The 56,975-nt window shown below is 67.2% G+C and carries 51 protein-coding genes, 1 tRNA gene and 1 pseudogene (1 of these 53 running past the window's edge); 24 read left to right on the top strand and 29 right to left on the bottom strand.

Annotated elements, in window-relative coordinates:
- The 3 genes from NA4_RS14610 to NA4_RS14600 all read right to left on the bottom strand — a co-directional run.
- Positions 1 to 445: the 5' portion of a hypothetical protein gene (locus NA4_RS14610; protein WP_067470117.1), read on the bottom strand. Its footprint begins 92 nt before the window's first position; the window shows 445 of its 537 coding nt (coding positions 1-445); the start codon lies at positions 443 to 445; the stop codon falls past the left edge of the window.
- The gene (locus NA4_RS14605) at positions 442 to 720 is read right to left on the bottom strand and encodes a helix-turn-helix transcriptional regulator (RefSeq protein WP_067470116.1); all 279 of its coding nucleotides are present in this window, start codon (positions 718 to 720) and stop codon (positions 442 to 444) included. The genes NA4_RS14610 and NA4_RS14605 overlap by 4 nt, the downstream gene beginning before the upstream one ends.
- 167 nt (positions 721 to 887) lie before the next feature.
- Positions 888 to 2,081: a serine hydrolase domain-containing protein gene (locus NA4_RS14600; RefSeq protein WP_067470114.1), complete on the bottom strand. Its 1,194-nt coding sequence runs from the start codon at positions 2,079 to 2,081 to the stop codon at positions 888 to 890.
- Positions 2,082 to 2,123: 42 nt separating this feature from the next.
- On the opposite strand from NA4_RS14600, the gene NA4_RS14595 reads away from it, so the two are divergent.
- Positions 2,124 to 2,957 (top strand): serine hydrolase domain-containing protein, encoded by an 834-nt coding sequence (locus NA4_RS14595; RefSeq protein ID WP_067470112.1) that lies wholly within the window; start codon positions 2,124 to 2,126, stop codon positions 2,955 to 2,957.
- 95 nt (positions 2,958 to 3,052) lie between these two features.
- Positions 3,053 to 3,586 (top strand): DUF3145 domain-containing protein, encoded by a 534-nt coding sequence (locus NA4_RS14590; RefSeq protein ID WP_067470146.1) that lies wholly within the window; start codon positions 3,053 to 3,055, stop codon positions 3,584 to 3,586.
- Between the two features lie 88 nt (positions 3,587 to 3,674).
- Here the strand turns inward: NA4_RS14590 and NA4_RS14585 are convergent, their stop codons facing one another.
- Positions 3,675 to 5,300 (bottom strand): LuxR family transcriptional regulator, encoded by a 1,626-nt coding sequence (locus NA4_RS14585; RefSeq protein WP_067470110.1) that lies wholly within the window; start codon positions 5,298 to 5,300, stop codon positions 3,675 to 3,677.
- A gap of 64 nt (positions 5,301 to 5,364) precedes the next feature.
- Positions 5,365 to 6,474: a flavin-containing monooxygenase gene (locus NA4_RS14580; RefSeq protein ID WP_067470108.1), complete on the bottom strand. Its 1,110-nt coding sequence runs from the start codon at positions 6,472 to 6,474 to the stop codon at positions 5,365 to 5,367.
- A 271-nt stretch (positions 6,475 to 6,745) separates the two neighbouring features.
- Between NA4_RS14580 and NA4_RS14575 the strand changes: the two genes are divergently transcribed.
- Complete coding sequence (locus tag NA4_RS14575; protein ID WP_067470106.1) at positions 6,746 to 8,962, top strand: serine/threonine-protein kinase; 2,217 nt, start codon at positions 6,746 to 6,748, stop codon at positions 8,960 to 8,962.
- Positions 8,963 to 9,102: 140 nt separating this feature from the next.
- Here NA4_RS14575 and NA4_RS14570 read toward each other — a convergent pair whose 3' ends face one another.
- From NA4_RS14570 to NA4_RS42585, 4 genes are all read right to left on the bottom strand, one after another.
- A complete protein-coding gene (locus tag NA4_RS14570; RefSeq protein WP_245671362.1) occupies positions 9,103 to 9,528 on the bottom strand; it encodes a type II toxin-antitoxin system VapC family toxin in 426 nt (141 codons plus the stop codon).
- A complete protein-coding gene (locus tag NA4_RS14565; protein WP_067470142.1) occupies positions 9,516 to 9,743 on the bottom strand; it encodes a ribbon-helix-helix domain-containing protein in 228 nt (75 codons plus the stop codon). Before NA4_RS14565 ends, NA4_RS14570 begins: the two co-directional genes overlap by 13 nt.
- Before the next feature lie 244 nt (positions 9,744 to 9,987).
- Complete coding sequence (locus NA4_RS42590) at positions 9,988 to 10,314, bottom strand: hypothetical protein (protein WP_245671360.1); 327 nt, start codon at positions 10,312 to 10,314, stop codon at positions 9,988 to 9,990.
- A gap of 163 nt (positions 10,315 to 10,477) precedes the next feature.
- Positions 10,478 to 11,152, bottom strand: coding sequence for a hypothetical protein (locus NA4_RS42585; protein WP_245671358.1), 675 nt, complete (start codon positions 11,150 to 11,152; stop codon positions 10,478 to 10,480).
- Positions 11,153 to 11,402: 250 nt separating this feature from the next.
- Between NA4_RS42585 and NA4_RS14555 the strand changes: the two genes are divergently transcribed.
- The 3 genes from NA4_RS14555 (at position 11,403) to NA4_RS14545 (ending at position 13,424) form a co-directional block, all read left to right on the top strand.
- Positions 11,403 to 12,578, top strand: a complete 1,176-nt coding sequence (locus NA4_RS14555) for a helix-turn-helix domain-containing protein (protein ID WP_067470104.1) — start codon at positions 11,403 to 11,405, stop codon at positions 12,576 to 12,578.
- A gap of 268 nt (positions 12,579 to 12,846) precedes the next feature.
- Positions 12,847 to 13,083 (top strand): hypothetical protein, encoded by a 237-nt coding sequence (locus NA4_RS14550; RefSeq protein ID WP_067470102.1) that lies wholly within the window; start codon positions 12,847 to 12,849, stop codon positions 13,081 to 13,083.
- The gene (locus NA4_RS14545) at positions 13,080 to 13,424 is read left to right on the top strand and encodes a hypothetical protein (protein ID WP_067470099.1); all 345 of its coding nucleotides are present in this window, start codon (positions 13,080 to 13,082) and stop codon (positions 13,422 to 13,424) included. The genes NA4_RS14550 and NA4_RS14545 overlap by 4 nt, the downstream gene beginning before the upstream one ends.
- Before the next feature lie 11 nt (positions 13,425 to 13,435).
- Here the strand turns inward: NA4_RS14545 and NA4_RS14540 are convergent, their stop codons facing one another.
- The 3 genes from NA4_RS14540 to NA4_RS14530 all read right to left on the bottom strand — a co-directional run bounded on the left by NA4_RS14540 (position 13,436) and on the right by NA4_RS14530 (position 18,299).
- Positions 13,436 to 14,305 carry a methyltransferase domain-containing protein gene (locus tag NA4_RS14540; protein WP_084497093.1) on the bottom strand — a complete coding sequence of 290 codons (870 nt, stop codon included), beginning with the start codon at positions 14,303 to 14,305 and terminating at the stop codon, positions 13,436 to 13,438.
- A 62-nt stretch (positions 14,306 to 14,367) separates the two neighbouring features.
- The gene (locus NA4_RS14535) at positions 14,368 to 16,077 is read right to left on the bottom strand and encodes an FAD-dependent oxidoreductase (RefSeq protein ID WP_067470097.1); all 1,710 of its coding nucleotides are present in this window, start codon (positions 16,075 to 16,077) and stop codon (positions 14,368 to 14,370) included.
- Between the two features lie 11 nt (positions 16,078 to 16,088).
- Entirely contained in the window at positions 16,089 to 18,299 is a 2,211-nt protein-coding gene (locus NA4_RS14530; RefSeq protein ID WP_084497092.1) for a molybdopterin-dependent oxidoreductase, read from the bottom strand.
- Positions 18,300 to 18,374: 75 nt separating this feature from the next.
- Between NA4_RS14530 and NA4_RS14525 the strand changes: the two genes are divergently transcribed.
- Positions 18,375 to 19,064 carry a TetR/AcrR family transcriptional regulator gene (locus NA4_RS14525; RefSeq protein WP_169811043.1) on the top strand — a complete coding sequence of 230 codons (690 nt, stop codon included), beginning with the start codon at positions 18,375 to 18,377 and terminating at the stop codon, positions 19,062 to 19,064.
- Between the two features lie 277 nt (positions 19,065 to 19,341).
- Here the strand turns inward: NA4_RS14525 and NA4_RS14520 are convergent, their stop codons facing one another.
- From NA4_RS14520 to NA4_RS14500, 6 genes are all read right to left on the bottom strand, one after another.
- Positions 19,342 to 20,094 carry a hypothetical protein gene (locus tag NA4_RS14520; RefSeq protein ID WP_157129011.1) on the bottom strand — a complete coding sequence of 251 codons (753 nt, stop codon included), beginning with the start codon at positions 20,092 to 20,094 and terminating at the stop codon, positions 19,342 to 19,344.
- 290 nt (positions 20,095 to 20,384) lie between these two features.
- Positions 20,385 to 20,696, bottom strand: a complete 312-nt coding sequence (locus NA4_RS14515; RefSeq protein WP_067470087.1) for a DUF3303 domain-containing protein — start codon at positions 20,694 to 20,696, stop codon at positions 20,385 to 20,387.
- Positions 20,697 to 21,335: 639 nt separating this feature from the next.
- A complete protein-coding gene (locus NA4_RS40365) occupies positions 21,336 to 21,581 on the bottom strand; it encodes a DUF6374 family protein (RefSeq protein ID WP_157129010.1) in 246 nt (81 codons plus the stop codon).
- A 279-nt stretch (positions 21,582 to 21,860) separates the two neighbouring features.
- Positions 21,861 to 22,391 carry a hypothetical protein gene (locus tag NA4_RS14505; protein WP_157129009.1) on the bottom strand — a complete coding sequence of 177 codons (531 nt, stop codon included), beginning with the start codon at positions 22,389 to 22,391 and terminating at the stop codon, positions 21,861 to 21,863.
- A complete protein-coding gene (locus NA4_RS40360; protein ID WP_157129008.1) occupies positions 22,363 to 22,596 on the bottom strand; it encodes a hypothetical protein in 234 nt (77 codons plus the stop codon). Before NA4_RS40360 ends, NA4_RS14505 begins: the two co-directional genes overlap by 29 nt.
- 287 nt (positions 22,597 to 22,883) lie before the next feature.
- Complete coding sequence (locus tag NA4_RS14500; protein ID WP_067470080.1) at positions 22,884 to 29,492, bottom strand: PA14 domain-containing protein; 6,609 nt, start codon at positions 29,490 to 29,492, stop codon at positions 22,884 to 22,886.
- Positions 29,493 to 30,770: 1,278 nt separating this feature from the next.
- On the opposite strand from NA4_RS14500, the gene NA4_RS14495 reads away from it, so the two are divergent.
- On the top strand, positions 30,771 to 31,079 hold the full coding sequence (locus NA4_RS14495) for a putative quinol monooxygenase (protein WP_067470078.1): 309 nt from the start codon (positions 30,771 to 30,773) through the stop codon (positions 31,077 to 31,079).
- Here the strand turns inward: NA4_RS14495 and NA4_RS14490 are convergent.
- Positions 31,076 to 32,281 (bottom strand): helix-turn-helix domain-containing protein, encoded by a 1,206-nt coding sequence (locus tag NA4_RS14490; RefSeq protein WP_067470136.1) that lies wholly within the window; start codon positions 32,279 to 32,281, stop codon positions 31,076 to 31,078. The genes NA4_RS14495 and NA4_RS14490 overlap by 4 nt on opposite strands.
- A gap of 168 nt (positions 32,282 to 32,449) precedes the next feature.
- Between NA4_RS14490 and NA4_RS14485 the strand changes: the two genes are divergently transcribed.
- From NA4_RS14485 to NA4_RS14475, 3 genes are all read left to right on the top strand, one after another.
- Entirely contained in the window at positions 32,450 to 32,740 is a 291-nt protein-coding gene (locus NA4_RS14485; RefSeq protein WP_067470076.1) for a hypothetical protein, read from the top strand.
- A 213-nt stretch (positions 32,741 to 32,953) separates the two neighbouring features.
- The gene (locus NA4_RS14480) at positions 32,954 to 33,400 is read left to right on the top strand and encodes a hypothetical protein (protein ID WP_067470074.1); all 447 of its coding nucleotides are present in this window, start codon (positions 32,954 to 32,956) and stop codon (positions 33,398 to 33,400) included.
- Between the two features lie 16 nt (positions 33,401 to 33,416).
- Complete coding sequence (locus NA4_RS14475) at positions 33,417 to 33,851, top strand: hypothetical protein (RefSeq protein WP_067470072.1); 435 nt, start codon at positions 33,417 to 33,419, stop codon at positions 33,849 to 33,851.
- Between the two features lie 636 nt (positions 33,852 to 34,487).
- On the opposite strand, the gene NA4_RS14470 is transcribed toward NA4_RS14475, so the two are convergent.
- The 4 genes from NA4_RS14470 to NA4_RS14455 form a co-directional block, all read right to left on the bottom strand.
- A tRNA-Val gene (locus NA4_RS14470) sits at positions 34,488 to 34,559 on the bottom strand.
- A 17-nt stretch (positions 34,560 to 34,576) separates the two neighbouring features.
- On the bottom strand, positions 34,577 to 35,041 hold the full coding sequence (locus NA4_RS14465; protein WP_067470070.1) for a peroxiredoxin: 465 nt from the start codon (positions 35,039 to 35,041) through the stop codon (positions 34,577 to 34,579).
- Positions 35,042 to 35,117: 76 nt separating this feature from the next.
- Positions 35,118 to 35,540: a DUF3052 domain-containing protein gene (locus NA4_RS14460; protein ID WP_067470134.1), complete on the bottom strand. Its 423-nt coding sequence runs from the start codon at positions 35,538 to 35,540 to the stop codon at positions 35,118 to 35,120.
- A gap of 125 nt (positions 35,541 to 35,665) precedes the next feature.
- Positions 35,666 to 36,223, bottom strand: a complete 558-nt coding sequence (locus NA4_RS14455; protein ID WP_067470068.1) for an Rv2240c family protein — start codon at positions 36,221 to 36,223, stop codon at positions 35,666 to 35,668.
- Between the two features lie 282 nt (positions 36,224 to 36,505).
- Here NA4_RS14455 and aceE point away from each other — a divergent pair, with 282 nt between their 5' ends.
- The 7 genes from aceE to NA4_RS14420 all read left to right on the top strand — a co-directional run bounded on the left by aceE (position 36,506) and on the right by NA4_RS14420 (position 45,594).
- Positions 36,506 to 39,352, top strand: a complete 2,847-nt coding sequence (aceE, locus tag NA4_RS14450) for a pyruvate dehydrogenase (acetyl-transferring), homodimeric type (protein WP_373862790.1) — start codon at positions 36,506 to 36,508, stop codon at positions 39,350 to 39,352.
- A gap of 11 nt (positions 39,353 to 39,363) precedes the next feature.
- Positions 39,364 to 40,698 (top strand): PucR family transcriptional regulator, encoded by a 1,335-nt coding sequence (locus NA4_RS14445; RefSeq protein WP_067470061.1) that lies wholly within the window; start codon positions 39,364 to 39,366, stop codon positions 40,696 to 40,698.
- A 128-nt stretch (positions 40,699 to 40,826) separates the two neighbouring features.
- A complete protein-coding gene (locus NA4_RS14440) occupies positions 40,827 to 41,741 on the top strand; it encodes an ACP S-malonyltransferase (protein WP_084497088.1) in 915 nt (304 codons plus the stop codon).
- A 122-nt stretch (positions 41,742 to 41,863) separates the two neighbouring features.
- Positions 41,864 to 42,166, top strand: a complete 303-nt coding sequence (gene acpM / locus NA4_RS14435) for a meromycolate extension acyl carrier protein AcpM (RefSeq protein ID WP_067470056.1) — start codon at positions 41,864 to 41,866, stop codon at positions 42,164 to 42,166.
- 10 nt (positions 42,167 to 42,176) lie between these two features.
- Entirely contained in the window at positions 42,177 to 43,427 is a 1,251-nt protein-coding gene (locus NA4_RS14430) for a KasA/KasB family beta-ketoacyl-ACP synthase (RefSeq protein ID WP_067470054.1), read from the top strand.
- Positions 43,428 to 43,551: 124 nt separating this feature from the next.
- Complete coding sequence (locus tag NA4_RS14425) at positions 43,552 to 44,985, top strand: acyl-CoA carboxylase subunit beta (protein WP_067470052.1); 1,434 nt, start codon at positions 43,552 to 43,554, stop codon at positions 44,983 to 44,985.
- A 123-nt stretch (positions 44,986 to 45,108) separates the two neighbouring features.
- Positions 45,109 to 45,594 carry a winged helix-turn-helix transcriptional regulator gene (locus tag NA4_RS14420; protein WP_067470051.1) on the top strand — a complete coding sequence of 162 codons (486 nt, stop codon included), beginning with the start codon at positions 45,109 to 45,111 and terminating at the stop codon, positions 45,592 to 45,594.
- 23 nt (positions 45,595 to 45,617) lie between these two features.
- Here NA4_RS14420 and NA4_RS14415 read toward each other — a convergent pair whose 3' ends face one another.
- The gene (locus tag NA4_RS14415; protein ID WP_067470049.1) at positions 45,618 to 46,304 is read right to left on the bottom strand and encodes a nitroreductase; all 687 of its coding nucleotides are present in this window, start codon (positions 46,302 to 46,304) and stop codon (positions 45,618 to 45,620) included.
- Between the two features lie 209 nt (positions 46,305 to 46,513).
- On the opposite strand from NA4_RS14415, the gene NA4_RS42580 reads away from it, so the two are divergent.
- Positions 46,514 to 48,466 (top strand): Eco57I restriction-modification methylase domain-containing protein, encoded by a 1,953-nt coding sequence (locus NA4_RS42580; protein ID WP_084497087.1) that lies wholly within the window; start codon positions 46,514 to 46,516, stop codon positions 48,464 to 48,466.
- Here the strand turns inward: NA4_RS42580 and NA4_RS14405 are convergent.
- Positions 48,389 to 48,790 (bottom strand): annotated as a pseudogene (locus NA4_RS14405) (TetR/AcrR family transcriptional regulator); the annotation flags it as partial. The gene NA4_RS42580 and the pseudogene NA4_RS14405 overlap by 78 nt on opposite strands.
- A 386-nt stretch (positions 48,791 to 49,176) precedes the next feature.
- On the opposite strand from NA4_RS14405, the gene NA4_RS14400 reads away from it, so the two are divergent.
- Complete coding sequence (locus NA4_RS14400) at positions 49,177 to 49,989, top strand: SDR family NAD(P)-dependent oxidoreductase (RefSeq protein WP_067470044.1); 813 nt, start codon at positions 49,177 to 49,179, stop codon at positions 49,987 to 49,989.
- 126 nt (positions 49,990 to 50,115) lie between these two features.
- Complete coding sequence (locus tag NA4_RS14395; RefSeq protein WP_067470042.1) at positions 50,116 to 51,114, top strand: GAF domain-containing protein; 999 nt, start codon at positions 50,116 to 50,118, stop codon at positions 51,112 to 51,114.
- 23 nt (positions 51,115 to 51,137) lie between these two features.
- Here the strand turns inward: NA4_RS14395 and NA4_RS14390 are convergent, their stop codons facing one another.
- The 3 genes from NA4_RS14390 to NA4_RS14380 form a co-directional block, all read right to left on the bottom strand.
- A complete protein-coding gene (locus tag NA4_RS14390) occupies positions 51,138 to 51,323 on the bottom strand; it encodes a hypothetical protein (RefSeq protein WP_067470133.1) in 186 nt (61 codons plus the stop codon).
- A 167-nt stretch (positions 51,324 to 51,490) separates the two neighbouring features.
- A complete protein-coding gene (locus NA4_RS14385; protein WP_067470131.1) occupies positions 51,491 to 52,006 on the bottom strand; it encodes a gamma carbonic anhydrase family protein in 516 nt (171 codons plus the stop codon).
- Positions 52,007 to 52,008: 2 nt separating this feature from the next.
- Entirely contained in the window at positions 52,009 to 53,001 is a 993-nt protein-coding gene (locus NA4_RS14380) for a GlxA family transcriptional regulator (RefSeq protein ID WP_067470039.1), read from the bottom strand.
- Positions 53,002 to 53,051: 50 nt separating this feature from the next.
- On the opposite strand from NA4_RS14380, the gene NA4_RS14375 reads away from it, so the two are divergent.
- The gene (locus tag NA4_RS14375) at positions 53,052 to 53,972 is read left to right on the top strand and encodes an MBL fold metallo-hydrolase (RefSeq protein WP_245671356.1); all 921 of its coding nucleotides are present in this window, start codon (positions 53,052 to 53,054) and stop codon (positions 53,970 to 53,972) included.
- Between the two features lie 133 nt (positions 53,973 to 54,105).
- Complete coding sequence (ald, locus tag NA4_RS14370) at positions 54,106 to 55,215, top strand: alanine dehydrogenase (protein ID WP_067470036.1); 1,110 nt, start codon at positions 54,106 to 54,108, stop codon at positions 55,213 to 55,215.
- A gap of 455 nt (positions 55,216 to 55,670) precedes the next feature.
- On the opposite strand, the gene sigJ is transcribed toward ald, so the two are convergent.
- Positions 55,671 to 56,624, bottom strand: coding sequence for an RNA polymerase sigma factor SigJ (sigJ, locus tag NA4_RS14365; RefSeq protein ID WP_067470033.1), 954 nt, complete (start codon positions 56,622 to 56,624; stop codon positions 55,671 to 55,673).
- Between the two features lie 144 nt (positions 56,625 to 56,768).
- Here sigJ and NA4_RS39110 point away from each other — a divergent pair.
- Positions 56,769 to 56,975 (top strand): cobalamin biosynthesis protein (locus NA4_RS39110; protein ID WP_174552944.1); only part of this gene is annotated, 207 nt, incomplete at its 3' end.

Genomic DNA, 56,975 nt, shown 5'->3' with positions numbered 1-56,975 from the left:
ACCCGCCCGCGTAGGCCGCCTGGATATTGTCGAGGTCGGTGAACCCGCCCACGATGATCAGCCAGATCGCGGGAATCATCGCCAGCGTCTGGGTGAGGGTGAGCCCCACCGAACGAGCCGCGTTGCGCTGCTCGATCTCCCATTCGTCCAGGGCACCGACAGGCGCGTCGGCTTGGCGTCCCGAGACGATCTGGAGCGAGATCCACAGCGGAAAGAACACCAGACAGGCCGGCGCCCACAGCAGGGGTCCCCGCTCCAGACCGCACGCGGTCAGCACCGCGACGACCGCCAGGGCCAGGAACATCGTCGCGAGGGCCACAACGAGCAGTCGGCGGCGGCGACGCGTCCGCCACCGCGGCAGCAGGTGGGCCCAGCGCTCGGCGTAGAACTCGAACCGGCGGGTCCGGCGAGCCTGGTAGCGCTCCAGCAGATTCGGGTGCGTCATCGAATATCCCCTCTGTCGTTCCGATAGACCGCTGTGGACAGCGGCGCGAATTCCTCCCGCGAGAACACCGCCTCGACCGGCAGCCCGAACACCTCGCAGATCCGCAGCGCCAGATCAAGGCTCGGATAGTGATCGCCCCGCTCCAGCGCCCCGACCGTCTGCGGATTCACCTCGATCGCCTCGGCAAGCTGGACCCGGCTCATTCTCCGCTCAGCGCGCAACACCCCGATGCGGTTGTAAATGGGAAGATTTTTCCCACGTCTCACGGGACTCATGCAACAAACTGTTGCATAAACCCAACAGCTCGTCAACGTTGGAAGCAGCCCGCGGCCGCTGAGCTGTGCAGGCACCCACAGCCGCGAGGCGGCGTGTGATGCTCACGAAATGTGCTCTGAGCAGCCTTTCCGTTGTTTGCCGCCGATACCACGGCGACTGGCGGTGCTCAGATGCGACAGCGCAGCAGGGCTTCGCGCAGGTTGCGGCTGCGGACGTCGTCGAGGACGGCGAGGCCCAGCCGGTTCATCGTGTAACCGAAGCCCAGACCTGTTGCGGGGTCGGCGAATCCGAACGAGCCGCCAAGTCCGGTGGTGCCGTAGGCGCGCCTGTCCGAGCCGAACCGGAATGTGCCGCGCGACTTGCGGAAGCCGAGGTGGTAGCGGCTCTTGGTGTGCAGCACCAAGTCGTCGGCGGGGACGTCGTCGGCGGTCTCGGCCGCGGCGAGCCGGTCGAGCAGCGCGTCATCGATGGGCAGCGCGCCGGTGCGGCCTCCCGCGGCACCGTAGACCTTGGCCAGCGCGCGGGCGCTGCCGACGCCGTTGTGCGCCGGCATTTCCACTTCGAGGAATTCGCGTCGGGTCGCCCGTGCAGGGGCTCCACAGCGCGGGTTGGTCAGCGCCGCGTAGGACAGCCCGCGTTTGGCGTAGATCTCCGCGCCGATCCGCAGCGGGATATCCCGCTCGTAGCGCAACACGTCCAGGCCGCGGGTCGCCGACAGCGTGGCGATGCGGTCCATGCTCTGCTCGGCGGGCAGGCCGATGAAGAAGTCGGTGCCGAGCGGCGCGGCGATGTCCTCGGCGAAGATGCGCCCGAGCGTGCGGCCCTGCGGGTCCACCCGGCGCAGCAACTCGCCCTGGTACAGCCCGAGAGTGATCGCGTGATAGCCGTGCCTGGTGCCGGGCCGCCACGCGGGCTTCTGCGCGGCCAGAATGGTGGCGAGCCCGTCCAGATCGGCGATCTGGGACAACCGGACGATGTCGCTCAGCCCCGACAGCCCGGCTTGGTGATCGATCAGTTGACGCACGGTCACCGCGTCCTTGCCGTGCGCGGCGAACTCCGGCCAGTACGTCGCCACCGGCTGCTCGTAGTCGAGCAGGCCCCTGCTCACCGCGGCGGCGACGGTGAACGCCGCCATGCCCTTGGTCGAGGAGAACACCGGCACGATCGTGTCCTGCTCCCACGGCAGCGTGCGCTGCCGATCACGGAAACCGGCCCACAGGTCCACCACCGGGCGGTCGCCCGCGTAGACCGCGACCGCGGCGCCGATTTCGCCGTGCTGGGCGAAGTTGCGGCGGAAGGCGTCGGCGACCGGTCCGAAACCGGACGCGACGTCGCCGTGAACAGTGGGCTTTTCAGTCATGGCGACTCGATGGTACTGACGCGGCTCTCGTAGGCTCGCAGGGTGCGAGCACTCGAGCAGATTCGGGAATGGCCGGTCCGGCACGCGGCGGCGGCGGTGGTCAGCGCGGACGGGCAAACCGCGAGCGAGGGCGATGTCGACCGGGTGTTCCCGCTGGCCTCGGTGACCAAGCCGTTGGTCGCCTACGCCGTTCTGGTCGCGGTCGAAGAGGGCGCGGTCGAACTCGACCAGCCCGCCGGGCCGCCCGGCGCCACGGTGCGTCATCTGCTGGCGCACACCTCCGGACTCGCGTTCGACACGACCGATGTCCAAGCCGCCCCCGGCGCCAAACGGATCTATTCCAGCGCGGGCTTCGAGGTGCTCGCGGAGTTCGTCACCGAGCAGACCGGGATCGCGTTCGACGAGTACCTGCGCGACGCGGTGTTCGCGCCGCTGGGGATGACGGCCTCGGTGCTGACCGGTTCGGCCGGGCACGCCGCACGGTCCACCGCCGCGGATCTCGCCCGCTTCGCCGCCGAATTGCTGAACCCGCGGTTGATCTCCGCGCAGACGCACGCCGAGGCCACCTCCGTTCAGTTCCCCGGCGTGGGCGGCGTGCTCCCCGGCTACGGCTCGCAGCGTCCCAACGACTGGGGCCTGGGCTTCGAGATCCGCGACGGGAAGACGCCGCACTGGACCGGCAGCACGAATTCGCCACAAACCTATGGACATTTCGGCCAATCCGGGACATTTTTGTGGGTTGACCCTCGAACGGGTTTGGCGTGTCTCGCCTTGAGCGACGAGAATTTCGGCGACTGGGCGCGGGCGGCCTGGCCACCGCTCAGCGATGCGGTTGTCGCGGAGGTGGCAGCCGCACGCAACACGGCTGTGAAGTAACACGTGTAACTTCGGGCACTCCAGTAGACTCGGGCAACGCCAGTTCGATGAGTCGTTGGGGAAGACGTTCCTCGTCGAAGCTGGAGGTGTTGGTGGTGCGCGCATCGAGTCAGTTCGCGGACGCGACGGCGGGTGTGGTCTACATCCACTCGTCGCCTGCCGCGCTGTGCCCGCATGTCGAGTGGGCGCTGACCTCGGCCTTGAGCGCCCCTGCGAAGCTGCGCTGGACCGCGCAACCGGCCGACGGACAGCTGCGTGCGACCAGCGAATGGATCGGCCCCGTCGGCACCGCCTCCCGGATCGCCCAATCGTTGCGCTCGTGGCCGGTGCTGCGTTTCGAGGTGACCGAGGACCCCAGCGAAGGCGTGGACGGCGAGCGCTACAGCTTCGTCCCCGGCCTCGGTCTCTGGCACGGCTCCACCAGCGCCAACGGCGACGTCATGATCGGCGAAATGCGCCTGCGCGCCATGCTCCAAGCCACCCGCGAACTCGGCAAGTACTCCGCCTACGATCTGGCCGCCGAAATCGACCGCGCCCTCGGCACCGCATGGGACGAGGACCTCGAAATCTACCGCTACGGAGGGGAATCCGGCGCCGAGGTCACCTGGCTGCGCCGGGATGTGGGGTAGCTGCGCCGAACTGCGGCAACGGCTGCCGGATTTCTGCGGCCGCTTCCGAAGGGGCGTAGCGCGGACTGCAATACGCGCCGCGGCACGCTCAGGCCAATTGGTGCTCATAGGCGAAGGCGGCGGCCGCGGTTCGCGAAGTCACGTCGATCTTGGCGAAGATGTTGGACAGGTGGCGCGCCACGGTTTTCTCGCTGAGGACCAGGTTCGCGGCGATCTCCGGGTTGCTTCGCCCGGCCGCCACCAGACGCAGTACTTCGAGCTCTCGCTCGGTCAGCCCGCAGGGCGCGGACGGACGCAATAGTTCGGTGGCCGCACGTTCGTCCGGAACCGCGCCGAGTTGGGCGAAGACGCGTCGGGCTGCGGCCAATTCGGAGCAAGCGGAATCCTCGTCGCCGAGGCCGCGCACTGCTCGGCCGATCGAGACCCGGCACCGCGCCGTCTCGTACGGTGCGCCGAGGTCGGACCAGGTCCGCGCCGCGCGCCGCAACTCCGGGATGGCTGCGGCGTATTCGGTCTGGGCCAGGGCAACGCAGCCCTTGGCGTAGCAGGCCATAGCCCGTAACGCGGCGGAGCCGAAACCAGCGCTGATCTGCGTCAACTCCGCGCTCAGGTCGGCCGCCTCATCGAATTCACCAGAGGCGAGCAGGATTTCGAGCGCGGCGGGCAAGATCTGGGAACGGTGCACCGGATCGGTCGCCTCGGCGACCAGGCGCCGCACGGCGCCGAGTGCTGCCGCGGCGCGGCCGCGGGCCAGCCAGAGCAGCGCCAGTCCCGGCTGTGGCTCATGGCCGTACGCGAGCGCGCTGCGATAGGCCCGGTCGGCTTCGCCGTAATCGCCGCGGATGCGAAATACATCCCCGCGTTCGGCCATCGCCAAGCCGGCGGCCGCTGTCGTCTCGGTCGCGATGTAGCGGCGGACGGCAAGCCCGAACTCCTCGAGCGCCGCGTCATAGGCTCCATGCATCCGCATCAGTTGCCCACGGTGCACGGCACATTGGCCGGTGAACAGCACGAGGCCGGGCTGATCGGCACACCAGCTGGTCAGTGCCATCGTCCATTCTTCGGCTCGGCCGAGATCGGAGATCTCCTGACACGCCTCGATCATCGTGCAATAGATATGGCCGGCGAATATCGTCGATACGTTCCCGGAGGAGACGCAGACCATCGCCTCGTCCATGAGCGACAGCCCGTCACGAACCCGACCGGAATACAGGGCGAGCCTGCCCTGCGCACTCAACCCCATCGCGGTCAGGTCGGGTTCGTGGAAGGTCCGTCCGTAGTCGGTGATCTCATCCGCGTATCGAGCGGCGTCGGCGAACTCACCCGCGAAAATATGGCGGAACATCACCGAGACCAGTACATAGCCGCGTTCCACCACATCCCCCGGTACGTCACGCAGGAGCCGCTGAGCTCTGGCCACCCACCCGCCGCCGATGGCGGACTCGCCGGTGGTCAGCAAGGTCTGTGCCAGCCAGAAGGCGCTGCGGACCGCGGCGAGCCGGTCGCCGGCGTCCAGATGCAGCTGGTAGGCACGCTGCATCGCCTGGACGCTGTCGTTGGTGCGGCCGGTCAGATAGGCCGCCGCCGCCAGTCGCGCGAAATCGTCACCGTCGAGTGCGGCCGCGTCCAGATCGGACAGCGCGTCGAAAGCGGCCAGCCATTCCCGGCGCTCGTACGCCTCCCGAGCTCGTAGCAAGCTGTCGACAACGCCCATCGCGTATCACCTGGTAGGCAGGATACGCGCTGGACGTCACGAGGTGGGCACATGCCGGTCGGAGTCAGGCCGCCGCTCGCATGCTGGACCGCTCTTTCGCTCGTGCGGCGACCCGGTGCGCGACGTATTCGGCATCCCGGCCCACGCCGGGGAACACCATCGAGGAGAACGCGTACTGGAAGCTCAGGCCGCAGAAGAACAGCCCGGGCATCTCGTCGACAACGCCACGGTACTCTCGCGGCCAGCCGTCGTCACCGATGACCGGCACGTCGATCCAGTCGAATACCTGTCGGAAGCCGGTCGCCCAGACGACATTTCGCACGTCGAGCACGGTGCCGTCGTCCAACTCGGGCAGCCCACTGTGCACCCCGCCCATTCGCGCGGTCAGCCGCCGTACGCCCCGCTCGACCAGGTCCTCGCGCTTGACCCGCAGCATCGGTCCACCATGAAGTCTCGTTTCCCGCATCGCTTTTCGTCCGATCGGTGTCCGGCGGGTGACGATATGCCGCCACAGGAACACCAGCACCGGCAGGGCGATCTTGATCGAGCGGGAGTCCCAGCGCACCGGAATCTGTCCGCAATCGCGACCGCACAGGATGGTCGGCCGGGTGGCCGCCAGTTCGTAGGCGATATCGGTCCCCGAGTGCGATGCGCCGACCACCAGCGCGGGTCCGGGCTGGAGTTGGTCCGGCCGCCGGTACTCGCTGGAATGCAGTTGCGTGATTCCCGGGTCCAGTTCCGCGGCGAATTCCGGCACGTACGGTGTCCGGCCGAATGTGCCCGTCGCGATGACCACGTTGTCGCACGTGATCGTGTCCTCGCCGATTCGGGCGAGGTAGCCGCCACCCGACCGGGCTGTCAGCCGGTCGACGCCGGTACGCATGCGCACAGGAAGATCCTGATGCAGGGCGTACCGCTCCAGGAACTCGGCCACTTGTTCTTTGCCGGGATAGCTCCACCGGTCGTCGGCCGGGAACGGCATCCCGGGCAGGCCGGTGTACTTGGCGGGTGTGTAGAGCCGCAACGAGTCGTAGTGCCTGCGCCAGTTGTCGCCGATCCGCTCGCTGCGGTCCACGATCAGAAACGGCCGGCCGAGCCGGCGCAGATGGTAGCCGGTGGACAACCCGGCCTGCCCGGCGCCGATGATGAGTGTCTCGATGTACTGCGTAGTCATAGCGGCCTCCCGAATGTGGTGGTGAATGCCTCCGACGCTAGGAGCGCACCACCCCATCGCGCGTCGGGCGATCCAACCATCTCCGGTTCTGCCTGCATGGGTCGATACACCCACATCATCCAGCCCGCCGCGACCGTTGCTACCCATTAGCTCGTCTCGGAGCGATACCCTTGAGCAGAGGAGGTGCGGCGGAAAGGAGATGGCGTGGGGCAACTGCTATACGCATCGGGTAGCCGCCGTGTGACTTCCTGCGGTTGATCCCGGGCTACCGATGCAGGAGCCGATCGATCCGCTCGATTCAGCGGAACGGACGCGCACAGCGCTGGCCACCGCCGTGGCGCGGTTTTCCGACGCTTGGGCGTCCGGGTCGCCCCCCGACCTGGCTCGGTACCTGCCTCATGATCAGGCCGAGCGGCGTACGGTACTGATCGAACTGATCAAGATCGACCTCGAATATCGCTGGGTTCGCTATCACTTTCCCAAACGACTGATCGAATATCGTGCCGAATTCGCGGAGCTGCGCGATGCTCCGCTGCCGGACGCGCTGCTGTACGAGGAATTCCACGCGCTGCGCCGCAGCTCGCGGACATCCGAGACGGCCACCAGGTCCGCCGAGGTCACCGCCCAGGCGGCCGACCCTGAGTTCGCACAGCTCACGAGCGGCTACCGCAGCACGATGATCGCTCGTCCGAGTGCCCAGGTCTCGCTCGACGCCATCAATGTCGGCGACCATGTGGATGATTTCGATCTCCTGATGCGGATCGGAGCGGGCGCGTTCGCCCAGGTGTATCTCGCTCGGCAACAGTCGATGCAGCGACTGGTCGCGGTCAAGATCTCCCATAACCACGGCAGCGAGCCGCAGACCCTCGCCCAATTGGACCACGAGTACATCGTGCGCATCTTCGACCAGCGGCTCATCGCCGATGGCGAGCTGAGGCTGCTCTACATGCAGTACCTACCCGGGGGAACGCTGCTGGACGTGCTGCGCTTGCTGCGCTCGACGCCTGCTGAACAGCGCAGTGGCCAGGTGCTGCTCGACGCCGTCGACAAGCAACTGGCCGATAAGGGCGAGGTTCGGCCCTCCGAGTCGGCTGTCCGAGCACGGACGGCCACGCTGACCTGGCCGGAGACCGTCGCCTGGCTGGGCCGCCGACTGGCGGACGCCCTGCAGCACGCCTCCGAACGCGGCGTGCTGCATCGGGACATCAAACCCGCGAACGTGCTGCTGAGCGCTGAGGGAATTCCGAAATTGGCCGACTTCAACGTCAGCTTCAGTCAACGCGTCAAGGGCACGAGTCCGCTGGCGTACTTCGGCGGATCACTGTCGTACATGTCGCCCGAACAGCTGGAGGCCTGCCATCCGGACCTGCCGGGAACCGCCGCCGACCTCGACACCCGCAGCGACCTCTTCGCGCTCGGTGTCATGTTGTGGGAGTTGCTGACCGGGCGCCGCCCATTCGCGGACGAAACATCCGCAGGCGAGTCGGAGACGTCGCTGGCCCGCATGCTCGAACTGCGGCGCAGACCGGTCGATCCGGCGTTCCTATCGGAGCTTCCCCCCGATTGCCCCATGGCGCTGCGCGGGGTGCTGCTGAAGTGCCTGTCGCCCGACCCCGAAGACCGCTACTCGTGCGGTTCGGAATTGGCCCAGCAACTCGACTTGTGCCTCGAGGAAAGGGCTCGCGATCTCGTCTATCCGTTGCCGGACAGTTGGCGGGCACGGCTTTCGCGGTGGACTATCCCCATCCTGTGGTTGTCTTCGCTGGTCGGCATCAGCGTCGCGTCGGCCTACCTGGCGGTGCATACCCACGCACTGATCAGAGGGCTCTTGTCCGATGCCACCAATGCGCAGCTGGACAGGGGCGTCCTGATTTTCAATCTTTGTGCCTGGCCGCTGGCCATCCTCATCTGGGGAGCCGTCTCGCGTGATCTGGTCGCGGTTCCCCGCGGCCTACGCGACGGCAGACGCTACGACGAGGCAATGCTCGCGCGGGTGCGATCCCGAACACTGCTGTGGGGGGATTTCTGCGCGATGCTCACTTTTCTGTTCTCGGTGGCCGCGACCGTGGCGGGGGTACTGCTACTGCACTGGTTCACCGACATTCCGACGCGGCTGCTGGTTCATGCCGCGACGACCGTGCTGGTAGCGGGCACCATCTCCGTCGCCTACACGTTCTTCCTTTCGACCTTCTACATCGTCCGCTGTGTCTACCCCATCTATCTGCGCCACGGCCGCACGACGGCCCGCGACTTCGCCGACCTGCACGCGTTGCGGCGCAGAACCACGGTCTATCTCGCGGTAACGGCGTCGGTGCCGCTGGTCGGGGTACTGGCCGGATTCAGCGCCGGTCTCGAGCCCGCGGAGCTTCCGCTCGTCCGCGACTCGGTGCTCGGACTGTGCGCGGCCTCCGGGCTCGCCTTCGTCGCCGTCTACTGGTTGTTCCGGAAGCTGGACGCCGACCTGCGTGCGCTCCAGCGGGTGGTCTAGCGAATCGGCTGCGGGCTGCTCACTGCTGAACCGTACGGTCCGTACACCTGCGGGCGGCCCGCTACTTCTCGCATCAGTGCGTTGTCACGCCGACCCGGTCGCGCAGATATGGGAGGCGGTCGTGGTGCTGACCGGCTCGTTCACGGAAGGATCTCGAGGGAGTCGACGTGTCTGGGCCGGACCACAGAGAAGTGGCGGCGATCCAGCGTTGCGACTTGGCGTATCCCGAGTCGTTCGGCTGCCGCGATGACAGAAGCGTCGGCGGTGCCGAGCGGCAAATTTCGATACCGCGAGGTCAACTCCGCGATGCGCAGCCAATCGCTGGGGTGTACCGGCTCAACCTCGAATAAGCCTTCGGCGAAGTCTCCGAGGAACCGAACTTCCGCGTCCGTGCCCAACCTGGTTGCAATCAGATAGGCCGCTTCGGTTATGACCAGGGTCGGGACAACGAGGGGGCCTCGGTGGTGTTGGAGCAGGTCCAGGCAGGGGTCGTGGTGTGCATCGTCGGCGTCGACGTAGGCGTAGAGCGGGCCGGCGTCGACCAGCAGCCGCGTTATCGGTCCCACTCCCCGCGCAGGATCTCCTCGATCCGCTCCGAAATGTCCGAGCGCCCGCTGTGTCCCGCTCCGGCGGCCCCGAACCTGCGGGTTTCACTCGACCCTGGCAAATGAGCCGCGATGGCTTCCCGGGTCCAATCGGAGACGGTCATCTGTCGCCGGGCGGCTTCGTGCCGAACTCGGCTGTCCAGGTCATCCGGCAGTTTCACCGTCGTACGCTTCATGGTATGCCAGCATACCCGCGTCTGGTGCACTGTGGATTCCTGCCTCGCATCGATCGGCGCCGAGGTGGCGCCGAGCAGAAGAAGTTGCTCGCCGCGCTGGGCGTGTTACCCATAGCCCCCGAGCTCGATACAAGCCTCGTCGGCCTGCGCACGCGTCGAACCTTCCGACACTTCAGCCACCTCACCTTGGATTGCGGGGGTACACCAAGGTGGAGACAGCGGATCGCTGACGCCGGTCCGCTCGTCACTGTGCTGGGAGGCCGACTCGATCGCACAGATCCCGAACGTCGTCGCGCATTCCTGATGGCGGACGTTTCCGCAACACGTGCAGGATCTCACGCGCGTAGCCGTTGTACCGGATCGTCTCGGAAGCTGTTTGCTCCGATTTGTTCAGTAGCGCAAGGGCGGCGACGAACTCGTCACGCTGGTAATGGGCGCGGGCCACCTCGATGAAATGGCGGCTGCGGCGCGGTACGGATTCTATCCGGTCGGCATCGACCGCGCCCGCCGCGCGCAACGCCTCGCCCGGTCGGCGCAGTTCTACTCCGAGCGTCGTCGCGTGTGCTTGCATCACCGGGATCGAAAACGAGGTTTGGATGTGGCGGTAGGTCGGTCCCAGTGAATGGGCGATCCGGCTGGCTATTTCCCAGTGCGCCCAGGCGTCGCCATAACGACCCCGGCGGGCATGGACGTACGCGAGCTCAGCTTGGAGTGCCCCGGTGATACCTCGTCGATCATCCGGGCTGCCGTCTTGGTCGAGATAGGGCGCGAGCTGTGATATCGCGCTGCGCGCCAACGCTATTCCCTCGTCCCCAGCGACCGCTGTCACGCAATGCCTGAACCATCGACCACGTACCGCACGCGATCAGATACGGATCGTCTGCCTCGTACGCCTCGTTCAGCGCGCGATCGGCGACAAGCCAGACCAGTTCTGCCGCAGGCTGATACGCCACGAAGAAGTCCGTGAGTTGATAGACGCCGGAAAGAACGCGTCGAGCGGCGCGGCGGTCGTCGCCAGGCACTCGCGCTGCGCCCTGTGCGTCTCTGATCAATCCGGGCAGCAGCGCGCCGAGCTGCGTCCGGTGATCCGGGCTCGAGTGGCGTACTTGCCACGCCTGGTGGAGCCGTAAAGCCAAGTTCTTGGTTCCAGGCGGGCGGCTCGGAGCTATCAGGTGATAGTCGATCAGCGCCGTTTGCACATCAGTCAGCGCGGCGTGTTGTTCACCTGCAAACACCGATACTGGCACAGCGTGCTCATCGCCCGTCAGCGCGGCGAGATCCGCGAGTTCGAGCGCGCGGGCGATCCGCAAGAGCATCGAAAGCCGAGGGCTCTGTAGGTGGCAATTCTCCACCGCTTTCAGCCATTCGACTGATCGACCGACCAGGCCCGCGAGGACCGGCCGCGACATCCCGGCACGCTCGCGATGCCACCGGATGCGCTTGCCGACCGGGGCGTTGTCGTCGTAGCTGTACACGTTCGTACCCCTCTCGCCACTAGCTCGATGGGTCAAGCCCAATTGGACGATTCTCGCTGATACCGGCCCTAAACAGTTCGTAGACGCACCAGATTCTGGTGCTGCCGCTCTACTGAGTGAATGGTGTCGCGATCCATCGGCTGACAGCCTGGTGTGTGTGCGCGGGGCCACCTACGCTCGAGATATGGAGCACACCGGACAGCGCATCCGGTATTGGCGGAGGCGGCGGGGCGGGATCAGCCAGAAGGTTCTGGCGGATCGTGCCGGGTTGACACAGGGTTACATCTCGCAGATCGAAAGCGGTCAGCGTGCGCTGGATCGGCGGGCGACTCAGGTTGCGATCGCTCGCGCCCTCAACGTCACTGTTGCGCAGCTACTCGGGCAACCGGGAGACCCAACCGATCCGGCCAAGGCTGTTGCTATGGCGGCTATTCCGGACATCAGGTCTGCCTGTGTCGAGATCGCGGCCGGTGAGCGCCGTAAGCCAGAGCGTCCTCGGGAAGCTGTGCGCGAAGCGGTCGATCGGTCGACGATTCTGCGTAACAACGCGGACTACGCCGCACTGGCTCCGGGGATGGCCGAGCTGCTGCGTGACGCTTTCTACTTCAGTGGACCAGAGTTTGTCGAGTTGACGTTCAACGCTCGGTTCCTGGCCAAAGGTGTGGGCTTCCCAGACCTCGCGGCGGGCATCGCGGATGCCGGGCTTCGATGTGCCCGGAATCTCGAGCTTCCCGAATGGATTGGGCTGGCCGAGATTTCCCGGCTCAACGCGATGCCGCCGGAGAACGCTGCGTTAGCCGCTCGCTTGGCTTCCCGCACCGCGACCGAGATGCAACCGTTCCTCGGCACGTCCCGGGTGCGTCAGGCCTACGGGAATCTGCTGTGCCGTGGTTCGATCGCCAACGCGATTGCGGGGCAGTCGAGTAGCGCATTCGACCTACTCGACGAGGCATACGCGGAAGCGCGGTCGCTCGGTGAGACGGCTGATGGGGGATTCGGTCTCCTGTGGTTCGGGCCAACCAGCGCGGCAATCTGGCATGTGTCGGTGGCAAGGGAACTCGGTGACATCGATAGGGCCATCGAGGTAGCGCGCACCGTCGATCCACGGCCGGTTCGGGCGCCTAATCGGGTGGTCTACTTCTGGACCGACTATGGCCACGCACTGACCGCAGCGGGCAACGATTCCGATGCCGTGCGGGCATTCTCGGAGGCTGAAATGGTCGATCCGCAGCGCACTCGCATGGACCCGATGATCCTCGACTCCGTTTCGGCCCTTGCTCGCCGCGCCCGCCGTCTAGCGATCGACGGCCGCCTGCACAGCTTGGCGCAAAGTCTCGGCATCGACCCGCACACGGTATAGCGCTCTGTAATCGCCGCCATGCGCTCGGGCGGCAGGCTATTGCCTGGCCCCGCCGTCGGGTTGATGCCGCCTCTCGTCGGCTCCTCGGCGGCGGGTGCTCACCAATACGCCGAGCAGGGGAGTGACTGGGATGTACGGGGAGAACAGCTGTCCAAGCATGCCGCTGGGGCCGAATGCGCTGGGCATAATTCGACGGGCGGTATGCGTCGACGGTGAATCTCATGATGAGGGAACGATTCGGGAAATAGCTTGTGCACGAGGCTATTTCTTGGCGGAGATAGTCGTGCTCGCTACCGGGATCAGGGTCGCGGCTCTGTTGGCGGCCGAGCAGATCCGGGTGTTGGACGCGGCTGCAGTGATCGTTCCGAGTTTGGCGCATGCTCAACCGTTCGCCCGTGCGGTGACCGAGCTATGCGACTTGATCACACCGGAGCAGACTTATCCGCGCGGGTATCGGTGGCCGTCGCTGCTGCCGGTCGATCACCTGTACCGGAGGTTGCCGTGAGCGGCTGGCAACTGCTCGCGGTCGCCGTCGGTGTTGCACTGCTCGCGACGCTGGTGATCGGGATTGCTATGTGGTTGTGGCCTGTTCGGCTCCCGGAGGGCAGAAGTGTCGCCGACATCGAGCAACGAGTGCGACGAGAGCGGACGGACATGGACACCGCGGTCTGGCCGATGGGTTTTCCGCATGACGCACCCGAAACTGCGATGAGTGTGGTGGAAGCCCAGATGACGATGCAGCGGCACCGCGCCTGCCGCGTCGGTGAGTGCCCCCGCAAGACCGCTGCCTGGCGGGCACTGGTTGAGGCGGGGCGAATTCGCCCGGATGCGGGTCGGCAACGGTAGGCGCTGGCGGCTCACTCCGGTTGGTGGGCGAGGACGGCGAACATGGTGACCGAGAGGTGGTAGTCGCCTATCGCTATGCCCGCTTCCATCGCGGTGTCCAGGTCGATGCGCTCCTGTTCGGTGATAGTCCCCTCAGCCTGGGCGCCGTCGATCATCTGCGCGAACAGGGGGCGGACTGTTTCCGGATCCCAGATAACCGCCTCCGAGCCCATGTCGTCGATCGCGAAACCGGCACCGGTGAGCAGGCCGCGCAGGCGTCGGCCCGACGTCGGATTCGGGGTGGCGGCGAGCATCGCCGTCGACAGGCGGCTGAGTACGTCGGGGTCGCCGGGATGCGTGATCGCGGTGTACCAGTCGCTGTCGATGAGCAGCACGCGCCCACCCGGCCGCAGGACCCGGGCGATTTCGGCGGTGGCGGCGGCGGGGTCGTCGAGGTGCTGGTAGACGCGCTCGCACCGTACGGCGTCGAACGAATCGTCCGGAAACGGCAAGTGGTAGGCGGTGCCCTCGATGAAGCGGGCACGCGAGCCTACTGCCTCGGCGCGCGCACGGGCGATGTCGAGCATGGCGGGATTCGGATCGACGCCGACCGCGTCGCCGTCCGGACCGACACGGTCGGCGAATTCCAGCACTTCCGTGCCTGTTCCGGCGCCTATGTCCAGCGCGTGCTCGCCGGGTGCCACGGCCAGGGCATCACGCCCCCATCGGCGCATCCGCCGGATACTGGGCAGCGCTGCCTGAAGGTCGAGGATGCCGACCAGCACCGCCATCGCGTCGTCGGCCGACGCGCCGTCTCCGGCTGACTGGGAGCGATCGAAAGCGATCGCGTCCGTATGGAATGACGGGGCGGGGCGTGGCGACGACGCGGGCTCGGTCGGCATGCCCTGACAGTAATCCCATTGGCAACCATCAGGCTAACACTCTGGCGGAACGGCCACCGCAACTACAGGCGGAACCCGTCTGCATCGATCGGCAGTGGAACCGTCGGCATTGCATCGTCTCCGTGCGCAACGGCGAGCAAGGCGGGGAAGGAGGCGAGCTTGCGCCTGGGCCGTCCCTGAACCGCGCCGAGGTCGCGCTCGGTCCGATCGATCGTCCTCCACTCGTGCACACCGACGACAGCGGGCTGGCGCTGCCGGACCAGTGCGTCGAGGTCCTGTGAGGTGGCGGCCGGGGCGGGCAGCAATCCCGCGGAATAGTCGGCGATGAGTGCGGCCACAGTGTCCAGGGCGCATTTCTTGTTGGCGCCGATGCCTCCGGACGGGCCCCGTTTGATCCATCCCGCCGTGTAAACGCCGGGGATGGGTTCGCCGGTCCGGTCGTGCAGGACGCGGCCCTGGTGGTTGGGCAGCACACCGCGGTCATGGTCGAAGGGCAGGCCGGAGAGCGATGCGCCGCGGTAGCCCACTGCCCGGAGTACCAGGCCCGCCTCGATGGTCTCTTCGATTCCGGTCGGAACAGCGTGGACGTCGCCGCCGGGGCCGCGCTCGAGGCGATTGCGGGCCACGCGCACCCCGGTGACTCGTTGATCGCCCATGATCTCCACTGGAGACGTCAAGTAGCGCAGCACAATACGGCGCGACGCGCTGAAGCGGCGGGTCGCGAGTTCGGCGGCGGCCTGCGCTTTGGCCAGCCCGAGCGGGTTCGACCGGAGTTCGGCGAGCTGGTCGCGGTCCAACGTGACCTCGTCGGAGAACGCGAAGACATCGGCGCCGCCGAGTTCGGTCAGGGCGAGCAATTCTGGAGTGGTGTACGCGGCCTGCGCGGGGCCACGCCGGCCGAGGACCACGACCTCCTCGATCGCGCCTGTGGACAGAGCGGCCAGGGCGTGGTCGGCCATATCGGTGGCGGCGAGCTCCGCGGGGTCGGCGACCAGGAGGCGGGCGATGTCGAGAGCGACGTTGCCGTTGCCGACGACGACGGCGCGGCGGCAGGAGAGGTCGAACGTGCGATCGTAGAAGTCCGGGTGACCGTTGTACCAGTTCACGAACTCGGTTGCCGACGCGCTGCCGGGCAGGTCCTCGCCGGGAATGCCCAGGCGGCGGTCACCGGAGGCTCCGTAGGCGTAGACGACGGCGTGGTGTGCCGCGGCGAGTTCGTCGTGGGTGATGTGGGTACCGACCTCGACATTGAGGTGGAAGCGGAAGCGGCGGTTGGCGGCGGCGCGCTCGAATACGTCGGTGACCGATTTGGTGGACGGGTGGTCGGGGGCCACCCCGCCTCGCACCAGGCCCCACGGCGTGGGCAGCCGGTCGAACATCGTGACTGTCGCGCCGGGGTGCTCGAGCAGCTCGAGTGCGGCATATGCGCCTGCGGGACCGGAGCCGACCACCGCGACTCGAAGTTCCCCGACTTCGGCTCGCGCAGCGGGCAGCGGGGCATCGGGGATGCCGGGCGGCAGCGGGTTGCGCTGGTAGTAGGCCTCGGCCAGCTCCAAGAACGGTGCCGCGGCGGGCGCGGTGTCGCGGGTGATCGCCCCGACCGGGCACTCGGCGACGCAGGCGCCGCAGTCGATGCAGCTGGCAGGGTCGATGTAGAGGGCTTCGGCGGAGGCGAAGCCAGGTTCGTCGGGGGTGGGGTGGATGCAGCCGACCGGGCACACCGGCACGCAGGAGGCGTCGTTGCAGCACGGCTGAGTGATCACGTGAGGCATGGCGTTCCTTGCTAGCGAGAGTCGGGGAGCGGTTCCACGGTGACCGGGATTCCGTTGAGGGCGGCGTTTCCGCTGACGGTGTCCAGGAACAGCGGATCGGTGACATCGTTGGCGCTCGCGCCCGCGACGCGGGCGGCCACGGACAGCCGGCTTTCCGCCGCCGCGTGCCCGTACCCGTGGGGCAGGCTGACCGTGCCCGCCATGATGTCGGTGGTCTGCCTGACGTCCACCCGTACGGCGCCGGTGCGCGAGCGCAGCACGGCGGGCCCGTCGGCCAGTCCGAGGCGGGCCGCGTCGGCGGGGTGCATGAGCAGATGGTGGCGCTGCGGGCCGGCGACGAGGCGGGCGGAGTTGTGCATCCAGGAGTTGTTGGAGCGCAGATGCCGTCGGCCGATCAACAGCAGTGACCCCGGATCTCCTGGAGCTGCTCCCAGATCGGAGCGCAGTGTGTCGAGAGCATCGGCGATCTGCGGCGGCACCAGGTTCAGTCTGCGGTCAGGAGTGCGCAGGCGATGCTCGACGCCTGGCCGCAGCGGTCCCAGATCCAGCCCGGCCGGGTGGGCGAGCAGTCGGCGCACGCTCAGCCGGTAGCGGCCGAAGCGCAGGAGCAGGTCCACCAGCCGACGCGGTGGAGTCCGCAGCCGCACCTCGGTGGCCAGGGCGGGCCTGCTGAGGCGACGACGCAAGACCCGCATCCGGCCCCCGCCGAGGTGGCGTTGGTAGGCCGAGCCGAGGTCGCGGAAGATCTCCCAGTCGTGCCGCGCGCCGCGCGGCTTCGGCAGCACCGCGGGAGAGTATTTCGCGGTATTGCGTACCGCGAAGGCCCGGAAAACCAAGTCGTAGTGGTCTCGTTCGAGCGCGCTGGTCGGCGGCAGGATGACGTCGGCGTGGCAAGTGGTCTCGTTGAGGTAGAAGTCCACGGCCACCATGAAGTCGAGGCCGTCGAGGGCAGTGCCGAGTGCGGCTCCGGCTGGAGTGGACAGCACCGGGTTTCCCGCCACCGTCAGCAGCGCACGGACCTGTCCCTCGCCCGGCGTCGTGATCTCCTCGGCAAGTGCGGCGACCGGAAACTCCCCGGCGAAGGAAGGAAGCCCGCGCACACGGCTGCGGCGGCGGCCGAAATGGCCGGGGTTGAGCAGCCGCGTCATGTCGATGGCCGGGTCGGTGAACAGCGTGCCGCCCTCGCGGCCCAGGTTGCCGGTGATGATGTTGAGCACCTGGATGGCCCACTGGCACACGGTGCCGTGGCGCTGGGTCGAAACGCCGAACCGGCCGTAGCAGGCGGCGGGGCCTGCATCGGCGAAGGAGTGGGCGAGGCGGGTGATCGTGGCGGCGGGCACGCCGCTGAAACGGTCGGCGGCTTCGGGAGTGAACTCGGCGACCGCGTCTCGGAGCTCGTCCACGCCCGTGATGTATTCGGGCAGGTGCGGTGCGCGGTCGCGCAGGATGACGTGCACCATGGCCAACAGCACCGCGGCGTCTGTGCCGGGACGGATGAACACGTGCTCGTCGGCATCGGCGGCCGTTTCCGTGCGGCGCGGATCGACGACGGTGACCCGACCCCCGCGCTCGCGGATCTCCCGCAGGCGCCGCGCCATGTCCGGAGCGGTCATCAAACTTCCGTTCGACGCACGGGGGTTGGCGCCGAACATGAGGAGGTGCTGGGTCCGGTCGAGATCCGGTTCCGGAAGGAGGAACTGGTGCCCGTACAGCAGTGCGGAAACGACCTGGTGCGGCAACTGATCGACCGAAGATGCCGAGAAGTGGTTGTGGGTTCGCAGCAGTGAGGCGAACGCGGACCCGTGGGTCATCGCGCCGAGGCTGTGGACCGACGGGTTGCCCAGGTAGACCGCCACCGCATTCGCGCCGTGGCGCAGCCGGGTCTGAGCGAGTCCGCGCGCCGCCGCATCGATCGCCTCGGACCAGTCCACCTCCACCCATTTCCCGTCGATCTTGCGCATCGGCCGCCGCAGCCGGTCCTGGTCGCCGTGTACGTCGGTCATCGCCACGGACTTGGGGCAGACGTGGCCGCGGGATAGCGGGTCGTCGCGGTCGCCGCGAACACCGACAGCCGTCCCGCCCTCGACGGTGATCTCGACCCCGCAGATCGCCTCGCACAAGTTGCAAGCAGCCTTCACTGTGGTGCCGTGCTCGGCTGCAAGACCGAGCTTTACCCGTCCCGCCTTGACCAACGCGTCGAAGGCTGCCCCGGTCGCACTCATGGTGTAGTCGCCTCCGCGAGAAGATTATCTGAACATGACGTCATGTTATGTTTCGATGTGTCTACCATGGACCGCGTGCCCGACGCCAGCCCGCTCCGCCGCGAACCGGTCCAGCAACGCAGCCGCGAACGCGTCGAGCGGATCCTCGACGCGGCCTTGCGGATCGTCACGATCGAGGGCACCGACGCGGCGACCGTCCGCTCGGTCGCCGAACGTGCCGGTGTTCCGGCCGCCACGGTGTACCAGTTCTTCACCAACCGCGAGGCCATCTTCGAGCAGCTCCTCGCCCGCGAACTCGCGCGCCTCGACGGCGAGCTGGAGGAGTCCCTCGCCACCGCACGGCCACACCCGGACATCGCGGCGGCCGTCGCGGCGTTCTTCGCCTTCCACCGCCGCCACTACATGTCCCACCCGGACTTCGTCGCGCTGTACTACGCGTCTCGGCACAACGAGACTCTCCGCGACGACATCAGAAAACACCTCGGCACGCTCACCGACCTGCTCCACCGCCACCTGCTTTCCACCGGCCTGCTGGCGCCCGGCACCAGCAGGCACGTCGTCGAGGTGGCGGTGGAACTCGGCGACCACATCTTCGAGGTGGCCCACCAGCGCGGCGACGAGGGTGACGCGCTGACCGAGGAGGGCCGGATCGCCATCACGCGCTACTTGCAGGTCTACGCGGGTGCGCGGCGGCATGACGAGCGGGTCATGCTGGGTGAGCAGGAGGCCCATGCCGAGCCGATGGCTTCGGCACAGGGTGCCTAGGCATCTCCATAGCGGTCGCGGGCTTCGACCGAGAAGGCTCGCCCTGCGTTGGCCGGAGTCGCGCAGCGTGCGGACCATCGAATGCCCCGCTCGGGACGCAGGCGGCTCCATGGTGTTCGCGGCGGAGCTGGATCGCCACCCGCGCCTGCGCCAAGAGCAGAGCTTTCTCTCGGCGCAGGCGCGGGCTGGACAGTCACTGACCACAGTCCGCGAGGAGAGAACGCGCAGTGTGCGGTTCGGACGACGTGCTAGGCGAACCGGGACAGCGGGTCGGGGATCACTTCATGCCGTCAGCGCCTTTGCAGTCGTTGGCGGCTTTGGCGGCGTCGTCGGCGGCTCGGGTGGCTTCGGCGGCAGCCGAGACCGCGTCCTGTGCGATCTGTGTGATCTTCTTCCCGCGGACTCGCGCGCGGTCGTCGGCGCTGGCGGCGAGGGCGTCGGCGGCGGCGCGGGCCTTTGCGGCGCGGGTTCGGCCGGCGTCGTCGTCCGCTACGGCCTCCAGGAGATCGGCGCGCCTTACCGAATCGTTGACGGCGGTCGGGAAGGCGGGCTCGGTACGGAAGCGGTCGTGGATGTGCCCGGCACCGCCATTGATATCGAACGTGCCCATCTCGAGCGGCGGCCGGTAGGTGTCCAGCGGACCGAGGGGTTCCTCGAACCGCGCGGTACCGGCGTGCTCGTCAGTGAGGCGACGTTCGTAGGCGATGGCGGCTTCGGCCATTCTCTGGGCACGCGTAGCGGTATCGCGGGCGGCGAGGCCCAAGGCTGCCGCGAAATCCGCGTCCATGCGGGCGATACCGCATTCACCGGCCGCCGAGTGCGTCCGAGCCGAGTCGGCCAGACCGCGTGCGGCCTCGGCCAGAGCGCGAGCGTCGGTGACCGAGCGGACGAGAAGATTATCGGCGGCGGTGTGGGCGATGTCGCGGAAAGTGCGCGTGAGGACGCTGACGGTGATGTTCTGCGCGGCCATGGCGGCGCGGGCTCCGGGGGAAACGATGTCGGCGGAACCACGTGTCTTTGCTCGAGTCATTGCGTACCTCCTGTGTGGCCACGATCGGGGATACTTCGGTCGACTACGAACATCCGGCCCGACACTCACGGGTGGGAAAACGCGTCAGCTGACGGCGTGCGTCGGTGACGGGCCTGGTTTTGCGACTGCTCATGGACGGGTTCGGTAGCTGAAACGTGCCGTGATCACAAATCCCCAGACACGCCTGGAGCGAATGTCGGCACACTGCTACAGCGTGGTCAGAATTCGGCTGACCGCGACGCACTCGGGTAGGCGCCTCGCTGAACGGTTATCGGGCTGATCGCCGGGCCTCAGCCGATGGATGCCCTGAAGTCCGCGCCCTGCTGGAATGCTTGCGCGACCTCGGCGACCTCGACGACAGGGTAGATCTCGTACTCCGCGCAGAAGCCGAATTTGGCCGGACCGTCGGCCAGGTCTATCGGATTGTCGGTCTCGATAACCGCGAACCCGCCCTTGCCGTCGAGTCGGCTGACGAATTGGTGGTATGTCGTGCTGGGCGACGGCTTCCAATTCGCGAACACTTCCAGCGCTCGCCGGATGCTGGCTTCATTCTCGGCCGCGGAGCCGTTCCAACCGAAGGTCCAGGAAACCACGTACTTCATTTCATCCTCCTAGGGATGGCCGAAGTTGCTGGTCTCGTGCGGATACCCGCAGCGGAGCAAGACATACCCGCACATTGTCATCGCGCTGTCTACGGGTCATGCGGCACAGATCATCGAAGCGGGGATAGGAATCCAGGGGTTCGCGCAGACACCGACCCACAGCGGTGCATACATGCTCAACATGACGGGCTCCACATGCGTTGATGTCGGCACCGGCTTGTTCGCCACATGGACAGACGCGGGGTGCGCGATAGCCACACCTGAGCCGAGAATGATCATCGGTCCAACTAGTGCCGCTGCCGCGGAAGCGCGAAATGTGTTCTTTTTCATGATGTTCCCCTCAGACGACTGCTTACTGACGCTCTCCTCCAGCGCAGGTTTCCAACCAGCTGCGCACCATCAACTTTGCTCGGAGGATTCGCGGGAGAACATCAACCCCAGGGTCGGAATCTCTCGCACCCTTGGGGCCCACCACAGGTCCGCCATCGCAGGGCAACGACCACCACAGGACGAGCCCGAGAGGAGCTCGACCCCTGATGCGAGGACGGCGTTCGTGCCCGTGAGAGGTGGGCACGAACGCCACCCTATGCACTGTGTCAACCCGAGATCGGCAAGAACACCAGCGGCATCCAGTGGTGGTCAGCGCGGGCGGCCACGGTAGTCATGGCAGGCCCTGCCGTCGGCGGGCGAGCTCGAACGCGACGCATCCGGAGTGCTCGATCCGGCCGCTTCGGTGTAGATGCGCAAGCCTTCAGCCAACTTGTCGGCCATGATCTCGAGATGTTCGGGAGGCAAGTGCTTCCCGAAGGCCGCGGCGTCCAACAGTTGCCTGCGTACGTCGTTGATCTGCATCTGAGCGAACGGGATGGGTTCGAGTTCCGCCATGCTCCGGAACACTACATCGAATCGAACATACTTTCGATATCCATGTGATGGCGGAACGAACGCGATCGAGCATCGCGGCAGCATCCACGCCGCCTCACGGCTCTGCACTCCCAACCACTCCTCCGCGGTTCCGTTGCGGTCTTCGCACTCCGGCACACGGTCGGCAGCCCGCACTCGGACTGCGCCTCCGCTGCTGACTCGCCCCCGGCGACAGGCGTTGAGGGAGAGCACGCCGGTCGAGGCGAATCGCAGTGGGGCGTACTGCCCGATCGGGGGGCCTCAAGGAGAGAGGACAGCCTGGAGGAGGCCGTAGGCGAATCTCAGCCGGAAGGGCTCACCGCTCGCCACGTGTCGAGCTGTCACGACTTTGTACGACGGTCCCCAGGCTTCGAATTCTTCGATGCGATCGAAGGTTCCGGGCAGCTCGCCTTCCAGGATTTCCCACGGAGCCAACACCGGATCCGATGCCCGACCGTTCCGGCGAATGAATTCTGGCGTATCGAACATATCCCCGGTCGGATCGAAGGAGACGACGTACAGGAAGTCCTTCCAGACGGGCAGCGAGAATGCGAAACTGCCTTCTCCGCGTGGGCTCGGTACCCGAACCCGGTCCAACATGGGAAGGATATTGCTCGCGGACCCGCCTTCGCGTATCCACAGCGCCCGGTGGACGTCGGCGGATCTCGCGAGCATGTCCTCCTTCGAGGAGCCGAGCTCGTCCAGCGCAGCGGTCAGGAGCGACTCGGGCGCATCCATGGTCTTCAGCAGATGCAGCTGAAAATCAGCTGATCCCAAATTGCTCGTCGACATCGGATCTCGCTCTCTCGATGGTGGGGAACTCGCGGTCGGCGAGGTTCGCGCCGTGCTCGTCGGTCACGGCGACGTGGTGGGTGTCGGTGTCGACCCCGACGAAAATGGGCGATTCGGGGATAGCGGCGGCCAGTGTCCGGCGCGCGGGAGCCCGAGGGTGATCATTACACCAGTGTGCCCGGCGACGGCGGCCTTGCGAAGCCATGCCTCGCTCCCAGCAGGATCACCATGCGTGACGAGCAGGACGCCGAGAGCCGTGGCCGGCGCGAGGGGTCCGCGGCACATAGGGAAGGGCGAGAGAGTTCGGCACGGCGTCCATGAGGACGCCGTGCCGAAGCCGTCGAAAGCCGGTTCGTCGACGCGACTCAGACGGCCATCAGGAATTCGTCTGGAGACTCCCAGTTTCGAATTCCTCGGCGAATCGGTGATTTACATCAGACACAGCTGAAAGCCACTGATCGCAGATTGATTGTCGAGCTCCGATTTCTGTTCTCACCTGTGATACGAACTGCCCGGACTGTAGAGGTCGACATCGGCTTCGTGCTGCTTGGCGTCGGGGCCGGGGTAGACCTCGATTCTCGCCCCTTGGACAGATCCGTCCGGCGAGACCAACAGAACCGGCACATTCTTCCCGCCGTATGTCGGCAAGACGGCGACGTCGCCGTTCTTCGTCATGGCCACTCCCCCGTTTTCGGGGAATGCCGCCTTCGCCGCCGCGAGAGCGACTTGAACCGCGTCCCGTTGGTCGAGCTCGAGTTCGGTGATCTTCTCTCCGATGTACCCGCTGACGCTTCCTCCTGCCGCGCCTGCCGCTTTCGCGGCTTCACCGATCTGTCGACCGGTCTCGGCGAGAACCTGATCCTTGTTCGGCGGCGTGGCGCCCGGCTCGTAGTTGTCGGCCAGGGCCTCCGCCACTTTCATGAGGATATTGCCGAGGGCGTTTCCCGCGGCCATCGATGCTTCCGCCGCGAGTCCGAGCGCCCCCACCACCAGTAGCACGGCTCCTGCCGCCGTACTCGCATCGCGTGGGATGGAGCCTTCTGGTTGCTTGCCGGTGAGGTCATGGGAGTTGATCGGGTCGGCGTTGACGTAGTCGTAGTCGTTCGCCGAGCCGCCGGACACCGGATCGGTTTGCAGGAATCGTCCCAGGACCGGGAGATAGGTACGCGCCCCCATCTCCAATGCCTGTTGGCCCGCGAGGTGCTCCACCGGCACGATGTGCTCCCCGAGGTAACCGAAATCCATTCCACCGGTCGCGGTTTCGGGGATGGGAATGTCACCGATGACACCGGTGACGGGGTCGATGTTCTGGCCGTACGGGTCGTAGAGGTGCAGACTTCCGGTGCGCGTGCCCGCTCCGTCCGCGTTGAACATGATGTCGCCGTGGATGTTGGGGTAGGCGTAATTGCTGGGTTTCGCGCCGGTGTAGGTCTTGGTGAGCACCACCCCGCCGGACAACCGCACGACACGTTGGAGGAGATTGCCGTCGCCGTCGAGCACGAAGTCGATGACGCCGTCGGCGGCGGTGTAGCCGTATCGCGTCTGCGCTGTCGTGCCGCCGGTCTGGACCGTCCGCGCCATGATCCGGTCGTTGACGTCCCTGGCGTAGCGGATCGAGGTGCCCGCGGCGGTGGTGGTCACCGCGTGACGCCGGGTGGAGTCGTAGCCGAGGGTGTCACCGCCGATCTTGGTCGTGTTGCCGTAGGCGTCGTACTCGAATGCCAACGCGGTGGCGCCATTGGTGGACAGCAGCCGATCGGAGCCGTCGTAGCAATAGTTCGTGACCGCGGCGGGCGCCCCGTCGAAGCTGTCGCTGAACGAGGTGCGGTTGGAGTTGAGTCCGGCGTTCTGGTCCGGCCCGCAGCCGTCGGCTCCGTCGAAGGCATAGGTCAACTGGTGGTGCGGGACTGTGGCGGCGGTGAGCCGCCCGACCCCGTCGTAGGTATAGGAGGAATGGAACGTTCCGCCCGCGCTGTCGCTGATCGTGTCGTCGACGATGCGTTGGTCACGAGCACGCACGACGGTGTCGCTGACCGTGGTACCGCCCGTGTTCCAGGTGACGGAGGATATCGTGCCTGCGTCGTTGCGCCCGATCCCGAGGGTCGAGCCGTTGCCGTAGGCGGCGCTGACGAGGATGCCGGCGTTGTAGCTCGGGGTGGCCACGGTGACGCCGTCCAGGGTCAGCTTCGTGAGCTGAGTGGCGTTGTCCCACTGATAGTTCAGGGTGGATGTAACCCCCTTGACGACGCTGGTCGCGCGGGTCTTGCGGCCTGCGCTGTCGTACAGGTTGGTCGTCACCACGCCGTTGGTGTCGGTGTAGGAGACGACCTGTCCGACGAGGTCGACCACCGAAGTCGTCGAACCGGATTCGTCGCTGACCCGCTGGACGAGCGGGTCGCCGTTGACCGCGTAGTCGTAGGTGACGGTCCGCGCGGCTTCGGCGCCGACGGCCGGGAAGAACTCTCGAGTCAGTCGTCCACGGGCGTCGAAACTCTTGCACGACCACGGTTGGGTGTCGATGCGCGAGGCGACGACACGTCCCGCCGCGTCGTACACGATCTCGGCGGTACTGGAGGAACCGCCGGAGTTCGCGGCCGAGGCGATCGTTCTGACCATTCCCGCCTGACTCACCGCGGTCGATTGCGCGTCGCACGGGTTCGCGCGAGTCTCGGTGTCGCCGTAGTAGCTGTAGGTCGCGCGCTGAGCCGCGTCCGCCACATCACCGCCCGGAAGGGCTTGGGCGAGCTGACGCAGATAGCCCTGGCCGGGCTGCTCGAATCTGGTGCGGCGCACCAGATTCGCCCCGTCCGGATCGTGGGCGACCGCGGTCACCAGCGAGAGCACCGGATCGATCCCGTTGGCCGGGTCCGAGTAGCTGGTCCGGACCGTCCGCGACGGCGCGCGCCCGGCGTTGGGATCGGAACTGTTGTCCGCGGTCTTGGTGGTGTGCAGCCCGTAGCGAGGTGCGAGGGCTTGGCCGGGCACGGTGACGGCATCCTGCGCGCCGGGGAGCTTCCAGGTGAGATCGAGCGCCCCGGTATTGCCGGCACGGTTGTAGTACTCGACGCGGACCCGATGCCAGGCGCCGGGTGTCGTGTTGGTGTAGGTACCGGTCACCGTGGTGAGGGCTTTGTCGCTCCAGGAGTCGATGATCGAGACATCGTCGATCCAGAGTCGGACGCCGTCGACAGCGGTCGAACCCATGGTGTAGGTACCCGAGGCGGGAAACTGCATCTCCCCGGAGAACCGGGCGGACCAACCGCCGCTGTTCGCCACCGGCGGGTCGGCGCCCCAGGTCGCGGCCAGACTCCCGTCCGGAGTACCGATGCCGGTCTGCCACACCGCTGGTTTGCCGGAGAGCGAGGGGTTGTCGTAGAGCTGGGCTTGCAGGCCCCTCATGCCTTCGTCATAGCCGATGTGTTGGTGCGGGATCGTGGCGGCGCAGGCTGCCGTCGGCAGCTGTCCGTCGAAGCATGCCGCCGGGGCCGGGCCATAGGTATCGGTGAGGCGGTCGGCGTGATCGTAGATGCGGGTGGTTCGCCGCCCCGTCGTATCGATGACGGCAGTCGGTTTGTCCTTGGCATTCCACTCCATTCGAGCGGTGACATCGTTCGCGTTGGCCTCCGACAGCACTCGACCGGAACCGTCGAACGTGACTGTCTTGGCCGGAAGGATCGATACTCCGGCGCCTGCCAGATTCACCTTCGTGACGTTCTGCCCGATTGCGCCCCATTGATAGATGTGCATGCCACGCGCGTTCAAGGTGCGACCGTCGGGGGCAGGCGCCCAGATCCTGTCGGGGCGGGCGCCAGGGGCATCTCTGCCCACCACCGCCCAATAGTCGTAGACGGAGGTGTAGGCGATCGAGGTGACCTCGGCCGGGGTGGCGGCCGTGGACTGGCGGGCGAGCCAATCGGTGGCCAAGCTGCTGCGCACCTGGTTGATCGGACCGATCTGCGCGATAGCGTTCTGTGAGGTCAGGTTGTTGAGCCCGTACTGGGCGATGTAGAACTGAGCGGTGGCTTCGCGTTCGTAGGAGTAGTCACGAATATCGCCTCCAGGGTTCTCGATTCGGTCGAGCGTGCCTGCGATCGAGTACCACAGCCGCGTTTCGGTGCCGTCCCAGTACTTGATTCGGCACAGCATCTGGTTCGGCGCGTTGCCGATGACGTCCTCTCTGAGGAAACTGCCCTCGCCGTTGTAGCCGTCCGCCACCATGACCTTGCCGGGCGGCTTCGTCGCGCCGCCGTAGCAACTGTTGCTGTTGTCGGTGTTGTAGTACAGCGTGTGCGAGCGACCCGAGACCGGATCTCTGACCTCGGTCAGTCGTGGCAACGCGCCGCTGTAGTTGTATTGCAGCGCTGACGGTTTCTTCGAATCCAGCACCGAGGACACCATGGCCAGCGTGCCGTCGGCGTTGAACACCGAGAGGAGATCGCCCTCGGTCACGGTGATCCTGCCTGCAGTGTCGACCGCCAGGACGCCGTCCTCACCGACCGGCGGCGCGTACCCGCCTGTCGAGGTCTTCACCCAGGTGTGTTTGGCGCCGGTCGCATCGGTCAGAACGATCGACCCGTCGAGGCTCTCGGCGTCGGTGTAGCCGCTGCCCTGCATCGACAGCGTCCATCCCGCGGGCAGCGAGGGCAGGTCGGCCGAGTACAGCCACTCGGTCTTGACCACCTGGGGAGCGATGTTGTGCGCGCGAGCTCCGCCGAATCCGCTGTTGTCGGTGCTCTTGGTCCACAGCACCATCTTCGGCTTCTCGGTCGTACGGTGATACAACTCGACCTTGATCGGCACCCGCTGGCCGACGGTGAGCGACACCTCGCCGGGCTGCTTGGCCGACACGGTCGTGAAATCGGCCGCTAGTCCCGCGGAGTTCGGATTGTCATAGACGAGCTGGTTGTTCACCCAGATCTTGGCGCCTTCGGCGTGCAGGCCGCCGAAGCGGTAGTCACCGGTGGCGGTGGCCTTGAAGTGGCCCTCCCAACGGACGACGTACCAGTCGCTGTTCAGACCGGTCGGCAGCGGGTTCTCCCGCCACGGCACGTTGTCCATATTCTGGCTGAAGATGTTGCCCCAGTCGAGGTTCACCGTCGGCTCGGTGCGAACCAGAACGGGGACAGCATCGGGGGTGCCGGTATGCGTGGAATCGTTGAAGTAGGAGGCGCGGATTCCCCCTGGCTCACCCTGACGGGAGTTGTAGGCCAGACCGATACCCGATTTCCCTCCGAGAGAATCGAACTCGGGGCCCCCGGCCTCGGTGTGAACATTTCCGTTGTACAGGTTCACCGTGACCGGACCCACCCGGTCGTTGGAGGACTCACCGGTTTCACCGGTGCGCTGGTTGATCGTGAAGTGACCGACCCACTGCGGAGTCGTCGTCGTCACCCCGCCTTTCAGCGCGGTCAGCACCGTCCAGGTGTACTTGCCGCCGTCGTGCAGGATGTTCTTCGGAACGGTCCAGCTCGGATTGTCCAGGCAACCCGAGTCCACGACGCTGCCCGAGCGGCCGTCGAAGCCGGTCGAGACCTTGAAGCAATAGGTGGTGCCGTCACCGGAGGGGTTGGTCACCGGGTCGACCGACAAGGTCGGTGTCGTCGTCGCGATCACACTCTCGTCGGCCGGACCGGCCAGGGTCGCCGCGGGGGGCGGTGTGCCGTAGTCGACGATCAAGCTCGCCTGCAACGTCTTGTACGTCATGGCGTCGGTCTCGCCGCCCGTCAGCAGGAACCAACCGGTGTTGTCCCCGGCCGTGACCTTCCCGGCGAGGAATCCGGTCAGCGCGGACGAGAACATCGTTCCGGCGTCCCCGAGCGGAGCCGAGGCCAGCAGCGGCCCATTGGCGTTGTATCCGAGGGGGTTCGCGGCCTGATACAGGTTCGATGTCGCGGGCGCGGCGGTACCGGTCGCGCCGGTGCGCTTGAAATCGATCCGGGCGCCGATCACGCTCTTACCGAACAACGGGGCCAAATCGAACCGGAACGTCGAGCGCCAGAACTGATTCGTGTTGTTCGGGCGCGAGTTGCCCACCGCGATGCCGCAAGTGTTGACGCATTCGGTCACGGTGGTGGAGTTGTAGGCCCGGGTTTCGGCGGTATTGCCGAACCCGTAGGTGTAGGTCGGGTCGACGGTGATCGGGAACACCCGAGCCTCGTCGGTCAGCCACTTCGTGTCCACCGCCACGGTCAGCTCCCATGCCTCCCCGGCACGGTCGAGCGAATACCGACCACCCGTGCGAGCGGACACCGTCTTCCGGTCCTCGCCTGCCGAGTCGAACACCTCGATCGGCGGCAACGCGGCGACCTGCGCGCCCCGTGCGTCGGTGATGAGCACACCGTCGTTCTCGAGCCGCGGGGTCAGTCCGTCGCCGAGCTTCATGGTGAACACCCAACGGCCCTCACCCACCGACCCGACGTCCTTGACGATCACCGACTCCTTCACCGCACCGGGCTCCACCGTGTACTGGAGGTCCTGTCCGTTCAACACATCGGGATACAGCACCGTCGAGCCCTCGACCACGCCGCGGGATCGCTGGGCGCCGTTCAACGAGATCGACACGGGCGCGGTACCGGTGTCCACGCTCATCAGCGCGGGATCGTCGGCGAAGGCGGAGAACCGGGTGTTCGCGCCGTCGCGCGACACCACCGCGGCGTCCTGCCCCGCGATGAGACTGGTGTCCATCGCCACCCAGCCTCCCTGGTCGTCGCGCACACTCACCGGAGCCTGGTGCAACACCACCGAGCGCGAACCGTTCGCGTTGCGGTAGGTCACCGACTTCTCGGTGCGCGACTCCTCGACCGATGTCGCCGGATCGAAACCCTCACGCACACCCGTAGCGGTTACCTCCGCACCGCTCAACGGCGCGAAATCGGCTGCGGGAGGCGCAGATTCCGGCTCCAGCTGCCGAGGCTCCGGCCCTTTGGCCGGATTCAACACCGGCACCTCGGTCGCCGTCTTGGGCGCAGGCGGCGCGGGCGGCGACAGCCACACCCGCGCCAGCGAAACACCCAACGCCACCGCCACCACGAGGATGACCAGATGCAGAAACGACGTGTAGTACCTGTGTATCCAGATACGACCACGACTGCGTAGTTTCATGATTTCCCTACAGATCAGACGCCGCATATCGACGGCGGAACCATGTGGCCGACATCTGTTGATGCGGACACCTGCCGACACGAGCGCATCCGGATCCCGACGGAACCGGGTGCGAGCATCATCGGCACTTTCTTCGCATGACGAACCGACTCATGGAGCGCTGCACCGAACGGGTCGCTCGGTGAAGGCGCGCGCGCCGGTCTATCCCGTGCTCACCCGGTACGAAATCCCCTTCGGGCGTTCACCGGTCGCCGTCCGTCATCGCCCCTCACCGGGTCCGGGAGGAGACCACCGATCCGGGGCTATCGACAACGAGAAATCTGCGTAGGACACCCCAGATCGCCGACGAGCGCGATCTTCTCGGCACCCGAACTCGACAGACACGGATCACCGGGTTGTGACCGGCGCACCGCGCGTCCATGATTCGGAACGAGGTGCGTCGATACGTGGAACACGGTCGCGAACTCGACAACGCAGGAGCACGCCCACGCGCAGATGGCGGCGCAAACGACGGCGAGGGTACCGCCGAACCGATTGCTGGAAGAGGTTTCTCGGGAAAGCCCGATGAAGGCGCAACTATGGCGCTGCAACAAGCTTCACCTAAGTAGCGCTCGGAGTCAATACATCGAAACGAACACGCAGCTCACCGCAACCATCACCTGACAAAACAAGGCAGCGAACCGGTGGTCACGCCGACGGCGCCGACTCCGCACGAGTGCCCGCCCCGCTACGCACCACGGGCCGGTGGCAGCGAAGGTGGTCGAGTTGCCCAGCCATCAACCCAACGCCGGCACGCATCAGTTCGACTCATGCAGGCCAGTGTCCTGCCAGTGGAGCCGCAAGCGTCTTCACCCAGGCGCGCGAGATACGTTGCGTTCGGACTGACCTCTCAGATCGGTACAGCCTCAAGGCCGCCTTCATCGATTCCGTCGTTGGAGGTGTCCGAGGCTTCCAGCAGTGCACGCAGATACACCTGGGTGGACTGGCCACGGGCAGCGGCACGAGCCGCGATCGCGTCCCCGCACTTCCTCGGATACGTCCTTGATCTGAATCGCAACAGCCATGAGACTCACGGGTTCGCATACACCGTGCGTGCGGCCCATCCACCCTGTTCGTGCCAGGTCTTGGCAGGATGGAAACACCGCCTGAGCTGGGAAGGAGCAGCCTCTATCACGCATGGCAGCACCCCTTCGAACCCCTCGCGGGCAGCCAGGGTGCTGCGTGTCCGGGTGATCGATCAGACGGGTTTGCGCCGATTCTCTGCGGTACCGTCGGCGAATGTTCGCACTCGTGGTGAAGTTCGACTTGATCGACGCCGACAAGGCGGCAGCGTTCGACCTGCTCGTCGCCGAAACCGTGGAGGCTATTCGCGACCATGAGCCCGGCACGCTCGTGTACGTCACGCACGCGGTCGAAGGTGAGCCGCTGTCGCGGGTCTTCTATGAGGTATATCGGGACCGGGCCGCGTTCGATGAGCACGAGCGGCAGCCGCATACGCGGCGCTTCCTCGACCGGCGCGGCGAGTTCGTCGAGTCGTTCCGTGTCGAGTTCCTGGCCCCGGCGTCGGCGAAGGGGTTGCCCGTTTAGAGCCGATTTGTGATTCCGCACCACACAGCGAACCCGTGCACGGTGTCGACGCTGCGCGCCTCGGCACGCGCCAACGCCCGTACAGTCTCGTGGACACCGGGGTTGTAGCGGGTCTGCGCTGGTGCAATCGACTTCGCCGTCAGCAACGCGTCGAGGGCACGACGACGGTCACCGTGCAGCAGGTAGGCGCGGGAAAGGTCGATGTAGTGGTGCCCGGCGCGTTCCTTCGGCGCGTCGGCGGGGATTACAAGCGTGCGGGCGCGGTTCAACGCCTCGGTGCCGTCCATGGCCTCGACCGCGAGCGCGACACTCCAGATTCCGACGTTGGTAGGGCCGAACGACAGGATCGGGTCGCGATCATCGCCGACGCGTCCAGCGGTGGCCTGGGCCTCGGCGAGGTGCTGGTCGGCGAGGTCGCGTTTGCCCGATCGGGAGGCGGCGAGCCCGGATTGCAGGTGCAGGCCACCCCAGGCGACCAGATCATCACGCTGCCCTGCGCCGAGTCGCGGTTCGATGCTCGCGCGGCAGCGTTCGAGGAACGACAGCGCGGCCGTCCAGTCGCCGCCGGAGGTGAGCAGTGCGGCGCGTTGGAACTGCGCGGTGGCCCGCCACAGCGGACTATCGACCTCGGCGGCAGCCCAGGCGATTCGGTCGACCGCGAGCGCGGCCAGATCCGCATAGCCGAGCTTGTATGCGAGGGAGTGCGTCGAGTAGTACAGCTCGCACAGCATCACCAGAGCGCGATCCCGATCGGCGCCGCAGGTGCGGTGCACAACGGCGCGAACCTCGCTGAGCAGTGAGGGCAACGCGCCGCCGAGTCGGTGGAATGAAGCGTTGCGTCGATACCGGCACACTTGTTCGACGTCGGCGGCGATCTCCGCCAACCTGCGTAGTTGGGGGACGGCAGCGTTGTCGATGTCGTAGGCGGCCAGCTCGGTGCGCAGGACCGCAATCGCGGCGTGCACCTCGGTATCTGCCGGAGCGGGCGGGAACGGCTGGCCGTTGAGTTCAGCGACCGACACGCGCAACGCCTTGGACACCGCGCCGAGAAACGCGGGTGTGGCAGGCACGCGGCCCTGTTCTACCGACTGGACCAGCCCGACTGACACGTTCGCATTCGCGGCGAGCTGCCGTTGCGTCAGTCCGCCCAGCTTGCGAGCTTGGGCTACTCGGGCCGCTACGCCGCTGCGGTTCTTGCTCATGCTCACCACTCCATCCTGAGTGCGCCGAGGCTCCAAGGGTACGAAAATCCTTCGGACTTCGAGGGTGTCTGCGCTGCCAACGTATGCCTCAGCCCTCGCGCCGGGTCGAACTCGATTCCCTGGCGCGAGGGATTGCCACGGACAGCAGGGGACGGAAGGGCGCAGGGGATGGACGCGATCGGCTGGATAGATCCGTCATCGCCGACACCGGAGTGGGACGCAGCCCAGGTGCGGCGACTGGCGCGGCGATTGAGATACGCGCTGCACTGGGCCGATGCGGGTTCGACACTAGGTCTGGTCGAACAGATCACGGCGTGCAGTGCCGATGTGGTGCTGCTGCCGTCTTCGGCGCACATCGACGCGGTGACCTTGGATCGACTCATGGCCGTCGTCGACGTCGAATGTGCCGCGCCCCGTGCATCATTCGCCCGCTGGACGGTCATAGGTGGGATGCGATGAGCGGGGCTCAACTCGGACTCGCGGTTGTGGTCGGCCTGCCGCTCACGGTCGTTGTCGCCGTGATCTTCTGGCCCAGCGACTACGACGACCACGGTAAGTGACTCGCATCAGACAACTGGGAATGGCGGCCCAAAACTGGATGACACCTTGGCGCATACAAGTAGGTAAGCGGAATCGAAAACCATTCCGTCGCAAATAATTCGGAGGGACTCTATGAACGCGAGCAAGATGGTCGTCAAGACCGGCATCGCCGCCCTGGCGTTGGTCGCGCCGGTTCTGGCACCGGCCAGCGCCGGAGCTGCACCAGGGAACGGGAACGCTGCATGCCACATCACGGCCGACAACCCACACCATTCGAAAGGGTCGCCTGGATGGATCGTGGGCAAGGGGCGAATCTCCTGCACGGCCGACATCGACTCGCTGGAGATCGTGGTGCAAATCGAGCGGAGGCAAGGCGGCAAGTGGGTGGTTGTTTCCGGCCCTGACAAGACCCCATATCCTTCACCCAAGGCGAACCAGAAATATACTGGCCAGTCCAATTTTAGGTGCGAGCCGGGGGAGTACCGAACGGCTGCGAGCGGTAGCGGCATATACGGCGGACGCCCGTCCAGATCGATGGCCTGGCAGTACTCCGGTACTGTCACCAACCCCTGCGGCTGACAAGGAGCGATTGAAGATGAGCGAACAGGGTGGCTGGGACGAATTCGTTGTGGCGCTGTGTGATCTGGCAGTGAAGTACAACGCCGACACCTTCCTCCACGAATCCCTGGTGCTGCTTACGGCACGCGCGATACAGCCTGGCGACAAGTCGGGCAGGATCGCGGTCACCCGGTTCGACGACGAGGCCGCCCGAATAGAAACTGGATGGTGTTTCAACATTGTCACCGACTACGTCGCCGAGGACACCAGTCAGCCGGTGCCCGCACTGAGACTTATCGAGGCGATTTGCCGCGGCGACGCCGAAGAGCACTGCCTGATCGATGCCGATGGACGTTGGGTCGGAGTTCTCCTCAATGCGTGGGGGGAAGGTGGCAGTTGGAGGTCAGGTGACCATGACCGGCCCGAGAAGCGGGCAACGCGACGGTTCCCGAGCTGGAAGGAAGCCCCGTGACAGCAGCCAAGAGCTGTGCGGTAGGGCCGGTCAGTTCGTTTCGGCCAGTGAACGATACGGCGCCGCCCGGCTGACGCCGGGGTTTCCGCGATCACAGGCATTGGCGAACTGGATTGCGGGTCCCTGTGTGCGGCGTCGGGGACTGGTGGGCCCGGAAATACGGGAGCCGCCGACCGGCTTCGCATCTGTACCTTGCGGCGATTGCTGCCAACGTCCGTGGCGGACTGACGCTGCTCCGATGGAGACTGGCCAATGCATGGCAGATGGGTGGCAAAGGAAAAGGCGGTAGAGCACGAGGTAAAGGGCATCCTCGTCGTGACCGGGTGGAACGACACTCCACTCCGTGACCGCATTGAGCCAGTTTGCCCGGACCAGATGTTGCAGTACGCCGTCACACGCGGACACTGCCTGGTCAGTGCTGAACACCACGGGCAGGCTCGAGGGGTGGGACGCGCTTGAAATCCTCCAGCACTATCCGGATAGCGACCCGGCTTCGACACGCAGCTCTCAGCACGGAGACGATCTGGCAGAGGTGGCTGACCGGGCTTGAACTGCCCTTGCCGCTTCCGGCCGCCGGGCAACGCAGTAGTCGCAACCACTTCTGGGGTGCTCTAGCTCTACCTGCATCTCCTTCGGTGGGCGCAGAGGGGATCGAACCCCCGACCGCTGGTGTGTAAAACCAGTGCTCTACCGCTGAGCTATACGCCCGTGCCGTGACCGGCGGTTTATGAATCTAGCGCGGCGAGCGCTTTCTCCCAAGCCGCCTGGTCACGGGGCTCTCCGGGGCCGTTCATCTCGGCGAAGCGGATGTAGCCTTCGCGGTCGACGACGAACGTGCCCCGGTTGGGGTAGCCGGCTTTCTCGTTGAAGACGCCGTATGCGTGGGCTACCGCGCCGTGCGGCCAGAAGTCCGACAGCAGCGGGAAGGTGTAGCCCTGTTCGGCGGCCCAGATCTTGTGCGTGGGCGGCGGGCCGACCGAGATCGCGAGGATTTCCGCGTTGTCGTTCTGGAACTTGGGCAGCTCGTCGCGGACCTTGCACAGTTCGCCCTGGCAGATCCCGGTGAACGCGAGCGGGTAGAAGACGATCAGAACGTTCTTCTTCCCGCGGTAGTCCGCCAGGCTGACTTGCTGGTTGTTCTGGTCTTTCAGCGTGAAATCCGGCGCGAGAGTGCCAACCTCTAACGGCATAGCGAATCCTCCATCGTGTCGGGTTCCACCGGGCGGGGGTGCGACACCGCCCTGGTGGAAACCTTAGCGCGGCGGGTCAGCGCTGCTTCGAGGGAGCCTTGGGCTGCACCAGGCGACTGCCCGTCCACGCACCGAGGCTGATCGCGGAGGTCTGGGTGAGACCGGCGGTCGGCGCGGACTCGGCGATCTCGCTGGGCTCGACATGTCCCGGCTGCCCGGTCTTGGGCGTGAGCACCCAGACGAAACCGTCGTCGGCGAGCGGACCGATCGCGTCCATCAACGCATCCACCAGGTCACCGTCGCCGTCGCGCCACCACAGCAGCACGACGTCGATCACCTCGTCGGAGTCCTCGTCGACGATTTCGCCGCCGACCGCCTCCTCGACATCGGCCCGCAGGTCGTCGTCGACGTCCTCGTCCCAGCCCAATTCCTGGACAACCAAGCCGTGTGAAATGCCAAGCTTCTGAGCGTAGTTCTGCGCGTCCGCCGCGGCGACCACGGTGGTGTCCTCCTCAACTCCCGACAATAGATAGTTGCAAGCGAACATGGTTATGAGCTTCAGCGCAAGCCGATCCGGTGAAATAGCTGCCGAATGTCGTGTTGCGATGGTGTGTCAGGGCGTGCTCAGCGTTTCGGGCAGGAGTCGCGCACGGCGTTGCGCGCGTCGTTCACCCGTCTGCTGGCATCGTTGAGCGACGCGACCGGGGCGAGGTAGGTCATCGTGCGCGTTTCGGCGGCCAGCGCGCGCGCCGCGCTCACGTACTCGGTGAACAGTGCGGCCAGGTCGGGCGGCAGCATGTCGCTGGCGGCGTTCACGCCGCTATCCACCGTGTTCGCGGCGTCCTCGAGGGTCTGGACGGCCGCGTCCCGCTTGGCGACGTAGTCGGGCGCGTTCGAATCGTGCGCGTCGACGAATTCGTTGTACCTGGTGACGCCGATGCTCGTGGTGGTGGGGAACTGGCCGCAGTTGTCGGCGATGGCCGTAGCCTGGGCCGCCGCGCGCCGCGAGGAGGTCGCCGCCGCCGACGAGGACGCCGCCTCGGTCTTGTACGCGGCCAGATCGCTCTCGTTCGGGCTCGCGGAGCCCTCCACCTGGTTGGCGCATCCGGCCACGATCAACCCGATCGTGATGGCGCCGGTAGCGCACACCATTCCGAACCCGCCTGGGTTCAGCAGCTTCATCGTCCTCCCCGCTCCTCACGGCTGCCGCGGCTCATGCTCACCTTGCCTGTCGAACTTACTGGATTTGCGACTGAGATGATGACCTGGGACGCACCATCGGCAAGGATGGATGGTGCGCCCGAACCTTTCGTAAACGGGCGGTCCGCCAACCACGCGAGCCCGCCCGGGGAAATAGACGCCATCAGCATGTCCACCCCTGTACGAGGAGCAGTTTTGACCGACCTGATCCACTCTCCCGCACCGGCGAAATCCGCCGGCGCCAGCTCCGCCCCAGCTCCCGCCGTGAGCCGCGATCCGAATGGGTCGCAGGCGCCGCAGCAGGGTGGCCGAGTGCGGGTGATCCGCGAGGGGGTGGCGTCCTACCTACCGGACATCGACCCGGAGGAAACCAGCGAATGGCTAGAGTCGTTCGATGAGATGCTCGACCGGGAAGGCCCCGGCCGTGCGCGGTACCTCATGCTCCGCCTGTTGGAGCGGGCCGGTGAACGTCGTGTCGCCATCCCGTCGTTGACCTCCACCGACTACGTCAACACCATCCCCACCGAGAACGAGCCGTGGTTCCCCGGCGACGAAGAGGTGGAGCGGCGCTTCCGCGCCTGGATCCGCTGGAACGCCGCGATCATGGTGCATCGCGCCCAGCGTCCCGGCATCGGCGTCGGCGGGCACATCTCGACCTACGCGTCCTCGGCGGCGCTCTACGAGGTCGGCTTCAACCACTTCTTCCGCGGCAAGGACCACACCGGCGGCGGCGATTCCATCTTCATCCAGGGTCACGCTTCGCCGGGCATCTACGCCCGCGCGTTCCTGGAGGGCAGGCTCTCGACCGGCCAGCTCGACGGGTTCCGGCAGGAGTACAGCAACGGCGGCCCCGGCCACGGGCTCCCGTCCTACCCGCACCCCCGGCTGCTGAACACCTTCTGGGAGTTCCCCACGGTGTCCATGGGCCTGGGTCCGATGAACGCGATCTATCAGGCCCGGTTCAACCACTACCTGCACGATCGCGGCATCAAGGACACCTCCGACCAGCATGTGTGGGCGTTCCTCGGCGATGGCGAGATGGACGAGCCGGAGTCGCGCGGCCTCGCGCACGTCGCGGCTATGGAGGGCTTGGACAACCTGACCTTCGTGGTCAACTGCAACTTGCAGCGCCTGGACGGCCCGGTGCGCGGCAACGGCAAGATCATCCAGGAGCTGGAGTCGTTCTTCCGCGGCGCGGGCTGGAACGTCATCAAGGTGATCTGGGGTCGCGAATGGGACGCGCTGCTCGGCGCCGACCGCGACGGGGCCCTGGTGAACCTTATGAACAGCACCCCCGACGGCGACTACCAGACCTACAAGGCCAACGACGGCGCCTACGTTCGTGATCACTTCTTCGGCCGCGATCCGCGCACCAAGGCACTGGTGCAGGACCTGTCCGACCAGGAGATCTGGAACCTCAAGCGCGGCGGCCACGACTACCGCAAGGTGTACGCCGCCTACGCGGCCGCGATGGCGCACAAGGGCCAGCCGACGGTGATCCTGGCCAAGACCATCAAGGGCTACACCCTCGGCAAGCACTTCGAGGGCCGCAACGCCACGCACCAGATGAAGAAGCTGACCCTGCAGGACCTCAAGGACTTCCGCGACCTGCAGCGGATTCCGATCAGCGACGCCGAGCTGGAGAAGGATCCGTACCTGCCGCCGTACTACCACCCCGGTATGGAGGCGCGGGAGATCCAGTACATGCTCGACCGGCGCCAGGCGCTGGGCGGATTCCTGCCCGAGCGGCGCGCGGCGGCCAAGCCGCTGAAGCTTCCCGGCGACGAGGTCTACCGCTCGGTGCGCAAAGGCTCCGGCAAGCAGAACGTGGCCACCACGATGGCGCTGGTACGGCTGATGAAGGAACTGCTGCGGGATAAGGAGATCGGCAAGCGGATCGTGCCGATCATCCCCGACGAGGCCCGCACCTTCGGTATGGACTCGTGGTTCCCTTCGTTGAAGATCTACAACCGCAACGGCCAGCTGTACACGTCGGTCGACGCGGAATTGATGCTTGCCTACAAAGAGAGCGCCGTCGGGCAGATCCTGCACGAAGGCATCAACGAGGCGGGCTCGACCGCGTCGTTCACCGCCGCGGGCACCTCGTACGCCACCCACGGCGAGCCGATGATCCCGCTGTACATCTTCTACTCGATGTTCGGCTTCCAGCGCACCGGCGACGGCCTGTGGGCGGCCGCCGATCAGCTGGCCCGCGGTTTCGTGCTGGGCGCGACCGCGGGGCGCACCACGCTGACCGGTGAGGGTCTGCAGCACAACGACGGGCACTCGCTGTTGCTCGCCGCGACCAACCCGGCCGTGGTGACCTACGACCCGGCGTTCGCGTTCGAGATCGCCCACATCGTGCGCGACGGCCTGCGCCGGATGTACGGCGGCGGTTCCGCGCCGGAGGCCTTGGCGCCGCTGCCGGGCACCCGCCCGCACGGCAGTGCGGGTGAGTTCGGCGGGGAGGATGTCTTCTACTACATCACCCTCTACAACGAGCCGTACCCGCAGCCCGCCGAGCCGGAAGACCTGGATGTCGCGGGTCTGCTCAAGGGCATCTACCTGTACAAGCGCGGGGGCGAGGGCGCGGTGCGCGCTCAGATCCTGGTCTCCGGCGTCACCGTGCCGGACGGCCTGCGCGCGCAGGCGCTGCTCGCCCAGGAATGGGGCGTGCAGGCCGATGTCTGGTCGGTGACTTCGTGGGGCGAACTCCGCAAGGAGGCGCTGGACAAGGAGATCGCCGCGCTGCGCGACGCGGGCGCCGAGCCGGGCGTCCCGTACGTCACCGAGGCGCTGTCACGGGTCGAGGGCCCGTACATCGCCGCGACCGACTGGATGCGCGCGGTGCCCGATCAGGTCCGCAAGTGGGTTCCCGGTGACTTCACCACGCTCGGCACGGACGGTTTCGGCTTCTCCGATACCCGCCCGGCCGCGCGACGGGTGTTCAACGTCGACGCGCAGTCCATCGCGGTCGCCGCGCTGGCCGGCTTGGCCCGCGCGGGCAAGATCGACGCCGCCAAGCTCGCCGAGGCGGCGGCGAAGTACCGGATCGCCGACGTGGACGCCGCGCCGAAAGCGGCGGTGAGTTCGGACGAAGACCTCGCGTAGCGGAATATTGGATGGTGGACCGTAAACCGCCGCGGCCCCGGCGGATCTCCGAAGGCTCCTCCGAGCACGAGGTGTATCTGCCGACGGGCGCGCTCTCCCCGAACCCGCAGACCCGCGACCCTCTTCCGGACACGCTGCTCAAACGCGTCAAGCAGTTCTCCGGCCGCCTCTCCACCGAGGCGGTGGGGTCGATGCAGGATCGGTTGCCGTTCTTCGCCGATCTGGACGCCGCCCAGCGGGCCGGTGTGCAGATGCTGGTGCAGACCGCGGTGGTGAACTTCCTGGAATGGCTCCAGGACCCGGACAGCGACATCCGGTTCAGCCTGGACGCCTTCCAGGTGATCCCGCAGGATCTGGCGCGGCGGCTGACGCTGCGCCAGACCGTGGACATGGTGCGCGTCGCCATGGAGTTCTTCGAGCAGTGGTTGCCCGCGCTCGCGCGCAACGACCGGCAGCTGGTCGCCCTCACCGAGGCGGTGCTGCGTTACGGGCGCGAGCTCGGGTTCGCCGCCGCCTCGGTGTACGCCAGCGCCGCCGAGTCGCGCGGCGCGTGGGACACCCGGCTGGAGGCGCTGGTCGTCGACGCCGTGGTGCGCGGCGATAGCGGCCCGGACATGCTCTCCCGTGCCGCGACGTTGAACTGGGACGCGACCGCACCGGCGACGGTCCTGGTCGGCACACCGCCGGGCGAGCAGGGCGTCTCGTCGGTGGGAGCGGTGCATTCCATCGCGGCACGGCACGGTCGCGCCGCGCTGGCGGTGGTGCAGGGCACCAGGCTGGTGATGGTGGTGTCCGGGCATCTCGGCGATACCTCGTATGTCTCCCCGTTCCTGGCCGACCTGCTCGCCGAAGTGTTCTCGGACGGCCCGGTGGTGATCGGGCCGACCACGCGCACCCTGGGTGCGGCGCATGCCAGCGCGGTGGAGGCACTGGCGGGCATGGAGGCCGTGGTGGGCTGGCGCGGGGCGCCGCGCCCGGTGCACGCGGCCGAATTGCTACCGGAACGAGCTTTGTTGGGTGATCGGGCTGCGATCGACGCGCTGAACGAGTACCTTGTCCTACCGTTGGCCGCGGCGGGGTCGTCGCTGGCGGACACCCTCGATGCCTATCTGGATTGCGGTGGAGCGGTCGAGACGTGTGCGCGTCAGCTGTACGTCCATCCAAATACGGTCCGGTATCGCCTGAAGCGCATCGCCGAGATCACCGGCCGTGATCCGATGAATCCGCGCGACGCGTACGTACTCCGGATCGCCGCAACAGTGGGTCGTTTGACACGAACCCGTAACGAATCGTCAACACCTACCCCAGAAGTCACCCAAGTCGCGTTCGGTCACGAGGGCGTGTAACGCGTTCGGGGAATCGGTCGATTCGGACAGGCCACGTGGTCTTTTGTGGAACCCCCACAAAAGCTCCTCGGAACCTTCATTCGCGTCGACATCTCGTGCGGCCGGTCTCACAGTGTTTTCTTAGAGACGTGATCGCGTTGTTCGCCCCTGGACAGGGCTCTCAGACACCCGGCATGCTCGCGCCTTGGCTCGACCTTCCCGGCGCGAACGAGCGCCTCACGCTGTGGTCCAAGGCCTCCGGCCTGGACCTGGTGCGTCTCGGCACCACCGCGACGGCCGAGGAGATCACCGACACCGCCGTGACCCAGCCATTGGTGGTCGCCGCGGCGCTGCTCGCGTTCTCGGAAGTTCCGCAGGACGCGCTCCCTGCCGCTACCATCGTTGCCGGACACTCGGTCGGCGAACTCGCCGCCGCGGCGGTCGCCGGAGTTCTCTCCGCCGACGACGCGGTCCGCTTGGCCGCCATCCGCGGAGCGGAGATGGCCAAGGCGTGCGCGCTGGAGCCGACCGGTATGTCCGCGGTACTCGGTGGCGATGAGGCCACCGTGCTCGAACGGCTCGCCGAACTCGACCTCGTCCCGGCCAACCGCAACGCGGTAGGCCAGATCGTGGCCGCGGGTCGGCTGGACGCTCTCGCCGAGCTCGCCGCGAATCCTCCGGAGAAAGCCCGGGTTCGCGCGCTGCCCGTCGCGGGCGCGTTCCACACCGCGTTCATGGCTCCGGCACAGGATGCTGTGACCGAAGCCATAACGAAGATCGCTCCGAACGAGCCGACCAAGACCTTGCTGTCGAACTTCGACGGCAAGCCCGTCGCGTCCGGACAGGACGCGATCGACAAGCTCGCCGCGCAGGTCACCCGGCCTGTCCGGTGGGATCTGTGCACCGAGACCGTCCGGCAGGCCGGTGTCTCGGCGGTGGCTGAGCTGCCGCCGGCGGGCACCCTTGTCGGCATCGCGAAACGGGAACTGAAGGGCACGCCGACGCTGGCCCTGAAGACCCCCGAAGACCTCCCCGCGTTGGCTGAGCTGACCACATCCGGCTAGCTTTCCTCCGCGACCGATGCATCCATATGCGAGGTCGTGACCGAGCAGGTGGTAACCATCTGCCTGCTCGATCCGAAAAGAACCAGTAGAGCCCTACAAAGTATCAAGAAGGGAGCCACGAAGTGGCAGCTCTGACCCAGGAACAAATCGTCGAGGAACTCGGCAAGATCATCGAAGAGGTGACCGGTATCGAGCCCTCCGAGGTGACGATCGAGAAGTCCTTCGTCGATGACCTGGACATCGACTCGCTGTCCATGGTCGAGATCGCGGTGCAGACCGAGGACAAGTACGGCGTGAAGATCCCGGACGAGGATCTGGCCAGCTTGAAGACGGTCGGCGACGCCGTCGGCTACATCCAGAAGCTCGAGGCGGAGAACGCTGAGGCGGCCGCCGAGCTCAAGGCCAAGTTCGACAACGCCGAGTAGGGCCGACACTGTGACCACTCCTTCCACCTTGAACGGGAACTTCCCCAATGTCGTCGTAACCAGCCTGGCGGCGACCACGTCGATCGCGGGTGACGTCGATGCGACGTGGAAGGGACTCCTCAACGGCGAGAGCGGCATCGACGTTCTCGAGGATTCCTTCATCGAGGAATACGACCTTCCGGTCCGCATCGGCGGCCACCTGAAGGTCCGGCCCGACACCCTGCTGTCCCGTGTCGAATGCCGGCGCATGGCCTACGTCGAGCAGCTCGCGACCGTGCTCGGTCGCGAGGTGTGGCGGAACGCGGGCAGCCCGGAAGTCGACCCGGAGCGGCTGGGTGTGGCCATCGGCACCGGATTAGGTGGTGGCGACGCCCTCATCGATTCCGTGGACAAGCTGAAGAACGGCGGCTATCGCAAGATTTCGCCGTTGGCTGTGCAGATGGTCATGCCGAACGGCCCTTCGGCCGTTGTCGGCCTCGAACTGAAGGCCAGGGCGGGAGTGGTCACTCCGGTCTCGGCATGCTCGTCCGGCTCCGAGGCCATTGCCAACGCGTGGCGGATGATCGTCATGGGTGACGCCGACATCGTCGTCACCGGCGGCGTCGAAGGCTTCATCGACGCGGTGCCGATCGCGGCGTTCACCATGATGCGCGCCATGAGCACCCGCAACGACGACCCGAAGGGCGCCTCGCGTCCCTTCGACTCCGATCGCGACGGCTTCGTCTTCGGCGAGGCGGGCGCGCTCATGGTCATCGAGACCGAAGAGCACGCGAAGGCGCGTGGCGCCACCATCCACGCGCGCCTGCTCGGCGCGGGCATCACCTCCGACGGCTTCCACCTCGTCGCGCCCGACCCGACGGGCGACGGCGCGGCGCGGGCCATGACCAGGGCGATGCAGTCGGCGGGATTGACCAAGAAGGACATCACGCACATCAACGCGCACGCGACCGCGACGCCGATCGGTGACACCGCCGAGGCGAACGCGATCAACAAGGCCGTCGGCAACCATGCCTCGGTGTACGCGCCCAAGTCGGCACTCGGCCACTCGATCGGCGCCGTCGGCGCTCTGGAGTCCGTGCTGACCGTGATGAGCATCCGGGACGGCATCGTGCCGCCGACGCTGAACCTGGAGAACCAGGACCCGGAGATCGACCTCGACGTGGTGAAGGGCGAAGCCCGCCGCCAGGAGATCGAGTACGCGATCAACAACTCCTTCGGCTTCGGTGGGCACAATGTGGCGCTCGCCTTCGGTCGGGCATAGCCGCGCGACCGACTGCACAACGATTCCCGGCGGGGTCGGCCAGTTGACCTGGTTCGACCCCGCCGTGGTTCTTCATACGCAGCCGCGGCAGCGGCACACACTCCGTTAGTGAGGAGACAACGCGATGACAATCATCGCTCCCGCGTTGCGCCAAGAGACCGCCACCGACCCGCGCGATCCGCTCGGTCGACTGCAGCGCTTCTTCGACCCCGGCACCGTTCTTCCGCTCCATCCGCGGGACAAGTCCGGTGTGCTCGCTGCCATCGGTGAAGTGGACGGTGTTCGCACCGTGGCCTACTGCTCCGACGCCACCGTCATGGGCGGCGCGATGGGTGTGGAGGGCTGCAAGCACATCGTCGACGCCATCGACACCGCCATCGACTCCGGCGTCCCGGTGGTCGGACTCTGGCACTCCGGCGGCGCCCGCCTGGCCGAAGGCGTCGAGGCGCTGCACGCGGTCGGCCAGGTCTTCGAGGCCATGGTTCGCGCGTCCGGGCTGGTTCCGCAGATCTCCGTGGTGCTCGGCTTCGCCGCCGGTGGCGCCGCCTACGGCCCGGCACTCACCGACATCGTGATCATGGCTCCGGAAGGCCGCGTCTTCGTGACCGGTCCGGACGTGGTGCGCAGCGTGACCGGCGAGCAGGTCGACATGGCCACCCTCGGCGGCCCGGAGACGCACGGCAAGAAGTCCGGCGTCACCCACATCGTCGCGGGCGACGAGGCCGACGCGCTGCACCGCGCCCGCCGCCTGGTGTCGATGTTCGCCGAGCAGGGCGAATTCGACCTGGTCGCGGCCGAGCACGGCGACGTCGACCTGAAGGCCATGCTGCCGGAGTCGGCCAAGCGCGCCTACGACGTGAAGCCGATCATCCACGAGCTGCTCGACAACGTCGACGGCGAGTCGACCTTCGAGGAACTGCAGGGTGGGTACGCCCGCAGCATCGTCACCGGCATCGGTCGCCTCGGCGGCCGCACCGTCGGCGTACTGGCGAACAACCCGATCCGGCTCGGCGGCTGCCTGAACTCCGAAAGCGCCGAGAAGGCGGCACGGTTCGTGCGGCTGTGCGACGCGTTCGGCATTCCGCTGGTCGTCGTCACCGACGTGCCTGGCTACCTGCCGGGTGTCGGCCAGGAGTGGGAAGGCGTGGTGCGTCGCGGCGCGAAGCTGCTGCACGCGTTCGCCGAAGCGCGCGTTCCGCGGGTCACGCTGGTCACCCGCAAGATCTACGGTGGCGCCTACATCGCGATGAACGCCCGCTCGCTCGGCGCGACAGCGGTCTACGCGTGGCCGGGCTCCGAGGTGGCTGTGATGGGCGCCAAGGCCGCGGTCGGCATCCTGCACAAGAAGGCCCTCGCGGCCGCGCCGGAGGAAGAGCGCGAAGCACTGCACGAGCGGCTGACCGCGGAACACGAGCGCATCGCAGGCGGCGTGGAGCGCGCCATAGCGATCGGCGTGGTCGACCAGGTCATCGACCCGGCCAAGACCCGCAGCACCATCGCCGCCGCGCTCGCCGCGGCTCCGGCCCGCGCGAGTCACCACAAGAACATCCCCCTCTGAACCAATGCGCCGAAGCGGGCTCCAGGGCACCCTGGGGCCCGCTTCGCGTTGTGGGTCGCCGGGTAGCCGCATAGTGAGATCTCACGAGGGCGAACGCGGCGTGACGCTCGGTAGCATCGGGGAGTGCGCTACGAAGAACTGGCCGATGTGCCGTGCTCGATCACGCGCCCGCTCGTGATCTTCGGTGATCGCTGGACTCTGCTGATCCTCAAGTCCTGCTTCTCCGGCATCCGGCGTTTCAACGCCTTTCAGAGCACACTAGGCATCTCCCGCAGCCGGTTGCAGGATCGCCTGGACCGCTTGATCGATCACGGCATCCTGGTCAAGCAGAAGGCCGCTGCCGGCGCGCACGAGGAGTACCGCCTCACCACCAAAGGCCACGACATCTACCCGATTCTGCTGGCCATCCGCGATTGGGGCGACACCTACATGGCGCCCGAGGGACCTCCGGTGCGCTACCGCCACCACGAGTGCACCGGCGAGGCGCATGTGCGGCTCGAATGCGATTCGTGCAGAAGTGAATTGACCGCACGGGATGTCGACCCGGAGCCCGGGCCCGGTCTGCTCGATGCCACCGGAGCCGAGAACCCTGCGGGCAGCGCGCGCTAGCGCAGACGGCGCGCCGATCGATCTCAGTCGACGAACCAGGTGATGACGTCGTCCGGTTCGGCGCGCGCGGTGCGGAAGCCGTTGACGGGGTGGTCGGCATCGGGGTATCCGAAGGAGATTCCGGCGACCACCCTGCGGTGATCCGGGATGCCGAAGTACTCGCGGATGAAGGGAGAGTACGAGGCCAATGCGGCCTGGGGCGCCGCGCCGAGACCGAGACTCTGCGCGCCGAGCAGGAAGCTGCCGATGTAGAGGCCGCAGTCGACCGCTCCGTAGACGCCGAGATCCGCCTCGCTGGTCACGATCGCCACGTGCGGGGCGTCGAAGAGTTCGAAGTTCCGCACGGCTTGCCGCGTGGTCTTCTCGTGATCGCCTTTGGCGATACCGACACTCTGGTACAGCTGCATCCCGCATTCGCGTCTGCGGTCCCGATACACCCCGGTGTACTGCGCGGGGAAGTCGAAATCCGGTGTGGGCGTCCCGGTCACGACGTGCTCGAGCAGTTCCTTCCGGAATCGGTCGGTCCCGGCGCCGTCGGTGACCACGATCTGCCAGGGCTGGGTGTTGCACCAGGACGGCGTCCGCTGGGCCAGCCGCAGCAAAGCCTGGATGGTCTCCCGTGCCACGGGCTGCGGGTGGAACTGCCTGCAGGTCCACCGCTCGTCGAGCACCCGCGTCAGCGCCGCGAACTCCTCCGTCGTCGCCGTCATATCCCAGCCCTCTCCATGTGGTCCTATTTCGAGACCAAACGCTAGCATCGAACGCTTCACCGGGGAAGGTGGGAGACATGCAGCGCCTCGCGGAGAAGACGGCGGTTTTCCCGCTCACGGGAGGATTTCGGCTGGCGCGACGCGCCCGGCCAGGGACCAGTTGCCCGCGTTGCCGCGATCACCCGGCCCGGACGAGGCACAATCCCGATATGGCGTCCGAAGCCACCGCCGCGCGGGACCGCAAACGGCATGGCAGGCACTACACGCCGCCCGCGCTGGCCAGGTTCCTCGCGCAGCGGCTGCTGCGGCATGTGACGCCGTCGGCATCGGGATTGCTGCGCGTCCTCGATCCGGCCTGCGGCGACGGTGAGCTGCTGTTCGCCCTGCATGCCGAGGCGGCGGTGCGACTGCCTGGCGTCCGGCTGGTGCTGATCGGCTACGACCTCGACGCGGCCGCGCTCGCGGTGGCGCGCGAACGCGCCGGTGCGGCAGGAATTGTCGCGACCTGGCGCGGCGCCGACTTCCTCGCGGTCGAGGCCGAACTCGCGGACGGCTCGTTCGACGCGGTGATCACCAACCCGCCGTACGTGCGCACCCAGCAGCTCGGCGGATCGACCGCGCAACTGCTGAGCAAACGGTTCGGTCTGCGCGGCCGGATCGACCTCACCCATCCGTTCGTCGCGACGCTGCCGCGGTTGCTGACAGTAGGCGGCGCGCTCGGCCTGCTGTGCGCCAACCGCTTTCTGACCACCAAAGCCGGTGCGAACATCCGCCGCCTGTTGCTCACCGAACTGGCGCCCGTCGAGCTGTACGACCTCGGCGACACCAAACTCTTCACCGCCGCTGTGCTGCCCGCGATCACCATCGCGCGGCGCGAGAGCTACCGCGAAGGCTGCCGGTACGTCTCCGCCTACCAGGTAGATGGCGAAATGCCGTGTGAAAAACTGCTTTTCGAAGCGCTTGCCGACGAGCACGGCTCGATTGTCGAGCACAACGGGCGGACGTTCGTCGTCGAAGTCGGCAGGTTGGTCACCGGGCGCGAACCGCCGGTGATGCGCAACGCCGTGCTGGATGCCGGTACCCAGATCGCGGTCGTCGGCAATGGGAAGCGTGCACTCGTCGTGGGACGAAATCCGGGCAGTCCCGGAACGCATGAACCGGAGATCGCGTGGCGCATGTCGCACGACGCGGTCGATTCCTGGCTGACCCGCATCGGCACGGCCACCTGGCGCAGCTTCGGCGACGTGGCGCGCATCCGGGTCGGCATCAAGACGACCGCCGATCGCGTGTTCATCTCCGACCGCTGGGCCGAGGCCGACCCGTGTCCCGAGCCCGAACTGCTGCTCGCGCTGATCACCCACCACGACCTCGTGCCCTGGCGGGCCACGCGCGGACGCGATATCCGCGTGCTGTACCCCTACGATGTGGCGCGCTCCCGCCGCACCCCGATCGATCTCACCGAATTCCCCTGCGCCGCCGCGTATCTGCTGGCCAACAAGGAGACGCTCGCCGGTCGCCGCTACGTCACCGAGAGTGGTCGCGAGTGGTTCGAGATCTGGGTTCCGCAGCGTCCACATCTGTGGCGCGAGCCGAAGCTGGTGTTCCCGGACATCAGCGATCGTCCCCGTTTCGCGCTGGACCGTTCGGGCGCGGTGGTCAACGGCGACTGCTACTGGATCTCGCTGCCCGATCTGGCCCGCGCGCCTGCCGAGGCGATCCGGCTGGCGTATCTGCTGATGGGCGTGGCCAATTCGGCGCTCGGACTGCGGTACTACGACGCGGTCTGCGGCAACCGGCTGTACTCGGGCAGGAGGCGCTGGATCACGCAGTACGTGTCGCGGCTGCCGGTACCCGATCCGGCGGCCGCCAGGTCCGCGGACGTGATCGATCTGGTGTGCGAGTTCGTCGAGGGCCGCGTGCCCGACCAGGCGGCGCAGGCGGAGCTGGACGAGCGGGTCGCCGCCGCGTTCGGCGTCCGGTTACGCGCTGAGCTGGACGCCGACCATCGGCAGCAGGGTGCGGCGGGCGAACTCGCGTGCGGCGTTCTGGTCGGTGGCCGGTATCAGGCCGTCGGGGGTGAGCGCGAGCGACAGCGCCAGCCGGGCCATGATCTCGGCGACCAGGTCGGCGTCGAAATCGTGCGTCCCACCGGTATCCCGTAGCTGGCGCAGCTTGCCTGCCAGATAGTCGCGGCCGACGGCGAGGACCGGCCCGGCATCGGTGGTGAGGCGGGGCAGGATCAGGTCGGGCTCGGTCCGCAGCAGCCTGCGCAGCAGTTCATTGCCCGCGACGGCGGTGATGAACGCGACGAAGATCTCCACCAGCTGGTCCTCGGTGCCGGACACGGTCTGCACCCGCTTGTCGATGCCGGCGACGAAGCGCTGCGCCTCCCGCACGCTCACCGCCTCGACGAGGTCGTTCTTCGACTCGTAGCGCCGGTACAGCGTGGCCGGGCTGATCCCCGCGCGGCGGGCGATCTCGCCCATGCTGGTCCGCTTGATGCCGAAGTCCAGAAACGCCGAGAGTGCGCTTTCCAGCAGCTTTTCGCCGTCGGCGACCGGTTTCTCCAGGATGCGCTGCAGCATGGGCGAGAGGGTGGGCATCGGATCTCCAGTATGTTCGGCGCGGCCAGGCCGTGGCCGGTGGGGCGCGGCATCGCGACGGGTGCGGACGGGACGTTCATTATTTCATTGGGTCGGCCAAGCGTGACCGGGCATTGCCGAACCCCGTGCGGCGGCGAGCGAGAGCCGCCGGTCGGGTCGACGTGCGCACGGGTCGCCTCGGATCAGCAGGTCGCATGTCCAGATTCGACTGACTAGCCTGTGGTTGGCGCTCGGCCGCACCATCGGCTGGCGCGGAAAGGGGTTGGGCCATGGGATATTTCGCGAATCTAGTAGTGGCGGTCACGGGAGCGGGCTCCGGGATCGGCCGGGAGTTGGCGGTAGCGCTGGCCGGTGCGGGAGCGTGGCTGGCGGTGTCGGACAAGTCTGCGGAGGCCGTCGCGGAGACCGGGGCGCTGTGCGCGGCCGCCGGCCGGGAGCCGATGGTGAGCACGGTGGACGTCACCGATCGGCAGGCCGTGCTCGCGCACGCGGAACAAGCCGTCGCTCGCTTCGGGCGGGTCGAGGCGCTGTTCAACAACGCGGGGATCCTGCACGTCGGGAGCGTGGCCGAGTCGCCTTTCGGCGATTTCGAACAGGTGATGGACGTCGATTTCTGGGGTGTGGTCAACGGCACCAAGGCGTTTCTGCCGCATCTGCTGACGGCCGAGCGCGCGCACGTGGTCAATATGTCGTCGGCGCTGGGGTTGGTGGCCGTGGCACGCCACGCGCCCTACAGCGCGGCGAAGTTCGCCGTGCGCGGGTTCACCGATTCGCTGCGCCAGGACATGCGAGCGGCAGGCGGGAGCGTGCGGGTCACCGGCGTGTACCCCGGCGGTGTGCTCACCGGCATCGCGCGGTCGGCGAGCGTCGCGCCAGGTGTCGACGCGGCCGAGCTGGTGCGGCGATTCGAGGGCCGGGTGGCGCGGACCAGTCCGGCCGCGGCGGCACGGACGATCCTGCGCGGTGTCGCGCGCGGCGAGGCGAAGGTGCTGGTCGGATTGGACGCCATTGTTGTGGATCTGGTCACAAGAATCGCTGGGTCGTACCACGAACGGGTGCTGGACATGGTATTCCGTTCCTGACCGCGCGCACGGCATTCGGACAGGGACGGGTATTGGCGGAATGGCAACTGGCCGAACGCATCTCACCATACAGGAGACTATCGACGAAAGGAATGCCGGGGGCGGCGCGGCTCGGGGGAGAGTTGGATGACGACGAAATGGATTCTGGTCGAATGCTTTTCGGGCTTCCCCGGGCGAGTCATCGCGCTGGGGACGGCGCCGAAGTCGTTCGTGCCGCTGACCAATATCCTGCGCAATCCCTTGTCTCGGGACGATGCGGAGTCGGCGCTGCGGCAGGCGTGCGCCACCGGTGCGCCGGTCGCGCGGGTCTCACCGGACGGTCGGCGCATGGTGCGCGCCGAGCCGCTGCTCATCGCGCCGGGGCGCGTACACGGTGTGCGGCTGTGGGTTGGGCCGGTGCGGGAGCCGGTCACGTCTCCGGATCCGATGGGCGCGTGGTATTTCGATCTCACCACCAATCGCTCGGTGCGCAGCATCGATCTGCTGGACCTGTACGGTGTCGCACCGGAGAACCGTGCCGCCGAGCTGGCTATCGCCGGTGCGTTCACCAGGCTGGTCACCAACCGCGACGAGAGCGAAGCGCTGGCCAAGATCGTCAACTCGGCGCCGGGTACCGAGCATCAGGCGGTCTGGACCATCCGTCGCGACGATGACGCGTTGCGTGCCGGGCATTTCGCCTGCCGGATCGTCGAGGAGCGCGACGACTCGGGCGCGCGCCAGGTGCTGATTCGCGGCGTGACCCAGGACATCGGCTCGGCCATGGCGGTCTCCCTCGCGCCGCCGCCGATGATCCTGGAGTACACCCTGCTGGAAGCATCGGCGGAGCCCGGCGAATACCGCGCGATCGTCAATCTGCGCTCGCTGCGGCTGATCCGGTGGATCGGCGCGCCCATGCCCGGCATCGCCTGGGAGGACCTCCCCGGTCAGCCGCCGCCGCAAATCCATCCGGACGATCTGGAGGCGGCGCGGACCATGTCACGCGATCTGGCACGGCATCGCACCGAAGGGACGGTGCGCATCCGGCGACTCGACGGTGGTTGGCAACCGGTGCGGGTGCGGGCCGCGTTGATGGCGCTGGATCAGCACACCACGGCAGGGCTCGCCACGGTCAGCGCGGTATCGTGACCGCGGTGACCGTGGCGTCGAAGTCATTGGCGCGGCAGATCCAGCTCGGCCATTTCCTTCTCGATCGCATTCGCGGCGAAATCCACGCCACGGGAACGCAATTCATGAACCCGGCGCTGGAGTGCCTCGACTCCACCGGGCTGGGCCGCGATGTCGGCGATGCTGATCCTGCCCTTGGGCCGATGCACACCCGACTGCACGTACGACACCGTGATACCTCCTGCCTGCACGCTCGCCCACCCACCGACCCGGGTGGGTTCCCCACTGCGCTACAAGTCGCACGACAACCGTGTCGACAGGAGAGCCCGGGTCGCCGGGCACGCTGGCTGAATGTTATCAGCGATTTCTGCTGGACACTTGATCAATGTGCTCTGTATCACAGCTCATTTGCCGTGCGATGCTGGGCCGTATTTGCTATGTAGACAGTCGCATTCAGGCGAATGCGATCTTGCTCCTCGGGGCCGAGCTCCCTGCGGACCTTGCCCGGCACGCCCGCAACCAGTGAGCCGGGCGGAATGTGCGCACCCTCCGGGATCAGCGCGTTGGCCGCGATCAGGCTGCCCGCCCCGACGGTGGCGCCGTTGAGAATGGTGGCGCCCATGCCGACCAGCACGTCGTCGCCGATGGTACAGCCGTGCAGGATCGCGTTGTGTCCCACTGAGACCCCGGCGCCGACAGTGAGCGGGAAGCCCGGGTCGGCGTGCAGTACACAGCCGTCCTGGATATTGCTGCCGGCGCCGACCTCGATTCCCTCCAGGTCGCCGCGCAGCACCGCGCCGTACCAGACGCTCACCTCGCCCGCGAGCCGCACACGGCCGATCACCGTGGCATTCGGCGCGATCCACGCGCTCTCCTCGATCTCCGGCGCATACTCGCCCAGCTGAATCCGCATGATCACGAACTTAGCGGTCGCAAAGTCCGCCCGCGGACCGGGACAGGTGGGGTGGCCGGAGCGAAGCTTGCCCGGTGGGCGGCCGGGCTGGTGCCGAGGATGCGGTGGAAGTGGTGGCGTAGGCTCACCGCCGTGCCGAAGCCGGTGTCGGTGGCGATGCGCTCCACGGAGTCGGCGGTGGACTCCAGCAGCAGTCGTGCGCGGTCGGTGCGTTGCAGCAGCAGCCACTGCTGCGGACTGCTGCCGGTGCGGTCGCGGAAGCGGCGGGTGAAGGTGCGCCGCGACATGAGCGCCACCCGCGCCCAGCTGTCCAGGTCGATCGGGTCGCTGAGATGCGTTCGCGCCCAGACCATGGCGCGCTCGATCGGATCGTCGTCGGTGGCCTCGGGGACCGCGACCGGAATGTACTGCGCTTGCGAGCCGCTGCGGTGCGGGGCGGTGACCAGCGCTCGGGCGAGTTCGGTTGCCGATTTGCTGCCCAGATCGCAGCGAACCAGGTGCAGGCAGCAGTCGAGGGCGGCGGCGACACCCGCGGAGGTGACGATGTCGCCCAGGTCCGACCAGAGGGTGTCGGCGCGGACGCGGACCGCGGGGAACGCGCGGGCCAGTTCCGCGGCGGCGGCCCAGTGTGTGGTCACCTCGCGTCCGTCGGCCAAGCCGCTGGCGGCCACCGCCCAGGAGCCGAGGCACAGGCCGACGATCCTCGCGCCGCGGGCGTGTGCGGTGTGCAGCGCCGAGCGCAGCTCGGCGGACAGCGGCATGCCGGGCTCCCAGCTCGGAATCACGATCGTCTCGGCGCGGGTGAACGTTTCGAGGCCGTGGCGCACATCGATGTCGAAACCTGCGGGAGTATGCAGCATTCCGGGCTGCTCGGCGCATACGTCCACCTGGTATGGCGCAGGGCCGCCCGCCCCTACCCGTCCGAAAACGAGGGAGGGGACGGACAGGTGGAACGGGCTGATTCCGTCGAAGGCAATGACGGCCACTGTGCGCATGGCCTGATCTTAGCGATAGGCGGCTTACGGGCCACTGTTGGTATACGTTCGTGCTCGACAAGATCAACGGCATGAGCGAGCGCAGCGAGCGAACAATGAACACAGCCGAGCACTCGCTCGTGCCGGAGCCGAGCGTGAGCGAGGGCGCAGGCATGAGCGAGCAGATCTCCATAGCGCAAGACCGATCCGAGCGTCAGGGCGGTGCGGGCGACACCATCGAACGGACCGCGTTCGAAGTCCTGCACGTCGGTGGCCCCACACTGCGGTTTCGCTACGCGGGCAGCACCTGGCTGACCGACCCCACCTTCGACCAGCCGGGCGACTATCCGGGGCGCGTCACATTGCACAAACTGATCGGGCCCGCGGTGTCACCGCAGGAGGTCGGCCCGGTGGACGTCGTGCTCCTATCGCACGATGAACACGCCGACAACCTGGACTTCAGCGGCCGGGAATTCCTGACCACCGTGCCGACCGTGCTGTCCACCCCCGGTGCCGCTACCCGGATCGCCGGTGTGCGCGGACTCGAGAACTGGGAGACCGTCACCGTGCAGGGCGTCCAGGTGACCGGAGTGCCCGCCCTGCACGGCCCCGAGGGATGCGAGCCGATCACCGGAATCGTCACCGGGTTCGTGTTGCGCGCCGACGGGGAGCCGACGGTGTACGTCTCGGGGGACAACGCCTCCGTGCAGGTGGTCGAGCGAATCGTCGAGCGAATCGGCCGCGTCGATATCGCCGTGCTCAACGTCGGCGCCGCGAACATCGGTCTCTTCGGCGACGCCGACGCCACCTTGAACGCGCGCACCGCCCTGCTGGCCGCCGAAGTGCTCGGTGATGCCCTGATCGTGCCGGTCCACGGCGATGGGTGGGCGCACTTCAGTGAAACGCTCGACCACCTGTCCCGCGTGTTCGGCTATGCCGGTCGCGCCGAGCAGCTGCGGATTCCGCCCTTGGGTCGGGTGGCCAGCGTCTGAGTCGAGAGCGGTTGCCTGCCCCAGGTGGGCAACGTGCCGAGAAAGTCGCAGGAAAAACCGGACCGGGTGGTCGCCGTGCGCGATCGGCGCGTCGGTCGTGGCGCGGGCCCGGCCACGGGGCGACGATGGCGGTATGAGGATCGGAGTACCGCGGGAGGTCAAGGAGCAGGAGTTCCGGGTGGCACTGACTCCGGCGGGCGCCGGGGAACTGGCCGGGCACGGACACGAGGTGCTGGTGCAGGCGGGCGCGGGCATCGGCTCGGGTTTCCCCGACGCCGAGTACGCCGCGGCCGGTGCGCGGCTGGTCGCGGACGCCGACGCGGTGTGGTGGGACGCCGAGTTGGTGTTGAAGGTGAAGGAGCCGATCGCGCAGGAGTATCCGCGCATGCGCCGCGGCCAGGTGCTGTTCACCTTCCTGCACCTGGCCGCTTCGCGCGAGTGCACCGACGCCGTTCTCCGCTCGGGGATCACGGCCGTCGCCTATGAGATGGTGCGCGCCCCTGATGGGTCGCTGCCGCTGCTGGCCCCGATGAGCGAGATCGCGGGCAAACTCGGTACGCAAGTCGGCGCCTACCACCTGATGGCCCCGCTCGGCGGCGCCGGACTGCTGCCCGGCGGCGTCCCCGGGGTGCGCCCGGCGGAGGTGGTCGTGCTCGGCGGTGGCGTCGCGGGCTCGAACGCGGCCACGGTCGCCGTCGGGATGGGTGCCCGGGTGAGTGTGCTGGACACCAACTTGCAGCGGTTGCGCGACCTCGATGCCCGCTTCGGCGGCCGGGTCACCACGATCGCGTCGAACGCCGCGGAGATCCAGCGCGCGGTGTTGTCGGCCGACCTGGTGATCGGCGCGGTGCTGGTCCCCGGCGCGCGTGCGCCGAGACTGGTCTCCGACGATCTCGTCGCGGGTATGCGACCCGGCGCGGTGCTGGTGGACATCTCCATCGACCAGGGTGGCTGCTTCGCCTCCTCACGGCCGACGACGCATTCGAATCCCACCTTCCGTGTGGCCGACTCGCTGTTCTATTGCGTCACCAACATGCCCGGCGCGGTGCCGCACACCTCGACGATCGCGCTCACCAACGCCACACTGCCCTACGTTCGCGCGATCGCCGATCTCGGCTGGAAGGACGCGTGCTCGGCGAACCCCGACCTGGCCCACGGTCTCACCGCTGACGCCGGCCGCCTGGCCTCGGCGGAAGTCGCGGCTGCGCACGGCTATTCGCGTCCGCTCGGTGTCGCGGGCTGAGTGGACGCGAGCGCGGCGCACCGGGATCGCGTCTCGGCTGGAAGGACGCGTGCTCCGCGCACCCCGACTTGGCCCATGGTCTCACCGCTGACGCCGGCCGCCTGGCCTCGGTGGAAGTCGCGGCTGCGCACGGGTGTTCGCGTCCGCTCGGTGTCGCGGGCTGAGTGGACGCGAGCGCGGCGCACCGGGATCGGCGCCCACGCGGCTACCCGTGCTCGCCCAAGGGCCGGTCGGGGAAGGGCAGCCCATGAGGTGCGCTCGGCAATCTGCCGCTCTGCTCAGGGCATCCGGGTCGGTTGCTGTTGTTCGAAGTAGCCGCTGGGCACGGGTTTCGCCGACGCTCGGCATCACGCCGACCGTGGGCGAAAGCGACGGTACCGCCATCGACCACAGGTGAGCACGCGGGTCGCGCCGTCGTCTTCCCGCGGGCCGACCCGAGCCGTCGCGGCAAGCGGCTACTCGTGCTCGGTCCGGCCCAGGTACCAGTCGGGCTGATCGGTGGAGGGCAGGTCGTGCAGCTTGTCCGGGTTGCGGACCACATCGATCGCGACGATGCGGCCGTCGTCGACGGTGAAGGAGAAGACGCCGGTGTGCGTGCCGTCGAACACCACCAGGCCGGGCTGGCCGTTGACCAGCACCGCGCGCCCCCAGGCTCCCACGGCGGATGGCGCGTGGTACCAGCCGAGCAGCATCTTGGCCACCAGTTCGGCGCCGTGCACGGGCTGCCGGATGGCGGGCACCTTGCCGCCGCCGTCGGCGGTGAGGCTCACCTTGGCGTCGAGCACGCCGAGCAGAGCGGCGAGATCGCCGGAACGCCAGGCCAGCGCGAAGGCCGACACGACCTTCTTCTGCTCGTCCGGTGACGCGGGGAAGCGCGGGGTGCCGTCCTCGACTCGCTTGCGGGCCCGGGAGGCCAGCTGGCGCACCGCGGCCGGGGTGCGGCCGACCACCTCGGCGACCTCCGGGCCGCTCATGCCGAAGACGTCTTGCAGGACGAACGCGGTGCGCTCGGCCGGAGACAGGGATTCGAGAACGACCAGCAGCGCGGTGGTGACCCGCTCGTCCTGGGTGATCCGGTCGGCGGGGTCGTCCCAGTTGGTGACCTCCGGCTCCGGCAGCCATTCGCCCACGTACTGTTCGCGGCGCACCCGGGCGGAGCCGAGATGGTCGAGCGCGAGCCGCCCGGTCACGGTGGACAGCCAGGCGAGCAGGTTGTCGATCTCGCCCGCGGTGCCCGCCTCGTACTGGCGCTGCAACCGCAACCATGCCTCCTGCACCACGTCGTCGGCGTCGGTGAGGCTGCCGAGCGTGCTGTAGGCGAGCCGGCGCAGATACGGCCGGTGCTCCTCGAACCGTCGGGCCAGCTCGGCCTGGTCGAGGGGCTCAGAGGAAGACTGCTCGGAGGTCACTGCTGTTCGCCGTTCGTCGTTCGGCCCCGCAGGGCGAGTCTATGGATGCGTCAACAGTTCGACGACGCAGGGGCACAGAGTGTGACACGTGGGCGACGGGATGGTGTGCGGGCGGTCGCCGAGGCCACCCGATACTCTCGCCGGGTGCAGAAGGGGACTTCCACCGCAGTCGGGCTGCTGCTCGGATTCGCGCTCGATCGGGTGTTCGGCGATCCCGGGCGGTGGCATCCGGTGGCCGGATTCGGTTCGGCGGCGACCGCTTTGGAGGCGGTGACCTACGCCGACCGGCGTGCGGCGGGACTGGTGCACGAGGCGCTGGCGGTCGGCGCGGTGGTCGGGCTCGGGGCGGCG

Source organism: Nocardia amamiensis NBRC 102102, assembly GCF_001612745.1.
Taxonomy (GTDB): domain Bacteria; phylum Actinomycetota; class Actinomycetes; order Mycobacteriales; family Mycobacteriaceae; genus Nocardia; species Nocardia amamiensis.
The sequence above is the reverse complement of the archived record's forward strand: the minus strand, read 5'-3'. Positions and strand labels throughout refer to the sequence as shown.

What these genes read in the sequence shown, in the direction of transcription:
- NA4_RS14520 (WP_157129011.1), bottom strand. Translation starts at nt 20,094, where the DNA reads ATGACTCGAGCAAAGACACGTGGTTCCGCCGACATCGTTTCCCCCGGA.
- NA4_RS14465 (WP_067470070.1), bottom strand. Translation starts at nt 35,041, where the DNA reads ATGCCGTTAGAGGTTGGCACTCTCGCGCCGGATTTCACGCTGAAAGAC.
- NA4_RS40365 (WP_157129010.1), bottom strand. Translation starts at nt 21,581, where the DNA reads ATGGCGGAACTCGAACCCATCCCGTTCGCTCAGATGCAGATCAACGAC.
- NA4_RS14490 (WP_067470136.1), bottom strand. Translation starts at nt 32,281, where the DNA reads ATGAGCAAGAACCGCAGCGGCGTAGCGGCCCGAGTAGCCCAAGCTCGC.
- NA4_RS42590 (WP_245671360.1), bottom strand. Translation starts at nt 10,314, where the DNA reads ATGCAAGCACACGCGACGACGCTCGGAGTAGAACTGCGCCGACCGGGC.
- NA4_RS14535 (WP_067470097.1), bottom strand. Translation starts at nt 16,077, where the DNA reads ATGCCTCACGTGATCACTCAGCCGTGCTGCAACGACGCCTCCTGCGTG.
- NA4_RS14600 (WP_067470114.1), bottom strand. Translation starts at nt 2,081, where the DNA reads ATGACTGAAAAGCCCACTGTTCACGGCGACGTCGCGTCCGGTTTCGGA.
- NA4_RS14400 (WP_067470044.1), top strand. Translation starts at nt 49,177, where the DNA reads ATGGGATATTTCGCGAATCTAGTAGTGGCGGTCACGGGAGCGGGCTCC.
- NA4_RS14605 (WP_067470116.1), bottom strand. Translation starts at nt 720, where the DNA reads ATGAGTCCCGTGAGACGTGGGAAAAATCTTCCCATTTACAACCGCATC.
- NA4_RS14505 (WP_157129009.1), bottom strand. Translation starts at nt 22,391, where the DNA reads ATGTCGACGAGCAATTTGGGATCAGCTGATTTTCAGCTGCATCTGCTG.
- NA4_RS14530 (WP_084497092.1), bottom strand. Translation starts at nt 18,299, where the DNA reads ATGAGTGCGACCGGGGCAGCCTTCGACGCGTTGGTCAAGGCGGGACGG.
- NA4_RS14575 (WP_067470106.1), top strand. Translation starts at nt 6,746, where the DNA reads ATGCAGGAGCCGATCGATCCGCTCGATTCAGCGGAACGGACGCGCACA.
- NA4_RS14495 (WP_067470078.1), top strand. Translation starts at nt 30,771, where the DNA reads ATGTTCGCACTCGTGGTGAAGTTCGACTTGATCGACGCCGACAAGGCG.
- ald (WP_067470036.1), top strand. Translation starts at nt 54,106, where the DNA reads ATGAGGATCGGAGTACCGCGGGAGGTCAAGGAGCAGGAGTTCCGGGTG.
- NA4_RS14425 (WP_067470052.1), top strand. Translation starts at nt 43,552, where the DNA reads ATGACAATCATCGCTCCCGCGTTGCGCCAAGAGACCGCCACCGACCCG.
- NA4_RS14565 (WP_067470142.1), bottom strand. Translation starts at nt 9,743, where the DNA reads ATGAAGCGTACGACGGTGAAACTGCCGGATGACCTGGACAGCCGAGTT.
- NA4_RS14395 (WP_067470042.1), top strand. Translation starts at nt 50,116, where the DNA reads ATGACGACGAAATGGATTCTGGTCGAATGCTTTTCGGGCTTCCCCGGG.
- NA4_RS14500 (WP_067470080.1), bottom strand. Translation starts at nt 29,492, where the DNA reads ATGAAACTACGCAGTCGTGGTCGTATCTGGATACACAGGTACTACACG.
- NA4_RS14385 (WP_067470131.1), bottom strand. Translation starts at nt 52,006, where the DNA reads ATGCGGATTCAGCTGGGCGAGTATGCGCCGGAGATCGAGGAGAGCGCG.
- NA4_RS14585 (WP_067470110.1), bottom strand. Translation starts at nt 5,300, where the DNA reads ATGGGCGTTGTCGACAGCTTGCTACGAGCTCGGGAGGCGTACGAGCGC.
- NA4_RS42580 (WP_084497087.1), top strand. Translation starts at nt 46,514, where the DNA reads ATGGCGTCCGAAGCCACCGCCGCGCGGGACCGCAAACGGCATGGCAGG.
- NA4_RS14485 (WP_067470076.1), top strand. Translation starts at nt 32,450, where the DNA reads ATGGACGCGATCGGCTGGATAGATCCGTCATCGCCGACACCGGAGTGG.
- NA4_RS14480 (WP_067470074.1), top strand. Translation starts at nt 32,954, where the DNA reads ATGAACGCGAGCAAGATGGTCGTCAAGACCGGCATCGCCGCCCTGGCG.
- NA4_RS40360 (WP_157129008.1), bottom strand. Translation starts at nt 22,596, where the DNA reads ATGGCTTCGCAAGGCCGCCGTCGCCGGGCACACTGGTGTAATGATCAC.
- NA4_RS14415 (WP_067470049.1), bottom strand. Translation starts at nt 46,304, where the DNA reads ATGACGGCGACGACGGAGGAGTTCGCGGCGCTGACGCGGGTGCTCGAC.
- NA4_RS14540 (WP_084497093.1), bottom strand. Translation starts at nt 14,305, where the DNA reads ATGCCGACCGAGCCCGCGTCGTCGCCACGCCCCGCCCCGTCATTCCAT.
- NA4_RS14475 (WP_067470072.1), top strand. Translation starts at nt 33,417, where the DNA reads ATGAGCGAACAGGGTGGCTGGGACGAATTCGTTGTGGCGCTGTGTGAT.
- NA4_RS14580 (WP_067470108.1), bottom strand. Translation starts at nt 6,474, where the DNA reads ATGACTACGCAGTACATCGAGACACTCATCATCGGCGCCGGGCAGGCC.
- NA4_RS14515 (WP_067470087.1), bottom strand. Translation starts at nt 20,696, where the DNA reads ATGAAGTACGTGGTTTCCTGGACCTTCGGTTGGAACGGCTCCGCGGCC.
- NA4_RS14380 (WP_067470039.1), bottom strand. Translation starts at nt 53,001, where the DNA reads ATGCGCACAGTGGCCGTCATTGCCTTCGACGGAATCAGCCCGTTCCAC.
- NA4_RS42585 (WP_245671358.1), bottom strand. Translation starts at nt 11,152, where the DNA reads ATGTCGCGGCCGGTCCTCGCGGGCCTGGTCGGTCGATCAGTCGAATGG.
- NA4_RS14445 (WP_067470061.1), top strand. Translation starts at nt 39,364, where the DNA reads ATGGTGGACCGTAAACCGCCGCGGCCCCGGCGGATCTCCGAAGGCTCC.
- NA4_RS14455 (WP_067470068.1), bottom strand. Translation starts at nt 36,223, where the DNA reads ATGAAGCTGCTGAACCCAGGCGGGTTCGGAATGGTGTGCGCTACCGGC.
- NA4_RS14555 (WP_067470104.1), top strand. Translation starts at nt 11,403, where the DNA reads ATGGAGCACACCGGACAGCGCATCCGGTATTGGCGGAGGCGGCGGGGC.